The sequence below is a fragment of the Pseudomonas sp. UBA5568 genome, from assembly GCF_002425525.1.
In the GTDB taxonomy this organism is placed as follows: Bacteria; Pseudomonadota; Gammaproteobacteria; order Pseudomonadales; family Pseudomonadaceae; genus Aquipseudomonas; species Aquipseudomonas fulva.
On the sequence record NZ_DIMK01000040.1, the window covers coordinates 1 to 53,932 of the forward strand.

Annotated in this window: 46 protein-coding genes and 2 pseudogenes; 19 read left to right on the forward strand and 29 right to left on the reverse strand. The window is 62.1% G+C overall.

Annotation, left to right across the window (positions count from 1 at the left end; translation table 11 throughout):
- Positions 1-265: 265 nt before the first annotated feature.
- A complete protein-coding gene (locus tag B2S33_RS12450; RefSeq protein WP_288650383.1) occupies positions 266-3,193 on the reverse strand; it encodes an aminotransferase in 2,928 nt (975 codons plus the stop codon).
- A gap of 411 nt (positions 3,194-3,604) precedes the next feature.
- Between B2S33_RS12450 and B2S33_RS21595 the strand changes: the two are divergent.
- Together B2S33_RS21595 and B2S33_RS21600 are read left to right on the forward strand one after the other, a co-directional pair.
- Positions 3,605-4,180: pseudogene (locus B2S33_RS21595) on the forward strand (PAS domain S-box protein); the annotation flags it as partial.
- 105 nt (positions 4,181-4,285) lie between these two features.
- Positions 4,286-4,717: pseudogene (locus B2S33_RS21600) on the forward strand (methyl-accepting chemotaxis protein); the annotation flags it as partial.
- Here the strand turns inward: B2S33_RS21600 and B2S33_RS12460 are convergent.
- Positions 4,698-5,078 (reverse strand): MerR family DNA-binding protein, encoded by a 381-nt coding sequence (locus tag B2S33_RS12460; RefSeq protein WP_027916267.1) that lies wholly within the window; start codon positions 5,076-5,078, stop codon positions 4,698-4,700. The pseudogene B2S33_RS21600 and the gene B2S33_RS12460 overlap by 20 nt on opposite strands.
- Positions 5,079-5,165: 87 nt before the next feature.
- On the opposite strand from B2S33_RS12460, the gene B2S33_RS12465 reads away from it, so the two are divergent.
- Positions 5,166-5,597 carry a hypothetical protein gene (locus B2S33_RS12465; protein WP_288650385.1) on the forward strand — a complete coding sequence of 144 codons (432 nt, stop codon included), beginning with the start codon at positions 5,166-5,168 and terminating at the stop codon, positions 5,595-5,597.
- Between the two features lie 70 nt (positions 5,598-5,667).
- Here the strand turns inward: B2S33_RS12465 and B2S33_RS12470 are convergent, their stop codons facing one another.
- The 7 genes from B2S33_RS12470 to gloB all read right to left on the reverse strand — a co-directional run bounded on the left by B2S33_RS12470 (position 5,668) and on the right by gloB (position 15,474).
- Complete coding sequence (locus tag B2S33_RS12470) at positions 5,668-7,275, reverse strand: ABC transporter ATP-binding protein (protein WP_288650386.1); 1,608 nt, start codon at positions 7,273-7,275, stop codon at positions 5,668-5,670.
- A 1-nt stretch (position 7,276) separates the two neighbouring features.
- Positions 7,277-8,296, reverse strand: a complete 1,020-nt coding sequence (locus tag B2S33_RS12475; protein ID WP_023534824.1) for an ABC transporter permease — start codon at positions 8,294-8,296, stop codon at positions 7,277-7,279.
- A 1-nt stretch (position 8,297) separates the two neighbouring features.
- Positions 8,298-9,371 carry a microcin C ABC transporter permease YejB gene (locus B2S33_RS12480; protein ID WP_288650387.1) on the reverse strand — a complete coding sequence of 358 codons (1,074 nt, stop codon included), beginning with the start codon at positions 9,369-9,371 and terminating at the stop codon, positions 8,298-8,300.
- A gap of 1 nt (position 9,372) precedes the next feature.
- Positions 9,373-11,208 (reverse strand): extracellular solute-binding protein, encoded by a 1,836-nt coding sequence (locus tag B2S33_RS12485; protein ID WP_028686578.1) that lies wholly within the window; start codon positions 11,206-11,208, stop codon positions 9,373-9,375.
- Positions 11,205-13,034: an extracellular solute-binding protein gene (locus tag B2S33_RS12490; RefSeq protein ID WP_081783924.1), complete on the reverse strand. Its 1,830-nt coding sequence runs from the start codon at positions 13,032-13,034 to the stop codon at positions 11,205-11,207. The genes B2S33_RS12485 and B2S33_RS12490 overlap by 4 nt, the downstream gene beginning before the upstream one ends.
- Positions 13,035-13,163: 129 nt before the next feature.
- A complete protein-coding gene (locus B2S33_RS12495) occupies positions 13,164-14,594 on the reverse strand; it encodes a lytic transglycosylase domain-containing protein (protein ID WP_027916261.1) in 1,431 nt (476 codons plus the stop codon).
- Positions 14,595-14,694: 100 nt separating this feature from the next.
- The gene (gene gloB, locus B2S33_RS12500) at positions 14,695-15,474 is read right to left on the reverse strand and encodes a hydroxyacylglutathione hydrolase (RefSeq protein ID WP_288650389.1); all 780 of its coding nucleotides are present in this window, start codon (positions 15,472-15,474) and stop codon (positions 14,695-14,697) included.
- An 86-nt stretch (positions 15,475-15,560) separates the two neighbouring features.
- On the opposite strand from gloB, the gene B2S33_RS12505 reads away from it, so the two are divergent.
- The 3 genes from B2S33_RS12505 (at position 15,561) to dnaQ (ending at position 17,649) form a co-directional block, all read left to right on the forward strand.
- Positions 15,561-16,334: a class I SAM-dependent methyltransferase gene (locus B2S33_RS12505; RefSeq protein ID WP_027916259.1), complete on the forward strand. Its 774-nt coding sequence runs from the start codon at positions 15,561-15,563 to the stop codon at positions 16,332-16,334.
- A gap of 13 nt (positions 16,335-16,347) precedes the next feature.
- Positions 16,348-16,794, forward strand: a complete 447-nt coding sequence (gene rnhA / locus B2S33_RS12510) for a ribonuclease HI (protein WP_023534768.1) — start codon at positions 16,348-16,350, stop codon at positions 16,792-16,794.
- Between the two features lie 150 nt (positions 16,795-16,944).
- Positions 16,945-17,649 (forward strand): DNA polymerase III subunit epsilon, encoded by a 705-nt coding sequence (gene dnaQ / locus B2S33_RS12515; RefSeq protein ID WP_371259685.1) that lies wholly within the window; start codon positions 16,945-16,947, stop codon positions 17,647-17,649.
- 84 nt (positions 17,650-17,733) lie between these two features.
- On the opposite strand, the gene B2S33_RS12520 is transcribed toward dnaQ, so the two are convergent.
- Entirely contained in the window at positions 17,734-17,952 is a 219-nt protein-coding gene (locus B2S33_RS12520; RefSeq protein ID WP_027916257.1) for a hypothetical protein, read from the reverse strand.
- A 155-nt stretch (positions 17,953-18,107) separates the two neighbouring features.
- Between B2S33_RS12520 and B2S33_RS12525 the strand changes: the two genes are divergently transcribed.
- Positions 18,108-18,668 carry an NADPH-dependent FMN reductase gene (locus B2S33_RS12525; protein WP_049695689.1) on the forward strand — a complete coding sequence of 187 codons (561 nt, stop codon included), beginning with the start codon at positions 18,108-18,110 and terminating at the stop codon, positions 18,666-18,668.
- An 82-nt stretch (positions 18,669-18,750) separates the two neighbouring features.
- Here the strand turns inward: B2S33_RS12525 and B2S33_RS12530 are convergent, their stop codons facing one another.
- From B2S33_RS12530 to B2S33_RS12595, 14 genes are all read right to left on the reverse strand, one after another.
- Positions 18,751-20,823, reverse strand: coding sequence for a TonB-dependent receptor family protein (locus tag B2S33_RS12530; protein ID WP_104926364.1), 2,073 nt, complete (start codon positions 20,821-20,823; stop codon positions 18,751-18,753).
- Positions 20,824-21,040: 217 nt separating this feature from the next.
- The gene (gene nuoN / locus B2S33_RS12535; protein ID WP_023534778.1) at positions 21,041-22,510 is read right to left on the reverse strand and encodes an NADH-quinone oxidoreductase subunit NuoN; all 1,470 of its coding nucleotides are present in this window, start codon (positions 22,508-22,510) and stop codon (positions 21,041-21,043) included.
- Between the two features lie 7 nt (positions 22,511-22,517).
- Positions 22,518-24,050, reverse strand: a complete 1,533-nt coding sequence (gene nuoM, locus B2S33_RS12540; protein WP_023534786.1) for an NADH-quinone oxidoreductase subunit M — start codon at positions 24,048-24,050, stop codon at positions 22,518-22,520.
- A gap of 49 nt (positions 24,051-24,099) precedes the next feature.
- Positions 24,100-25,953 carry an NADH-quinone oxidoreductase subunit L gene (gene nuoL, locus B2S33_RS12545; protein WP_027916255.1) on the reverse strand — a complete coding sequence of 618 codons (1,854 nt, stop codon included), beginning with the start codon at positions 25,951-25,953 and terminating at the stop codon, positions 24,100-24,102.
- A complete protein-coding gene (gene nuoK, locus B2S33_RS12550) occupies positions 25,950-26,258 on the reverse strand; it encodes an NADH-quinone oxidoreductase subunit NuoK (RefSeq protein WP_003251446.1) in 309 nt (102 codons plus the stop codon). The genes nuoL and nuoK overlap by 4 nt, the downstream gene beginning before the upstream one ends.
- Positions 26,259-26,261: 3 nt before the next feature.
- Positions 26,262-26,762 (reverse strand): NADH-quinone oxidoreductase subunit J, encoded by a 501-nt coding sequence (gene nuoJ, locus B2S33_RS12555; protein WP_023534783.1) that lies wholly within the window; start codon positions 26,760-26,762, stop codon positions 26,262-26,264.
- A gap of 10 nt (positions 26,763-26,772) precedes the next feature.
- A complete protein-coding gene (gene nuoI / locus B2S33_RS12560; RefSeq protein WP_023534793.1) occupies positions 26,773-27,321 on the reverse strand; it encodes an NADH-quinone oxidoreductase subunit NuoI in 549 nt (182 codons plus the stop codon).
- Positions 27,322-27,332: 11 nt separating this feature from the next.
- Complete coding sequence (nuoH, locus tag B2S33_RS12565; RefSeq protein ID WP_027916254.1) at positions 27,333-28,340, reverse strand: NADH-quinone oxidoreductase subunit NuoH; 1,008 nt, start codon at positions 28,338-28,340, stop codon at positions 27,333-27,335.
- Positions 28,337-31,051: an NADH-quinone oxidoreductase subunit NuoG gene (gene nuoG, locus B2S33_RS12570; RefSeq protein ID WP_288650390.1), complete on the reverse strand. Its 2,715-nt coding sequence runs from the start codon at positions 31,049-31,051 to the stop codon at positions 28,337-28,339. Before nuoG ends, nuoH begins: the two co-directional genes overlap by 4 nt.
- A 133-nt stretch (positions 31,052-31,184) precedes the next feature.
- Positions 31,185-32,564 (reverse strand): NADH-quinone oxidoreductase subunit NuoF, encoded by a 1,380-nt coding sequence (gene nuoF, locus B2S33_RS12575; protein WP_023534745.1) that lies wholly within the window; start codon positions 32,562-32,564, stop codon positions 31,185-31,187.
- Positions 32,561-33,058, reverse strand: coding sequence for an NADH-quinone oxidoreductase subunit NuoE (nuoE, locus tag B2S33_RS12580; RefSeq protein WP_197873672.1), 498 nt, complete (start codon positions 33,056-33,058; stop codon positions 32,561-32,563). The genes nuoF and nuoE overlap by 4 nt, the downstream gene beginning before the upstream one ends.
- Before the next feature lie 2 nt (positions 33,059-33,060).
- On the reverse strand, positions 33,061-34,842 hold the full coding sequence (gene nuoC / locus B2S33_RS12585) for an NADH-quinone oxidoreductase subunit C/D (protein ID WP_023534867.1): 1,782 nt from the start codon (positions 34,840-34,842) through the stop codon (positions 33,061-33,063).
- 79 nt (positions 34,843-34,921) lie between these two features.
- A complete protein-coding gene (locus B2S33_RS12590; RefSeq protein ID WP_023534774.1) occupies positions 34,922-35,599 on the reverse strand; it encodes a NuoB/complex I 20 kDa subunit family protein in 678 nt (225 codons plus the stop codon).
- A 9-nt stretch (positions 35,600-35,608) separates the two neighbouring features.
- Positions 35,609-36,022: an NADH-quinone oxidoreductase subunit A gene (locus tag B2S33_RS12595; protein WP_008096178.1), complete on the reverse strand. Its 414-nt coding sequence runs from the start codon at positions 36,020-36,022 to the stop codon at positions 35,609-35,611.
- A 908-nt stretch (positions 36,023-36,930) separates the two neighbouring features.
- On the opposite strand from B2S33_RS12595, the gene B2S33_RS12600 reads away from it, so the two are divergent.
- Complete coding sequence (locus B2S33_RS12600; RefSeq protein ID WP_049695694.1) at positions 36,931-37,173, forward strand: hypothetical protein; 243 nt, start codon at positions 36,931-36,933, stop codon at positions 37,171-37,173.
- A gap of 153 nt (positions 37,174-37,326) precedes the next feature.
- A complete protein-coding gene (locus B2S33_RS12605; RefSeq protein WP_288650391.1) occupies positions 37,327-37,590 on the forward strand; it encodes a DUF3077 domain-containing protein in 264 nt (87 codons plus the stop codon).
- A gap of 176 nt (positions 37,591-37,766) precedes the next feature.
- Here the strand turns inward: B2S33_RS12605 and B2S33_RS12610 are convergent, their stop codons facing one another.
- From B2S33_RS12610 to B2S33_RS12620, 3 genes are all read right to left on the reverse strand, one after another.
- Positions 37,767-38,411 (reverse strand): hypothetical protein, encoded by a 645-nt coding sequence (locus B2S33_RS12610; RefSeq protein ID WP_288650392.1) that lies wholly within the window; start codon positions 38,409-38,411, stop codon positions 37,767-37,769.
- A gap of 865 nt (positions 38,412-39,276) precedes the next feature.
- On the reverse strand, positions 39,277-40,602 hold the full coding sequence (gene aceA, locus B2S33_RS12615; RefSeq protein WP_023534769.1) for an isocitrate lyase: 1,326 nt from the start codon (positions 40,600-40,602) through the stop codon (positions 39,277-39,279).
- A gap of 484 nt (positions 40,603-41,086) precedes the next feature.
- Positions 41,087-41,821, reverse strand: coding sequence for a secretin N-terminal domain-containing protein (locus B2S33_RS12620; protein WP_028686571.1), 735 nt, complete (start codon positions 41,819-41,821; stop codon positions 41,087-41,089).
- Between the two features lie 208 nt (positions 41,822-42,029).
- Here B2S33_RS12620 and B2S33_RS12625 point away from each other — a divergent pair, with 208 nt between their 5' ends.
- A complete protein-coding gene (locus B2S33_RS12625) occupies positions 42,030-43,736 on the forward strand; it encodes a S8/S53 family peptidase (RefSeq protein ID WP_288650393.1) in 1,707 nt (568 codons plus the stop codon).
- An 85-nt stretch (positions 43,737-43,821) separates the two neighbouring features.
- Positions 43,822-45,264 (forward strand): SulP family inorganic anion transporter, encoded by a 1,443-nt coding sequence (locus B2S33_RS12630; RefSeq protein WP_288650395.1) that lies wholly within the window; start codon positions 43,822-43,824, stop codon positions 45,262-45,264.
- 36 nt (positions 45,265-45,300) lie between these two features.
- On the opposite strand, the gene B2S33_RS12635 is transcribed toward B2S33_RS12630, so the two are convergent.
- Entirely contained in the window at positions 45,301-45,726 is a 426-nt protein-coding gene (locus tag B2S33_RS12635) for a hypothetical protein (RefSeq protein WP_028686568.1), read from the reverse strand.
- Positions 45,727-45,903: 177 nt separating this feature from the next.
- On the opposite strand from B2S33_RS12635, the gene B2S33_RS12640 reads away from it, so the two are divergent.
- Entirely contained in the window at positions 45,904-46,206 is a 303-nt protein-coding gene (locus tag B2S33_RS12640; RefSeq protein WP_027916244.1) for a hypothetical protein, read from the forward strand.
- A 13-nt stretch (positions 46,207-46,219) separates the two neighbouring features.
- Here B2S33_RS12640 and B2S33_RS12645 read toward each other — a convergent pair whose 3' ends face one another.
- Entirely contained in the window at positions 46,220-47,467 is a 1,248-nt protein-coding gene (locus B2S33_RS12645) for a 2-aminoadipate transaminase (RefSeq protein ID WP_288650397.1), read from the reverse strand.
- 333 nt (positions 47,468-47,800) lie between these two features.
- On the opposite strand from B2S33_RS12645, the gene B2S33_RS12650 reads away from it, so the two are divergent.
- The 7 genes from B2S33_RS12650 (at position 47,801) to pgsA (ending at position 53,843) form a co-directional block, all read left to right on the forward strand.
- Positions 47,801-49,183, forward strand: coding sequence for an amino acid permease (locus tag B2S33_RS12650; protein WP_288650399.1), 1,383 nt, complete (start codon positions 47,801-47,803; stop codon positions 49,181-49,183).
- Positions 49,184-49,240: 57 nt separating this feature from the next.
- Positions 49,241-49,738: a PaaI family thioesterase gene (locus B2S33_RS12655; protein ID WP_027916241.1), complete on the forward strand. Its 498-nt coding sequence runs from the start codon at positions 49,241-49,243 to the stop codon at positions 49,736-49,738.
- Between the two features lie 37 nt (positions 49,739-49,775).
- Positions 49,776-50,219, forward strand: coding sequence for a GNAT family N-acetyltransferase (locus B2S33_RS12660; protein ID WP_027916240.1), 444 nt, complete (start codon positions 49,776-49,778; stop codon positions 50,217-50,219).
- Positions 50,220-50,328: 109 nt separating this feature from the next.
- Positions 50,329-50,718: a helix-turn-helix domain-containing protein gene (locus tag B2S33_RS12665; RefSeq protein ID WP_110606571.1), complete on the forward strand. Its 390-nt coding sequence runs from the start codon at positions 50,329-50,331 to the stop codon at positions 50,716-50,718.
- A 63-nt stretch (positions 50,719-50,781) separates the two neighbouring features.
- A complete protein-coding gene (gene gacA, locus B2S33_RS12670) occupies positions 50,782-51,420 on the forward strand; it encodes a response regulator transcription factor GacA (protein WP_027916239.1) in 639 nt (212 codons plus the stop codon).
- Between the two features lie 5 nt (positions 51,421-51,425).
- Positions 51,426-53,249: an excinuclease ABC subunit UvrC gene (gene uvrC, locus B2S33_RS12675; RefSeq protein WP_027916238.1), complete on the forward strand. Its 1,824-nt coding sequence runs from the start codon at positions 51,426-51,428 to the stop codon at positions 53,247-53,249.
- 33 nt (positions 53,250-53,282) lie between these two features.
- On the forward strand, positions 53,283-53,843 hold the full coding sequence (gene pgsA / locus B2S33_RS12680) for a CDP-diacylglycerol--glycerol-3-phosphate 3-phosphatidyltransferase (RefSeq protein ID WP_023534788.1): 561 nt from the start codon (positions 53,283-53,285) through the stop codon (positions 53,841-53,843).
- The last annotated feature ends 89 nt before the right edge of the window (positions 53,844-53,932 follow it).

Sequence of the window (53,932 nt, forward strand, 5' to 3'; positions counted from 1 at the left end):
AACAGCAACAGCAACAGCAGTATGGCAGTTTGGCAGTTTGGCTGATGGATGAATCTCAGTGCTGTTGGTTGCTATTATTTGATTTTAAGTATTTGCGTCTGCTATGACTGGTTTTGTTACCAGAGCCTAAGAACTTCCCGTCGTGCATTGCTCTCGCCCCTATATACAGCCCGTGTGGGAGCGGCCTCGCCGGGGCGTCGGACCGGCCGCGATGGGTCGCGTAGCGACCCCAGTCGTCTCATGAGATTGCTCAAACACCGAAACTTCACACCCCCTGCGAAAGCACCCGATCAATGCAGTCGACAAAATAATCCACACTCGCCCGCGTGGTGCACATCGGCGGTTTGATCTTCAGGATGTTCAGGTAATCGCCCGTCGGCTGCATGAAAATCCCCAGCTCGCGCAGGCGATCACACAGCACCCGGGTTTCCTCGGTCGCAGGTTCCAGCGTATCCCGGTCGCGCACCAGTTCCAGCCCCAGATAAAAGCCCGAACCATGCGCCGCGCCTGCCAATGGGTGCTTGTCGACCAGCGCTTGAAGCTGGGCCTTGAAATAGCGCCCGGTTTCGCGGGCATTGTCCCACAGGCCCTCCTGCTGCAACACATCCAGCACCGCCATGCCAATGCGGCAACTGACCGGGCTACCGCCGGCAGAGGAGAAGAAGTACCCCTCAGCCTCCAGCGCCTCGGCGATGTCGCGACGAGTGATCACTACCCCCAGCGGCTGGCCATTGCCCATACCCTTGGCCATGGTGATGATATCCGGCACCACGCCTTGCTCTTCGAAACCCCAGAAATGCTCTCCTAGACGGCCATAGCCCACCTGCACTTCGTCGGCGATGCACACCCCGCCGCGTGCACGCACCTTGGCATAGGCCGCTTGCAGGTAGCCCGGCGGTAAAGCGATGCCGCCGGCATTGCCATACACAGGCTCGCAGATGATCCCGGCCAGCTGGCGCCCGTTCGTATCGAGTTCGGCCAGGCGAGCATCGACGTCGCGCAGGTAGTCAGCGGCGCTGTCCGCGCCTCGGAAACGGCCGCGGAACGTGTTGGGGGCTTCTACCGGGTGCACCCAGGCGGGGCGAGTTTCCAGGGCCTGCGGGTTGTCGGCGATGGACGTGGAGATTGCATCCGTCGCCACCGACCAGCCATGGTAGGCCTCCAGCACGCTGAGCATGTCGCGGCCACCGCTGTAGGCCCATGCCAGGCGGATAGCCAGGTCATTGGCTTCGGTACCGCTGTTGACCATGAACACGCGGTCGAAACCGTCGGGCGCCAGGGCCAGCAGGCGTTCGGAAAATTCGGTGACGGCGGCGTAGTGAAAACGCGAATTGGTGTTGAGCAGCGACCACTGCCGCGCCGACTCGGCCGCCATGCGCGGATGACCGTGCCCCAGGACGGCCACGTTGTTGAGCATGTCCAGGTACGAGCGACCGTGCAGATCGATCAGGTAGTTGCGCCAGCCACGCTCGATCTGTGGTGGGTCGGCGTAATAGTGCTTTTGCGACCGGGCAAAACTGGCCTCGCGCCGAGCCAGCAACGCGTGGGGATCTGGCAGGGCGTCGGCGTTGCAGTCCACACCCAGTAAGCCCGCAGGGGAAGGACACAGGGCCAGCCATGCTGGCGCCTGGGAGGGCACCGCGAAGAATGGCGGTTCCAGGCTGCTGTCCAGGCACAGCTGAACGCTGAGCCTCTCGCCGCTTTTGCCCAATGCATCACCTTTTTGCAACCGTTGGCCGTCGACGGGGGCGTGGGCCAAGCCATCGATCCACAGGTTCCATGAGGGGGTGCGCAGATATCCGCTCTGTTCACCCACCGACCGCCATGTGCCGTCCTGCGGCGCCTGCACGACCGTGCCCGGTTCCAGTTTCAGCTCCACGCCCAACGCACAGGTTGCCGGTTCTTCGCTGCGATCGATGTGCGTTTGAGACAGGCGATACTGCTCATGCAACGTGCATGCTGGCGCTGACTGGGCTGCCAGCAGACGCTGGTCGAACCCTGGCACTTCCCAGTTGCCGGCGTCGCAGTGCACGCTCAGTACACCCAAGTCCAGGCGGGCGACAGGGCGGCCAGCCACGGTAGGGAGCAGCGGTGCGCAATCATCGAAGCTGGGTACACAAGACGCCAAGCCAGCTGCCTGTAAAATGGCGACTTCCATCAGTGCCAGCGGTGTCGCCTGCGCAGTCTCGAAAATCTGCCATTCGTGGGCGGCGTTATCGCGGATGTACTGGTTACCAGGGTCGATGGCCTGCTGTTGAGCACTACTGAGCACCAGCACAATTGCACGGTTGAGCACCAAGGGCCACAACGCGCGTAGTTCTGCCTCGGTCAGCGGATTGACCGCCTGATAGGCACTGACTGCGGCGAGCACCCTGAAGGGGTCCCCTTCGGCATGATGCAGCAGGGCTGCGCAGGTCACCGACAGGTCGGCAACGCGCCAGGTGCGAACCAAGTCGCCGAAATCGATGAGCCCCTGCAGTTGCCACTCGCGCTGCGCATCGCGAGCCCAGACGGTATTGTCATCGGTGATGTCCAGGTGCACGGCCTGGATGGGCAATTGCTCCATCAAGGGGGACAGGCGCAAGGCCGCGGCGCGTGCTGCCTCGCTCAGCCGTTCGCGTTGCCTGGGGTCGTCTACCTGTGACAGCAGGCGGTCAATCAATGCCGGGGCATGCCTGGGGTCCCACTGCAGCGTTCGCTCTAGACCCTCGTGGTCGAAATCGGCCAGGGCCCTGTCGACCTGCGCGCAGAGCGTGCCCATCGCCCTCATCACGGGGGCGGGAAGCCATCCGCATCGGGTCAGGGGTTGTCCTTGCAAGTACTCCAAAACCCGGACCCTCAGCACCTGCCCATCGATAGGCAGTGTCAGCAGGGTATCGCCATCCTTTGCGGCAAGCACCGAAGGCACCGGCAAGCCCCGGTCCCGCAGCACGCCCAGCGCAGCATGCTGGGCATGCAACTCGGGCTCGGCATAGCTGGCGTGACACGCCTTGAGCACGAACTGGGCCTGGCCAGTATCCATGAGCACATTCAGATCCTGCTGACTGCCAAGCGGCTGTATGTCACCCCGCAGGCCGTAATGCTCCCAAAGCATTGCAAGCGCCTGGGAGGGTGCCAGACAGGGCGCAGGCAGGCTCACACGTTCTGCGATGTGGCGAAGGGCGGTGGCAGCATCATGAAGGTGTGCAGGCATGGGGTCGTACCGGGTCATGAAGGGGACTGACGCCATTAATGCCCGTTCTGAGCGATGAGGAAAGACGATTGTCTTCAGTTTTTCTGATAATCCCATAAGCAGTGCGTCTACGGCGTGGAGCGAAGGCCTGCGTATCGATCATGTACACCGATTATTTCCTGTACAAGAAATACGATGCCTTAATGATGGCATCCCAGACTGACTACTGGCTTCGGCCAATCACACTTATTAAGCCCTTCTATAGGAACGACCACCGTATCTTCTAGTCGAAACGGCATCAGGGACGTAACGATCAGACTCCAGGCACTCCATTGGACCGTGTCGTGGGGCTGTACAAGTAATGACTGATCTGTCACACGTAAGCGGTGACAAGACGCTGGTGCTGACGCACCCCACCCTCAGGTGACCCCTATGTTCAATCGGCAACTCAAAGCTACCTTGGCCGCCCGCGAAACCGAACTGGCCGCGCTTCGCCAGCGCCTCGACGTCTTGGAAAGCGGCGCATTCCTGCGCCTTGATGCACAACGTCGCGCCCTCGAATGCAGTTCGGCGTTCGCCACTGCCTTGGGCGTTTCGCCCGAAGAGGTGGTAGGGCAGCCACTCGGAAACTGGCTGGCCGCTCCGGCGCAGGAAAGCCAGGCGCTGCTGGAGGCCCTGTTGCGCTCCAGCGCCATCATCCAGTTCGACCTTGAGGGCAAGGTGGTGTCCGCCAACTCCAATTTCCTGACGGCGTTGGGTTACCGCCTGGACGAAGTGGTGGGACACCATCACCGCATGTTCTGCAGCCCTGATGAGGTCAAAGGCGAGGCCTATAGCAATTTTTGGCGCACGCTCAACGCAGGTCGCTACGTGACCGGGCGTTTCAAGCGCCTGGACCGCCACGGGCATGAGGTCTGGCTCGAGGCCAGCTATAACCCGGTCAGCGATGCCAGCGGCAAGCTGGTGAGGGTGGTCAAGTTCGCTTCCTTGGTGACCGACCAGGTGCAGCGTGAAGAGGCAGTCAAGCAAGCAGCGCAGGTGGCGCTTGAAGTGTCGCTGCAAACCGATGGCAGCGCCAGTGAAGGGGTCGTGGTCATGCAGGAAGTGGGGCAGTCCATGCAGGGGGTCGCGCGTCAACTGCAGTCGGCTGGCGATACCATCAGCGCGCTCGGCCAGCAATCGACGGTGATCAGCGCCATCGTCCAGACCATTGGCGCCATTGCATCGCAAACCAATCTGCTGGCGCTCAATGCGGCCATCGAGGCGGCGCGAGCAGGTGATCAGGGGCGTGGCTTTGCTGTGGTCGCTGACGAAGTACGCAAACTGGCCGGTCGCACCAGCGCAGCCACGGCGGAAATCGACGCGGTGGTGGCACGAAATCAGGCGTTGGTGACCCAGGCCGTGGGCGAAGTGCAAAGCAGCCGTGCCGAGGCAGCCAACGGCCTGCAACTCGCTGACCATGCGGGGCATGTGATCAGCAGTATCCAGGAAGGTGCCAAGCGCGTGGTCGGCGCTGTCGAGCGGGTCAGCAAGGACCTGCGTTAGCATCCTGTAGGTTCGGGCGCAGGGGGCAGGCCAGGTCCAGGCGGTGCAGCAAGGATGCACGCAGTGCCTGCAGGTCGGCCATGCGCTGCTCGATAAGCGCCAGTTTATCGCGCAACAGTGCTTCAACGGCTTGTGCCGGTTCGGTTGCGCTCCACAACTGCTGCACGTTGCTGCCAATTTCGCTGAGGCTGAACCCAAGGTGCTGCGCCGTACGGATGAAGGCGACCAACTGCACGGTGTCATCGGCATAGTCCCGATAACCGTTGGCCGAGCGCTGGGCCTTGATCAAACCCTTGGCCTCATAGAACCGCAGGGTATCGCGGCTGACCTCGCAGCAGGCGGCAAGTCGACCAATTCGCACGGTAATTTCCTTCTAAGGGTGCTTGACCCTGGAGCATACTCCAGGCTCTAGCCTGGGGCCTTCTTTACTTGAGGAAGGTGTAAGACGATGTGGAGCAAGCCCCACTACCGCAAGCTGGTGCGTATCACTGGTTATTACGATTTGCTGATGACCATCGGTTTTGCGACCCCATGGACATTTGTCTGGTTGCACGGCTGGCTGGGTAATATGCACGCCTCCCTGGGGCTTCACGGTGAACTGCCGGTGTTCGAGCCGATGCACATGTTGATGGCCAACCTCATGGGCTCGATCGTCTGCGTGTGGGCGTGGCTGCGCATACGTCATCCTCATGTGCGGTTCGGTCGTTATGATGCGGCCGGTCGCGTGCTGTTCAGTAGCTGGCAGCTGTATGCGCTGATGCACGGCGGCTCGGCGCTGATCTGGGGCATCTTGGTGATGGAGGTAGTGTGGGCGATCCTGCAACTGATGCCCGTCACCGGGCGCCGCCAGACGCTGTGTAGAACGCCCGCCGCCGCCTGACAGCGTGCCAACCCGACGCGCCCTGTGGATGAGCGCGTCGGACCGGGACATGACTAACGCGCCGTGGGTGTCAGCGGCCCTCAGGCTGCAAGAACGCCGCCTCCAGCAGTTGCTGGGTGTAGGGGTGCTGCGGGTCCTGAAAGATGGCCTGAGCATCCCCTTGCTCGACCACATGACCTTGCTTGATCACCATCAGCTGATGGCTCAGGGCCTTGACCACCGCCAGGTCGTGACTGATGAACAAGTAGGTGAGGTTGTATTTTTGCTGCAGGTTGCGCAGCAGCTCAACCACCTGGCGCTGCACCGTCCGGTCCAGCGCGGAGGTGGGTTCGTCCAGCAGGATCAGCGCCGGCTTGAGCACCAGGGCCCTGGCGATCGCGATGCGCTGGCGCTGCCCGCCTGAGAACTCATGGGGGTAGCGATGGCGCGTCTGTGGGTCCAGCCCGACCTCCTGCAGTGCTGCGATGATGGCTGCTTCCTGTTCCTGGGCAGTCCCGATACGGTGGATGCGCAGGCCTTCGCCCACGATCTCGGCCACGCTCATGCGGGGGCTGAGGCTGCCGAACGGGTCCTGGAATACCACCTGCATTTCCCGGCGCAGCGGACGCACGGCTTGCTGGTTCAGCCCTTGCAGGTCCTTGCCGTGGAAGCGGATGCCGCCTTGGCTGCCGATCAAGCGCAGGATCGCCAGGCCCAGGGTCGACTTGCCTGAGCCCGACTCGCCCACAATGCCCAAGGTCTGCCCCTGGGGCAGGCTGAAATTGATACCGTCCACGGCTTTCACGTGGTCAACGGTGCGGCGCAGCAAGCCTTTCTTGATCGGGAACCACACTTTCAGGTCGTCCACCGCCAGCAGTGGCGAGCCGGGTGTGTTGTGAGCCGGCAAACCGCTGGGCTCGGCGTTGATCAGCATCTGCGTATACGGGTGCTGTGGGGCATCGAACAGCGTGGCGCAGTCGGCTTGTTCGACGATCTGCCCCTGCTGCATCACGCACACCCGGTGCGCGATTCGCCGTACCAAATTCAGGTCGTGGCTGATCAACAACAGGGCCATGCCCAGGCGCGCCTGCAGCGCCTTGAGCAGGTCGAGCACCTTGAGCTGTACGGTCACGTCCAGCGCGGTGGTCGGTTCATCTGCAATCAGCAGTTCTGGCTCGTTGGCCAACGCCATGGCGATCATCACACGTTGGCGTTGGCCGCCCGAGAGCTCGTGGGGTAGCGCCTTGAGGCGCTTGCGCGGCTCTGGGATACCCACCATCTCCAGCAACTCAAGGGTGCGAGCGGTGGCCTGCTTGCCGGTCAGCCCCTTGTGGATGAGCAGGATCTCGTTGATCTGCTTTTCGATGCAGTGCAGCGGATTGAGCGAGGTCATCGGCTCCTGGAAAATCATCGCGATGCGGTCGCCGCGAATGCGCTGCATGCTCTTTTCGTTCTGCTGCAGCAAGTCCTTGCCTTGGTAGCGGATGGTGCCACTGGGATGACGCGCCAGGGGATAGGGCAGCAAGCGCAGGATCGAGTGGGCAGTCACCGACTTGCCCGAACCGCTTTCTCCGACGATCGCCAGCGTTTCACCCTTGCGGATGTCGAAGCTGATGCCGTCGACCACCCGGTTGGTGTGCTCGCCACTCACGAACTCGACGGCCAGGTCGCGCACTTCGATCAGGTTTTCTTCGCTCATGTCACTTCCTCGGGTCGAAGGCGTCGCGGGCGGACTCGCCGATGAATACCAGCAGGCTCAGCATCACGGCCAGCACGGCGAACGCGCTGATGCCAAGCCACGGCGCCTGCAGGTTGGATTTGCCCTGCGCAACCAACTCACCGAGCGACGGGGCCCCCGGAGGCAGGCCGAAGCCGAGGAAGTCCAACGCGGTCAGCGTGCCGATCGCGCCGGTGAGAATGAACGGCATGAACGTCATGGTCGAGATCATGGCATTGGGCAGGATATGCCGGTACATGATCGCGCCGTTGCGCATGCCCAGAGCGCGCGCGGCGCGCACGTACTCAAGGTTGCGTCCGCGCAGGAATTCGGCGCGGACCACGTCCACCAGGCTCATCCAGGAAAACAACAGCATGATGCCCAGCAACCACCAGAAATTGGGCTGCACGAAGCTGGCCAGGATGATCAGCAGGTAAAGCACCGGCAGGCCGGACCAGATTTCCAGGAAGCGTTGCCCGGCCAGGTCTACCCAGCCACCATAGAAACCCTGCAAGGCACCGGCGATCACGCCGATGATCGAGCTGAGCACGGTCAGGGTCAGGGCGAACAGTACCGAAATGCGAAACCCGTAGATTACCCGTGCCAGCACGTCGCGCCCTTGATCATCGGTGCCCAGCCAGTTGTCGGATGAGGGCGGGGCGGGGGCGGGTACGCGCAGGTCGTAGTTGATGCTCTGGTAGCTGAAGGGTATGGGCGCCCACAGCACGAAGCTGTCTTTCTTGGCCAGCAGGTCACGCACGTAGGGGCTTTTGTAGTTGGCTTCCAGCGGGAACTCACCGCCAAAGGTGGTTTCCGGGTAGCGCTTGAAGGCAGGGAAGTACCACTGGCCGTCGTAATGCACGGCAATGGGCTTGTCATTGGCGATGAGCTCGGCGCCCAGGCTCAACCCGAACAGGATCAGGAACAGCCACAGCGACCACCAGCCACGGCGGTTGGCCTTGAAACGCTCGAAGCGACGACGGTTCAGGGGGGACAAGGCCATGTCAGTGCTCCCGGCTGGCAAAGTCGATACGTGGATCGACCAGGGTGTAGGTCAGGTCGCCGATCAGTTTCACCACCAGCCCCAGGAGGGTGAAGATGAACAGGGTGCCGAAGACCACCGGGTAATCGCGGTTGATGGCCGCTTCGAAACTCATCAGGCCCAGCCCGTCGAGGCTGAAGATCACCTCGATCAGCAGCGAGCCTGTGAAGAAGATGCCGATGAAGGCCGAAGGAAAGCCGGCGATCACCAGCAGCATGGCATTACGGAACACGTGGCCATACAGCACCCGCGACCGGCTCAGGCCCTTGGCCTTGGCGGTGACCACATACTGCTTGTTGATCTCGTCGAGAAAGCTGTTCTTGGTCAGCAGCGTCATGGTGGCGAAGTTGCCGATCACCAAGGCCGTGATCGGCAACACCAGGTGCCAGAAATAATCGAGGACCTTGCCTGTGGTGCTCAGCTCATCGAAGTCGTTGGAGGTCAGGCCGCGCAGTGGGAACCAGTCGAAGTAGCTGCCGCCGGCGAACAGGACGATCAGCAAGATGGCGAACAGGAACGCCGGGATGGCATAGCCCACGATGATCGCCGAGCTGGTCCACACATCGAAGTGACTGCCGTGGCGAACCGCCTTGGCGATCCCCAGGGGGATCGAGATCAGGTACATGATCAGCGTGCTCCACAGCCCCAGTGAGATCGATACGGGCATCTTCTCCAGAATCAGGTCGATGACCTTGGCGTCACGGAAGAAACTGTCGCCAAAATCCAGCTGGGCGTAGTTCTTGATCATGATCCACAGGCGTTCGGGCGGCGATTTGTCGAAGCCGTACATGCGCTCGATCTCCGCCACCAGCGCAGGGTCCAGGCCCTGTGCACCCCGGTAGTTGGAGCCGGCCACCGACACCTCGGCACCGCCACCTGCGATCCGGCTGGTGGCGCCTTCGAAGCCTTCGAGCTTGGCGATCATCTGTTCCACCGGCCCGCCAGGTGCGGCCTGGACGATGATGAAGTTGATGATCAGGATGCCGAACAGTGTAGGGATGATCAGCAGCAGTCGCCGCAGGATATAGGCCAGCATGTCAGTTGGCCTCGCCAGCAGTGGCCTGGGTTGCCTTGGGCGTTGAGCCGGGCTTGATCCACCAGGTGTCGATGCCGATGTCGTACTTGGGCGAAACCTTGGGGTGACCGATGTGGTTCCAATAGGCCACGCGCCAGGTCTTGATGTGCCAGTTCGGGATCACGTAGTAGCCCCACAGCAATACCCGGTCCAGGGCACGGCAGTGGTCGATCAGGCTCTGACGCGACTCGGCGTTGATCAGGCCATCGACCAGTTGGTCGATGGCGGGGTCACGCAGGCCGATGAAATTGCGGCTCCCGGGGTTGTCGGCGGCCGCGCTGGACCAGAATTCCCTCTGTTCGTTGCCAGGAGAGTTGGACTGGGGGTAGCCGCCCACGATCATGTCGTAATCGCGCGAGCGCAGGCGGGTGATGTACTGGGACACATCGACCCGGCGGATGTTGAGTTCGATACCCAGGTCCGCGAGGTTGCGCTTGAACGGCAGCAAAATGCGTTCGAACTCGGTCTGGGCGAGCAGGAACTCGATGCTGACCGGCTGGCCGTTGGTGTCGACCATCTTGTCGTCGACGATTTTCCAGCCCGCCTCCTGCAGCAACTTGTAGGCTTGGCGCTGCTGCTCCCGGATCATGCCGCTGCCGTCGCTGACCGGGTTATGGAAGGCCTGGGTGAAGACCTGTTCTGGCACCTGGCTGCGCACCGGTTCGAGGATTTGAAGTTCGCCAGGGCCGGGTAGGCCGCGGGCCGCCATCTCGGAGTTCTCGAAGTAACTGCCGGTGCGTGTGTAGGCGCCGTTGAACAGCTGCTTGTTGGTCCATTCATAGTCCAGCAGCAGGCTCAGCGCCTTGCGCACGCGGATATCCTGGAATACCGGCCGGCGAATGTTGAAGATGAAGCCCTGCATGCCTGTGGGGTTGCCATTGGGCAGCTCCTCCTTGATCAGGCGGCCGTCGCGCACAGCAGGCACGTTGTAAGCCGTGGCCCAGTTCTTGGCGCTGACTTCCAGCGCATAATCGAAGGCGCCCGCCTTCAGTGCCTCCAACGCGACCGTGGTGTCGCGGTAGGCGTCGAAGGTCATGGCGTCGAAATTGTAGAAGCCACGGTTGATGGGCAAGTCCTTGGCCCAGTAGTCCTTGACCCGCTCATAACGGACCGAACGCCCGGCCTTGACCTCGGCCACCTTGTACGGGCCGCTGCCCAGTGGGATTTCCAGATTGCCGCGGTTGAAGTCGCGCTGGGCGTACCAGTGCTTGGGCAGCACGGGCAACTGGCCGAGGATCAGCGGCAGTTCACGGTTGCCCTTGTGCTTGAACTTGAACACGACCTTGAGCGGGTCTTCGGCGACCACCTCGGCCACGTCCGCATAGTATTGGCGGTACAGGGGAGCACCGTCCTTCATCAGCGCATTGAAGGTGAACACCACGTCTTCGGCACGCATGGGATGGCCATCGTGGAACCGCGCCTCGGGGCGCAGGTAGAAGCGCACCCAGCTGTTGTCAGGCGCCTTCTCGATCTGTCGAGCGACCAGGCCGTACTCGGTGAAAGGCTCGTCCAGGCTCTGGCGCATCAAGGTGTCGTAGATGATGCTGATGTTTTCGGCAGATACCCCTTTGTTGATGAAGGGGTTGAGGCTGTCGAACCCGCCAAAGCTGGACTGGCGGAAGGTGCCGCCCTTGGGGGCGTCCGGGTTCACGTAGTCGAAGTGCTTGAAATCCGCCGGGTACTTGGGCGGCTCGTCGTACAGCGTGAGTGCGTGCTGCGGCGCTGCCAGCGAGGGAAGGCTCAGGCAGGCCAGCAACAGGCTGCCAGCCAGCCGGCGCAAGGAATGCGTGGGCGTCATTGGGCTTTCTCCGAAGTCTTGATCCACCAGCTGTTCAGCCCGAGGGTATAGGGCGGCGTGGTGACGAAGCCGAACCGATTGCGGTAGGCCAGGCGGTGATTGTCGAGGTACCAGTTGGGAATCATGTAGTGCTGCCATGAGAGCACGCGGTCCAGCGCTCGCGCCGCTGCGACCTGATCATCGCGAGTGCGCGCCGCCAGCAAGGTGTCTAGCAGGTGATCGACCACGGGGTCGTCGACCCCGGCGTAGTTCTTGCTGCCCTTGATGGCCGCCTGGCTTGAATGGAAGTACAGCCATTGCTCGAGGCCCGGGCTCAGGGTCTGGTTCAGGGTCATCAGAATCATGTCGAAGTCAAACTGGTCCAGTCGCTGTTTGTACTGAGCGCGGTCCACGGTTCGCAAGCGCGCGTCTACACCGATGCTGGAGAGGTTTTCGACATACGGCTGCAGGATGCGTTCCAGGTTGGGGTTTACCAGTAGCACTTCCATGCGCAGCGGTTGGCCCTTGCTGTCGACCAGACGCTGGCCCTTGAGTGTCCACCCGGCCTCAGCCAGCAAAGCCAGGGCCTTGCGCAACGTCTGCCGGTCAATCCCGCGCCCGTCCGTACGGCTGACCTGGTAGGGTTCAGTGAACAGCTTGGCCGCGAGCTGGTCGCGAAACGGGGCCAGCAACAACCATTCCTTGCCTTGGGGCAGGCCAGCGGCCGCGAACTCGCTATTGGGGTAATAACTGGTCGAGCGCCGGTAGGCGCTGCTGAACAGGGCACGGTTGGTCCACTCGAAATCGAACATCAAGCCCAGTGCCTGGCGCACCCGTGGATCGCTGAAGGTGGCGCGACGGCTGTTCATGAACAGGCCCTGGGTCTGGGTAGGGATGCGGTGGGGGATCTGCGCCTTGATCACCTCGCCGCGTCGCACGGCGGGGAACGTGTAGCCGTTGGCCCAGTTCTTGGCCTGATGCTCGATGTAGATGTCGAACTCACCTGCCTTGAAGGCTTCGAAGGCAACGGTGGAGTCGCGGTAGAACTCGTACTCGACACGGTCGAAGTTGTACTTGCCTCGATTCACCGCCAGGTCTTTGCCCCAGTAGTTTTTGACGCGCTCGAACACCAGGCGCCGGCCTGGCTGTACCTGGGTCACCCGGTAAGGCCCACTGCCCAGCGGGGGTTCGAAGGTAGTGGCCTTGAAGTCGCGCGTACGCCAGTAATGCTGGGGCAGGACGGGCATTTCCCCAAGGCGCAGGATCAATAACGGGTTGCCGGCTCGCTTGAACACGAAGCGAATACGCAGCGGCCCGAGAATGTCCACCCGCTGCACTTCCTGCAGGTTGGTCCGGTAAAGCGGATGACCTTCCTTGAGCAGTGTGCGGAAGGAGAAGGCCACGTCTGCCGACGTGATGGGCTTGCCATCGTGCCAGCGGGCTTGCGGGCGCAGGTTGAACACTACCCAGCTGCGGTCCTGGCTGTATTCGACCGAGCGGGCAATCAACCCGTAACTGGAGGTCGGCTCATCGCCCGAGGGGTCGTACTGGCCGGTACCCACCATGAGGGTCTCGTTGAGTTCATTGACCCCATACTGTTGAAAGTTGGGCGTGCTCACCGGGCTCGTACCCTTGAAGGTATAGGGGTTGAGCGTGTCGAACGTACCGAAGGCCATCGCCCGCAACGTGCCACCTTTGGGGGCTTGCGGGTTGACCCAGTCGAAATGGGTGAACGAGGCCGGGTACTTGAGCGTGCCGAACTGCGCGTAACCGTGGCTTTCGCTCACGGTTGCGACTGCGGGAAAGCTCAAGGCCAGGCTGAGTGTAAGAAGGAGGGGACGTATCAAGTCGGCATCCGATCCAAAGGCATTGGGCTTTGATCGGGCTACAGTAACAGTTTGCACTGGCGCAGCAAGCGCCAAACGGCAAGAAAACACAGGTACGCGCACGCACAGGTGTCCGCTTGCCGCCTGGGGTCAGTGGCCGACGTAGACGGTCAGGGTCTGGCCGGGTTTGAGCGCATGGCCACTGCGCGGATTCCAGCGCTTGAGGTGGGTCATCTCGACATTGAAGCGTTTGGCCACCAGATACAGCGAATCGCCCTTGCGCACCTTGTATTGGGTTGTGCGTTTTGCCGAGCTGGCGACCCGGTTAGCGGCGCCACTGGAGGCTTTGCCGCCGCGCAAGGCTAGCACCTGGCCGGCGCGCAGGCTGCTGCCCGACAGGCGGTTCCAGCGCTTGATGTCCGCAATGGATACACGGTTGGCCTTGGCGATGGTCCCCAGGTTGTCACCACGCCTGACCTTGTAGCTGCGCGCGGCCACAGGCGCCTGGGCTTCGGCCACGGCGCGAGCGAAAGCGGCCTTGGGTGGCTGCAGGGTGACCAACTGCTCGGGGTTGAGGTTGGAGAGGCTGGCAGAGAGCAACTGCGCCTTGGCCGTGGGCACCAGCAACTGCTTCGGGCCATCGACCGTCATGCGCTTCTTGAAGGCTGGGTTCAGCTGGATGAGTTCGTCTTCGTCGATGTCGGCGAAAGCGGCCACCCGCGTCAGGTCGAGCCGGTCGTTGATCGCGACGGCCTCGAAGTAGGGCTCATTGGCGATCGGCGTCAGGTTCACGCCGTAGGCTTCAGGTGTGGAGACCACCTGTGACAAGGCCAGCAGCTTGGGCACGTAGTCGCGGGTTTCCTGAGGCAGTGGCAGGTTCCAGTAGTCGGTGGGCAAGCCCAGCTTCTCGTTGCGCTCCATCGCGCGGCTGACCGTGCCTTCGCCAGCATTGTAGGCCGCCAGTGCCAGCAGCCAGTCGCCGTTGAACATGTCGTGCAGGCGGGTCAGGTAGTCGAGCGCGGCGTTGGTCGAGGCGGTGACATCCCGACGGCCGTCATAGAAGTTGGTCTGGCGCAGGTTGAAGTGTCGACCGGTGGCTGGCATGAACTGCCACATGCCGGCTGCACTGGCGCGGGAGTACGCCATGGGGTTGTAGGCGCTCTCGATCGCCGGCAGCAGGGCCAGCTCCAGCGGCATGCCGCGCTCCTCGAGGCGTTCGACGATGTAGTGCAGGTAGAGACTGCCGCGCTCCCCGGCGCTTTCGATGAACGTGGGGTTGCTGGCAAACCACAGGCGCTGTTGATCGATGCGCGGGTTGACGTCGCGGTACTCCTGGAGCACGAAGCCCTGGCGCATGCGTTCCCAGACATCCCGAGGCGCTTGCTCGACCGGCTTGACCAGCAATGGCGCCGGCCTTGGTTTGATTCGCGCTTGCTGGCTGTGCGCACGGACGCTATCGGCTTCGTCGAGCTGATGGGTGCTCTGGCAACCCACCAAGGTGGCGGCCAGAGCGAGCGCACTGACCTGGGCCAGGCGCGTCAGCGCGACGGAATGAGAGGTTCTGCGGCTTCGGGAAGACATCGGCGGGCACAGGTATCCGGGCAAAAAATTTCGGCGATTCTAGGAACCGCTCCGGACCGGGTCAACCTTTGACCGCCACTTGCGATATATCTTGGGGTTATCAGAAGCTGTCTTTCCAAGACCTCAAGGCAGCAAAAACAGCGACATGCGAGGTGTTGGAATGTCCCTTCCATTCGTCTGCTTTTTGTTTAACAGATGTTTCAGCGGTGCGCAGGAAGGGGTTTGTCAGCCGTTCCAGACCAATGGTGGAGGGCAGTGTGATGCAGTCTTGCGCACGCAGCCGGGAGACCGTTTCGAAGCGCTTCACTACATCTTCATTGTCAGGTTCCACGGCCTTGGCAAAACGCAAATTGCTCAAGGTGTATTCATGTGCGCAGTAGACCTGGGTCTCGGCTGGCAGGGCTGCCAGGCGTGCCAGGGCCGGTTGCATCTGCTCGGCAGTGCCCTCGAACATGCGTCCGCATCCGGCTGCGAACAGGGTATCGCCACTGAGCAGTACAGGCGTGGCCGCGCCAGCGTTGAAGAACGCGATGTGCCCCAGTGTATGGCCCGGCACGGCAAGCACCTCATAGACCTCACCCAGCACTGTGACCTGGTCGCCATCGTCCAGTGCCACATCCCTGCAAGGGATATCCTCGTTGGCTGGGCCGTGCACTTGCGCGCCCGTCAACGCCTTGAGCCGCGCCACACCGCCTACATGGTCGTTGTGATGGTGAGTGATGAGCATGTCGGTAAGCTGCCAACCAGGATGCGCGGCAAGCCACCGTTCCACCGGGCCGGCATCGCCAGGGTCGACCACCGCGCAGCGGCGTTTGGCAGTATCCTGTAACAACCAGATGTAATTGTCCGAGAAAGCGGGCAACGCTTCGATCTGTATCATGGTGGGAATCCGATTCGCCTTGCTTGGCACATGAAGGCATCTTAGCCGCGATGGCGCGGTGGGAGAACCTTTCGAGGAATTGCACAATGACCGACCAAGCCTTTGCCCAGGCCGACCCGGACTGGATCAAGCTGATCAGCCTGGCCCGTGAGTGGTTTCAGGGCCCGCTCGGCCAATTGATGCTGCAAGAAGAACAGAAGCTGCTGGAGGAAGAGCTGGGTCGCTTCTTCGGTGGCTACCTGGTGCACTATGGCCCCTGCGCCGACGCCCCACCCAGTGCGCCGAAGGTCCAGCGCAACGTGCGCCTCGGCGCGCCGCTGCCGGGGGTGGAGATCGTCTGCGAGGAACAGGCCTGGCCGTTGAGCGAGCACGCGGCCGATGTGGTGGTGTTGCAACATGGGCTGGATTTCAGCCTGTCGCCCCACGGGCTGCTGCGTGAGGCCGCCAGCGCCGTGCGCCCAGGCGGTCATCTGCTGATCGTCGGAATCAATCCGTGGAGCAGTTGGGGGGTGCGTCACCTGTTTAGCCGTGGCGCTTTGCGCAAGGCCCGCTGCATCTCGCCTTCGCGACTGGGTGACTGGCTCAACCTGCTGGGCTTTGCCTTGGAGAAACGCCGCTTCGGGTGCTATCGTCCGCCGCTTGCTTCGCCTGCCTGGCAGCAGCGCCTGGAAGGGTGGGAGCGCATGGCGGGCGGGTGGCAAAGCGCTGGCGGCGGTGTCTATGTGCTGGTGGCGCGCAAGATGGTCGTGGGCCTGCGGCCGCTGCGGCCCCAGCGTCGCGAGCCGATGGGCAAGTTGCTGCCGTTGCCATTGGCCAAGGTCAACCGCACCTCGGCGACCCCCGATCCCGATAAGCAGTGAATACGAGTGGTACATGAGCGATAGCGTCGAAATGTTTACCGATGGTGCCTGCAAGGGCAATCCTGGCCCCGGCGGCTGGGGTGTGCTGATGATTTTCAAAGGCGTTGAAAAAGAGTTGTGGGGGGGCGAGCGCGAGACCACCAACAACCGCATGGAGTTAATGGCCGCCATCCAGGGGCTGATGGCGCTCAAGCGTGAATGCGAGGTCGTGCTGACGACTGACTCGCAGTACGTGATGAAAGGCATCAACGAATGGATGGTCAACTGGAAAAAGCGTGGCTGGAAAACCGCGGCCAAGGAACCTGTGAAGAATGCCGACCTGTGGCAGTTGCTCGACGAACAGGTCAACCGCCACAAGGTGACCTGGAAATGGGTCCGCGGCCACATTGGCCACCCCGGCAACGAGCGTGCGGACCAGCTGGCCAACCGTGGCGTGGACGAAGTGCGCGCCCGGGCGTGACGCGCTGAACCCGATGCCAGGGGCGAAGGGGGCTCAGCGCTCGCCCTGCTGTTATACTGCGCACCTTTGTAAACGATGCAAGTTGGAGTCCCCCAAGTGGAGCAACAGCAAGACAAGCGGTTCGTTATCCTCGATACCGAAACCACGGGTATGCCGGTCAGCGAGGGGCACCGCATCATCGAGATTGGCTGCGTCGAGGTGGTCGGCAGGCGCCTGACAGGCAGGCATTTCCACGTCTACTTGCAGCCTGACCGCGAAAGTGACGAGGGCGCGATCAACGTCCACGGCATCACTGACGCCTTCCTGATTGGCAAGCCGCGCTTCGGCGACGTCGCCGAGGAGTTCTTCGCGTTCATCCAGGGCGCTACGCTGGTCATCCACAACGCGGCATTCGACGTCGGGTTCATCAACAACGAGTTCGCGCTGCTGGGCCAGCAGGACCGTGCTGACCTGTCCCAGCACTGCACCATTCTCGACACCTTGTTGCTGGCGCGGGCGCGTCATCCGGGGCAACGCAACAGCCTGGATGCCTTGTGCAAACGCTACGATATCGACAACTCGGGGCGCGAACTGCACGGCGCGTTGCTCGACGCCGAGCTGCTGGCGGATGTCTACCTGGCAATGACCGGGGGGCAGACCAGCCTCTCGTTGGCAGGGCATGGCAGCGATTCGGACGAAAACGGGCAGGGTAGCGGAGGAGCTGACATTCGTCGCATCAGCGGTCGCGCGCCCGGCCGGGTCATTCTGGCCGCACCGGATGAGCTCGAAGCTCATGCCGAACGCCTTGCAGCGATTGCCAAGTCCGCTGGCGGCCCATCGCTCTGGCAGGCACTGGCTGAGCGGTCAGCGGACTAAAAAAGCGACGGCCTGCTGCTGGTCAATCAAGACCGCAAGCGGTCTCACCCTCATCGAGCAGTAACAGGCCAGTGCCTCTTCGTGTCATGGGATACGGATGATTTCGACACCGGTGCGGGCAAGCTCGAATCGATTTTCACCCAGGTAGTTGACGCGATCGCCGATGGCAAGGCGGTAGGTGGTGATAGGTGCGCCGGTCGTGCTGCCGTCGTGTTGCAGGGTAGATTCCTGAAACTCGTGCACGGGATAGATACGGCCTTCGGCGTCGCGGGCATGGAATTGGCCGACCATTACTGCTGCCATTTGGGTGGAACCCTCTGAATTGCGTAGGAAATGTCTGTAGCAGTAGACCTTCCAAGGGCAGGGGAAGTTTTCGCGGCCGGGAAAAAAAACCAAAGCAACGCAAAACGGTCATCTATAACTACATCGTCCCTGAAAACATGAAGTTGGAGATTGCCATGACCCAGGTCTATTCGGTTGCCGTCGTCGTCGGTAGCCTGCGCAAGGATTCCTATAACCGCAAGGTGGCCCGCGCGCTGTCTGAGCTGGCCCCGTCGAGCCTGGCACTGAAGATCGTCGAGATCGGCGACTTACCCCTGTACAACGAAGACCTGGAAACCGATGCCCCGCCAGCTGCCTGGACACGCTTTCGGAACGACATCAAGGGCAGCGATGCGGTGCTCTTCGTCACGCCGGAGTACAACCGGACCATGCCAGGCTGCCTGAAGAATGCCATCGATGTGGGTTCAAGGCCTTACGGGCAAAGCGCGTGGGGCGGCAAGCCGGCAGCCGTGGCGAGTGTGTCGCCAGGTGCGATCGGCGGCTTCGGTGCCAACCATTCAGTGCGCCAGTCCCTGGTGTTCCTGGACATGCCATGCATGCAGATGCCGGAGGCCTACATTGGCGGCGCTGCCAGCCTGTTCGACGAGGCAGGCAAACTCAACGACAAGACCCGGCCGTTTTTGCAAGGCTTCATCGACAAGTTCGCGTCTTGGGTGAAGCTGAATCGCTCTGTATGACCGTGGCCTGAGCGGCGCCACATTGTGCGGGCCAGTCGGCCCGCGCAATGTTTGTCAGCCAAGGGCTGCCCGATCGTGGCAGTCAGCGGAATGTGTAGGACACTCCCGCATAGACCGCAGCGCCTTCGCCCGGAGTGGAGCGGGCAATGTCCCGCCCTGCGTCATTGAAGCCTGGGGTTACGGTCGCTGCGTAGCGCTTGTTGGTCAGGTTGCGTAGATCCAGCCAGGTCTGCCAGTCACGCTGCGGCGAGTCCCAACCGAGACGGGCGCCGAGGGTGGCGTAATCGTCGGCATGGTAGCTGTTGGCATAGTCCACTTGCACCTTGGACGCCATCTGCGTGTTGATCCCGGCGTAGAAGCCGCTGGGCCAGTCGAAGCGCAACTCGGCCTGATAGTAGTGCATGGGGATGCCCGGCAGGCGGTTGTCGCCGAACCTTTCGTCGTCGCGGTAATGGAAGTCACTGAAGGTGTAGGCCTGACGCAGGCTCAGGCGACCCAGGCCTGACTGCTCCCAGAGCGTGCTGTCCAGCCCGGCCTCCACGCCCTGGTGCACCGTGGCGCTGGCATTGAATTCCGAGGTGAAGTTCGGCACCACCTCGACCGCGAGCAGTTCGTGGCGTACTTGGGCGTAGTACCAGGCAAGGTCCCACCGCCCGAATGCCGACTCGCCGCGCGCACCTACTTCCAGCGTGGTGGCTGTCTGGTTCTGCATTTCGATCGGTTGAATCTGCTTGCCGCCCACGCTTGGCGAGCTCCAGATCAGCGACCATGGGTGGGGCGGTTCCACCGAGCGGCTGAGGTTGCCGTACACCTGCAGGTCCGGGCGTGCGTCGTAGCGCAGTCCGATGCGCGGCGCATAATCCCAATCATGCATCGACACCTTGCCGCCTTCGGCGGGGTAGGTCACGTCGCTCTCGCGTCGCGTATAGATAGCGGCCAGCCCGGTTGTCAGCCACAGGTTCGGTATGAGCTCCAGGTCATTACCTAGATGCAACACGGTATCGGAGCCTTGATAGGTGAAGTCACGTGTCCGAGTGCCGATCACCTGGCCGTTGCGCGCAAATTGTGAGGCGCCGCTGTTGGGCAGGTGCTTGGTGGTGCGCCAGCCCACGGTCGTCTTGCTCTCACGGCCAAACACCGTGTCGCGCCGCTGATAGTTCAGCGTGCCACTGACGTCGGTGTAAGCCACCTTCAGGCGCATCGGGCCCTCGCGCAGGTCCATGGGGTAATCGTGGTAGACCAGGCCGGCTTCGACGCGGGCATCATCGTCGAGGTAGAACGTGGTCTTGCTGCCAACCCAGGTACTGCCCGGCTGCGGACGGCTGTCATCACGTGCCAGGTAGGCAGGGTTCGCCGAGGTAGGGTGATGCTTGATCTGGTCTTTGGTCAAACGTCCGGCCAGGTCGTTCTCCGTTTCCCGGTAGCGCAGGTACAGCCGTGTTTCAAGGTTGGGGTTGAAGCGATAGCCGACGTTGGCCGCGATGCCCTTGGCGCTGCCGCTGCTGTGCTGCTGGTAGCCGTCGTAGTGCGCATCGGTCAGCGCAACGTAGTAGTCAAGGTTACCGAGTACCTGGCCGGAGCTGATGTGGCGGCGCTGATAGCCACGGCTGCCGACTTCATAGCGCACGTGCAGGGGCGCTGCATCGTAGCCGGTGTGGGTGACGTAATTGATGGCACCGCCCAACGCCAGCGATCCCTGATCAAACCCGTTGGCACCGCGCAGCACTTCGGCGCGGTTGAGCCACAACGGCTCGAACAGCTCGTAGGGCGTGCCCCCGGGGCCGGTCAGCGGCAGGCCGTCGAACTGCGTGTAGACCCCTGAGCCGTGCGCGCCTGGGGCCCGGTTGAGGCCGGAGCCGCGAATCGACAACTTGATGCCGTCGTTGCCCGCCGACTGGGCGAACACCCCCGGCTGGTAGGCAAGGACATCCTGGTTGCTGGCCACACGGCCTTGACCCACCTTTTGCATGTCCACCAGGTTGGTGCCACCTGGGGCACTGCGCAGGCGCTGCGCTGCGGCCTCCAGGTCCCCTTGCGCCTGGTCGGTGATCAGCACCTGGCCAAGTTCGATCGGGCTTGCTGACCAGGCAGGCGGGCTCGCAATGATGGCGCCAAGCAGGCCAAGGCGGGGGGACAGCAACAAAACGCGACGCATCGTAGGGCTCCAGACGACCAGCAGTGAGGCAACAGCGGTATGACGTACGAACCCGCGCCCAGATCACCCACAGCAGGGTAAAAATGCTGACACTGCCCCAACGCTTTCACCCACACGCCAGATCGGGCGACCGATAGGCCTGAGGGCGAGTCCAGCATTCGCCAGGCACAAACAAAAACACCCCGCGTAAGCGGGGTGTCTGGGATTGCCAGGCGGGTTAGCCGATCAGGTACAAACCTGCATGCTGCACCAGGTCCAGCAGCGGCTGCGGGTACACACCCAGTACGAAGACGAGCAGGGCGACAGCCAGCAGCATGACGCCACCGGTGCGCTGTTCCCACTTCAACGGTGCGTCGTGACGGCGCAGGTTAGGCTCGACCAGGTACAGGGTGACCATCACACGCAGGTAGTAGTACACACCGATGGCACTACCGATGACCAGCGCGCCCACCAACCACCACAGCTGCGACTCGACACCGGTGGCAATGATGTAGAACTTGCCGATGAAACCAGCGGTGAGCGGGATACCGGCCAGCGACAGCATCATCACGGTCAGCACGGCGGTCAGGTAGGGGCGACGCCAGAACAGACCGCGGTACTCGTACAGCGCGTCAGCATCGCGGCCACCGTAGGGCGAGGACATCAAGGTGATGACACCGAATGCCCCAAGGCTTGTGAGCACGTAGGTGACCAGGTAGACGCCCATGGCCTCCAGCGCCAGGCCCTTACTGGCCACCAGCGCGATCAGCAGGTAGCCGAAGTGGGCGATGGACGAGTAACCCAGCAGGCGCTTGAGGTTGCTCTGGGTCAGCGCCAGCAGGTTACCGACCAGGATCGACGCCACGGCGATGATGGCAAGCACCGTGCTCAGCACACCGCTGCTGGCGGCAGGGGAGAGCATGAACAGGCGGATGACCACCGCGAACACCGCAACCTTGCTGGCCGTGGCGAGGAACGCGGCGACCGGGGCCGGAGCACCTTCGTACACATCGGGCGTCCACAGGTGGAACGGTACCAGCGACAGTTTGAACGCCAGGCCGACCAACATCATGCCCAGACCCAGTTGAGCCAGCAGGCTCGGCATGCTGGTGGCAGCCAATGCCTTGCCCAACTGGTCGAAGGTCAAGCTGCCGGCGTCGGCGTACAGCAGCGCCATGCCGAACAGCAGGAAGGCAGAACCTGCTGCCGACAGCACCATGTACTTGATGCCGGCTTCAAGCGAGCGCTTGTTGAAGAACGCATACGCCACCAGGCCGTAGACCGGTACCGACAGCAACTCCAGGCCAATGAACAGGCCCGCCAGGTGGTTGGCGCTGACCAGCACCAGCCCGCCCAGTGCCGACATCAGCAGCAGCAGGTACAGCTCTTCGCGGTTGCCCGGGAAACCCTTGGCGCCTTCGCCCAGGTAGGCATGGGCGAGCGTTACGCATGCCAGGGTCGCGACCAACATGATTGCCATGTACAGGCAGGCGAACTTGTCGATGGTGATCAGCGACGTGACCGCCAGTGGCGCGACCTTCAATGCTGGCAGGATCGAAAGCAGGGCCAGGTTCAGCCCCACGGTGGACAGCAGGAACGTCTGCGAGTGATTGCGCTTCCAGGCGATCGCCAGCATCACCACCACAGTGGTGATGGTGGTGATCAGCATCGGCGCCAATGCGATGAAGTGTTGAGTGGTGAATTCCATAGCGCTCTTACCGGGCCGAAGCGAGTTGAGTGAAAGCGGAACCGAGCCACTGCTGCACACCACTCATGGTGGCGGCAGAGGTGTCGAGGAACGGCTGTGGATACACGCCCAGCAGCACCAGCAGTACCGCCAGGCCCAGCACCATGACCAGCTCGCGGGTGTCCATGCCGGCCAGTACGGTGTCCGATTTGCTCGGGCCGAAGTAGGCGCGGTGAATCATGATCAGCGAGTAGACCGAGCCGAATACCAGGCCGGTAGTGGCGATGACGGTGATCCAAGGCACGTGCACGAAGCTGCCGATCAGGATCAGGAACTCACCCACGAAGTTGCCGGTGCCTGGCAGCCCCAGGGAGGCGGCAGCGAAGAACAGGCTGATGGCAGGCAGGTAGGCGATGCGGTGCCACAGCCCGCCCATCTGGCGCATGTCGCGGGTGTGCAGGCGCTCGTACAACTGACCGGACAGGATGAACAGCGCGGCAGCCGACAGACCGTGAGCCAGCATCTGGATGACCGCACCTTGCAGTGCTTGCTGGCTACCGGAATAGATGCCGATCAGCACGAAGCCCATGTGAGAGACGCTGGAGAAGGCGATCAGGCGCTTGATGTCGGTCTGGGCGAAGGCCAGGAAGGCCCCGTAGAAGATGCCGATCAGGCCCAGGGTCATGGCGATGGGCGCGAACTCTGCCGATGCATTGGGGAACAGCGGCAGGGCGAAGCGCAGCAGGCCATAAGCAGCGGTCTTGAGCAGGATACCCGCCAGGTCCACGGAACCTGCGGTCGGCGCCTGGGCGTGGGCGTCGGGCAACCAGGAGTGGAACGGCACCACCGGCAGCTTCACGGCAAAGGCAATGAAGAAGCCCAGCATCAGCAGGTATTCGGTACCGGCCGGCAGGTCGGCCTTGAGCAGGTCGCTGTAGTTGAACGTGATCACACCGGTGTTGGTGTAGTTGACCAGTACCAGGCCCAGGATCGCCACCAGCATGATCAGGCCGCTGGCCTGGGTGAAGATGAAGAACTTGGTCGCCGCGTAGATGCGCGTCTTCTTGCCGTCCGCCGAGCTATGACCCCAGAGCGCGATGAGGAAGTACATCGGCACCAGCATCATTTCCCAGAAGAAGAAGAACAGGAACAGGTCCAGCGCCAGGAACACACCGACCACACCGCCCAGGATCCACATCAGGTTCAGGTGGAAGAAGCCGACGTGGCGCTGGATCTCTTTCCAGGAGCACAGCACCGACAGCACGCCCAGCAGGCCTGTGAGCAGGATCATCAGCAGCGACAGGCCGTCGAGGGCCAGGTGGATGCTGATGCCGAAGCGCTGGATCCACTGGACTTTGTATTCCAGGGCCCATGCAGGCTCGGCGCCCGGAGCCGGGGCAAGGGTGTAGTCGCCGTTAGCCCACAGCCACAGGCCGATGCCGAGCAACAGGGACATGGTCAGCAGCGCGATCCAGCGCGGCAGGGTAGCGCCGAAGCGCTCGCCCAGCCAGCACAGGAAGCCGCCGATGAAGGGGATCAGGATCAGCCAAGGCAAAATCATGACGGGTTGGTTTCCTTTTGCAGGGTCGCAAGGTTCGCAAGGTTCATGGTCATACCGCGGCCACTACCACAGCGCCGAGTACCAGCACTGCGCCAATGGCGATGGAGGCGGTATACCAGCGCAGCTGGCCCGTCTCGGTCTTGGTCATGGCCACGTGGCCACCGCGAGCCAGACGAGGGATCAGGCCGATACCGCGGTCAACCGGGTCTTTGCGCAGCAGGTGGCTGATCAGCAGGTAGGGCTTGACGAACAGCTTGTCGTAGATCCAGTCGAAGCCCCAGGCCGCGAACCACCAGGCCGACAGCACGCGGCCGATGCCACTGTTGGCCACCGCGCTGACGAAGCTGCGCTTGCCCAGGAACAGCAAGGCGGCGAGCAGGATACCCGCAATGGCGATGGCGCCCGAGGTGATTTCCAGAGCATGCTTGGCCTCACCGCCGGCATGGCCTGCGCTTTGAGGCAGCACGTCAGCCAGCGGCGGTGTGATCCATGCGCCGACGAAGGTCGACAGCACGATCAGCACGCCCAGTGGCAGCCAATGGCTGATGCCGTGGCCGGCGTGGGCTTCGGTCTTCGCTTCGCCGTGGAAGGCGATGAAGATCAGGCGGAAGGTGTACAGCGAGGTCATGAAGGCGCCGAGCAGGCCGGCGTACAGCAGGCCGGAGTTGCCGCTGGCAAAGGCTTCCCACAGGATCTCGTCCTTGGAGTAGAAGCCTACGGTCACGATCGGCAAGGCCGCCAGGGCAGCGCCACCGACCACGAAGCTGGCGTAGGCCAGCGGCAGTTTCTTCCACAGCCCGCCCATCTTGAAGATGTTCTGCTCGTGGTGGCAGGCCACGATGACGGCGCCCGAAGCCAGGAACAGCAGCGCCTTGAAGAAGGCGTGGGTCATCAAGTGGAAGATCGCCGCATCCCAGGCGCCGACGCCCAGTGCCAGGAACATATAGCCGATCTGGCTCATGGTCGAGTAGGCCAGGATACGCTTGATGTCGGTTTGCACCAGTGCAGCGAAGCCTGCCAGCACCAGGGTAACGCCACCCACCACGCCCACCAGGTGCAGGATGTCCGGCGCCAGCAGGAACAGGCCATTGGTACGGGCAATCAGGTAGACACCGGCCGTTACCATCGTCGCCGCGTGGATCAGCGCCGACACCGGGGTCGGGCCGGCCATGGCGTCCGCCAACCAGGTCTGCAGCGGTAGCTGCGCGGATTTGCCCACTGCGCCGCCGAGCAGCATCAGCGTTGCCAACACCATCCAGGTATCGCCGGCCTGGAATTTCTGCGGTGCCAGCACCAGCAGTTCCTGGACGTTCAGCGTGCCCAGCTGGGCGAACAGGATGAACAGGCCGATGGCCATGAACACGTCGCCGATACGGGTGACGATGAAGGCCTTGAGCGCTGCGTTACCATTGTTGCGGTTGCTGTAGTAGAAACCGATCAACAGGTAGGAACACAGGCCTACGCCTTCCCAGCCGAAGTAGATGAACAGCAGGTTGTCGCCCAGGATCAGGAACAGCATGCTGGCGATGAACAGGTTGGTGTACGAGAAGAACCGTGAATAGCCGGTCTCGCCACGCATGTACCAGGACGCGAACAAGTGGATCAGGAAACCCACACCTGTCACTACGCCCAGCATGGTGACCGACAGGCCATCGAGGTACAGGGTGAAGTTCGGCGCAAAACCATCCACCGACATCCACTGCCACAGCAGCTGGCTGTACGCACCGCCTTCAGGCGGGGCGACGTTGAATTGCCAGATCACGTAGGCGGCCGTGGCCGCCGACAGGCCAACCGAACCGACGCCGATCAAGGCGGACAGGTTCTCCGAGAACCTCCCGCGCGAGAACGACAGCAGCACAAAGCCCACAAGGGGAAAGACGAAAGTCAGGAAGAGAAGGTTCATCCGCGCATCTCACTGGCAGCATCGATGTCGAGAGTGTGGAAGCGGCGATACAGCTGCAGCAGGATGGCCAGGCCAATGCTGGCCTCGGCTGCTGCCAGGCTGATCACCAGAATGAACATCACCTGGCCATCGGGTTGGACCCAACGGGCACCGGCGACGACGAACGCCAGGGCAGAGGCGTTCATCATGACTTCCAGGCTCATGAGCACGAAGAGGATGTTGCGGCGGACCATCAGGCCAACCAGACCTAAGCAGAACAGGATGCCGGCGACGGCCAGGCCATGTTCGAGAGGGATAGCACCCATGATTTACTCCTTCGCCTCATTGCGGCCCAGGTGGAAGGCGGTGACCGCTGCCGCGAGCAGCAGCATCGACGCCAGTTCGACCACCAGCAGGTAGGGGCCGAACAGGCTCACACCCACTGCTTTCGGGCCCACGGTGGTACCGCTGATGGCAGCGCCGCTGGGTGCGACGAACAGCACGTACAGCAGCTCCACCAGCAACAGGGCGCCAAGGATCACCGGCCCTGCCCAGATGCCGGGCTTGAGCCAGCCGCGCTCCTGGGCGACCGAAGCCGGCCCCAGGTTGAGCATCATCACCACGAAGACGAACAGCACCATGATGGCGCCGGCATAGGCGATCACTTCCAGGGCGCCCGCGAACGGCGCACCCAGGGAGAAGAAGATCATCGCCACGGAAATCAGTGAGATGATCAGGTAGAGCAGGGCGTGCACGGGGTTTGTGCCGGTCACCACCCGAAGGGTGGACACCACGGCGATCCCGGATGCGAAGTAGAAAGCGAATTCCATCTTTCTGTCCTTATGGGAGCAAGCTCTTCACGTTGATCGGCTCGGCTTCGTTCTGCGCAGCGCCTTTCGGCTTGCCAGCGATCGCCATGCCCGCAACACGGTAGAAGTTGTAGTCAGGGTTCTTGCCGGGGCCGGAGATCAGCAGATCTTCTTTCTCGTACACCAGGTCCTGACGCTTGAACTCGGCCATTTCGAAATCCGGAGTCAGCTGGATTGCGGTGGTCGGGCATGCTTCTTCGCACAGGCCACAGAAGATGCAGCGCGAGAAGTTGATGCGGAAGAACTCCGGGTACCAACGGCCGTCGTCGGTTTCTGCCTTCTGCAGCGAGATGCAGCCCACCGGGCAGGCCACCGCGCACAGGTTGCAGGCCACGCAGCGCTCTTCGCCGTCAGGGTCGCGCGTCAGGACGATGCGGCCACGGTAGCGCGGCGGCAGGTACACGGGTTCTTCGGGGTACTGCAGGGTGTCGCGCTTGCGAAACCCGTGGGAGAACACCATGGCCAGGCTGCGCAGCTGGGTGCCGGTGCCCTTAACGATGTCGCCGATATACTTGAACATGGGTCAAATCCTCACTGGGCCGCGACGGCTGGCGTGTTGTAAAGCACGATCGCAGCGGTCACCAGCAAATTGATCAGGGTCAGCGGCAGGCAGAACTTCCAGCTGAAGTCCATCACCTGGTCATAGCGTGGGCGCGGAATGGAGGCGCGCAGCAGGATGAACAGCATGATGAAGAACGCGGTCTTCAGGGCGAACCACAGGAACGACAGTTGCGGCAGGATGCCGAACGGGCCGTGCCATCCGCCGAAGAACAGGGTGACCAGCAGCGCCGAGATGAGGATGATGCCGATGTACTCACCGACGAAGAACATGCCCCATTTCATGCCGGCATACTCGATGTGGTAGCCGTCGGCCAGTTCCTGTTCCGCCTCCGGCTGGTCGAAGGGGTGACGGTGAGTCACGGCCACGCCAGCGATGAAGAAGGTGCAGAAGCCGAAGAACTGCGGAATGATGAACCACAGGTTCTGCGCCTGGTACTCGACGATGTCGCGCATGTTGAACGAACCGACCTGTACCACCACGCCCATCAGCGCCAGGCCCAGGAACACTTCGTACGACACGGTCTGGGCCGAGGCCCGCAAGCTGCCCAGCAAGGCGTACTTGTTGTTCGAGGACCAGCCGGCGAACAGGACGGCATAGACCGACAGACCTGCCATGGCGAAGAAGAACAGCAGGCCGATGTTCAGGTCGGCCACGCCCCAGGTCGGGGTGATCGGAATGACCACGAAGGCAATCAGCAGGGCGCTCATGGCCACGACGGGTGCCAGGGTAAAGATCACGCGGTCGACGAAGGGCGGGTTCCAGTCTTCCTTGAAGAACATCTTCAACATGTCGGCAGCGATCTGGAACATGCCGAACGGGCCAACGCGGTTCGGACCGTAACGGTCCTGCCACCAGCCCAGCAGGCGCCGCTCGATGAAGCTGAGCAGCGCGCCGCAGACCACCACCGCCAGCAGGACCACGATGGCCCTTAGCACGGTGAGGATCACGTCGATCACTTCGGGGGTGAACCAGCTCATTGTGCTGCCTCCTGCAGGCCTTCGACGGATGCCCCGAACACGGCAGGCGGGATGCCGGCCAAGCCCTTGGGCAGCGCGACCAGGCCAACGCCCAGCGCTTCATTGATACGCAGCGGCAGGCGCAGCGCCACACCCGCGACGTTCAGGTCCAGCAGGGCACCTTCGTTGACGCCCAGGCGATCGGCTTCGGACTTGGCCAGGGCCACGTAGGCAGCCGGGATGCGCGTTTGCACCGGCGCGGCACGCGAGGAGCTTTCTTCGCTGCCGAACAGGTGGAAGAACGGTACCGCTGTCCAGGTGCCGCGGGCCGGGTTGAAGGCGCCAGGTACCGTGGTGAACCAGGCCAGGCCATCACCTTTGGATTCGATCAGCCGCACGCCTGGGTCGCCGGCACGCAAGTGACCACCCACCTCGTCCTGAAACTTGTTCCAGGCCTGGGGCGAGTTCCAACCTGGCGACCAGGCGAACGGGACCTGCTGGCGTGGCTCGGCCGAGCCCGAATACCCTTCCATGGAGAAGGCGAACGCGGTATCGCGATCTTGCGGGGTACGCGGCTCGTGCACGCTGATGTTGGCGCGCATGGCGGTGCGCCCGGAGTAGCGCAGCGGCTCACGGGCAAGCTTCAGGCCCTTGATGCGGAAGGCGGCGCTTGGCGCGGCATCGACGATGCCAGCCAGTTGCGGGGCCGCCTGGGCGCAGGCGTGGGTAACGTGGTCCAGTTGGGTCCAGTCCACGGGCTTGGCCAGCAGGGTGGCACGCAGGGCGTGCATCCAGCGCCAGCCTTCGTGGACCTGGATGCTGCTGTCCAGGTACTGCGGGTCGAACACCTGGAAGAAGCGCTGGGCACGGCCTTCCTGGCTGACCAGGGTGCCGTCGCCTTCGGCGAAGGAGGCGGCCGGCAGTACCAGGTGAGCGCGCTCGACCGTCGGGGTTCTGGAGTGGTCGGCAACGATGACCACCTTGGCCGCTGCCAGTGCAGCATCCACCTTGGCTGCAGGGACGCGGGCGTAGAGGTCGTTTTCCAGCACCACGATGGCGTCGGCCTTGCCGTCGATGACCGCATCCAGTGCCGCGTCGACCGACTCGCCACCCAGCATGGCCAGGCCAAGGCTGTTGGCTTCAGGCACCACCAGGCTCAAGGAGCCTTGTTTGTCGCGCAGCTTCAGGGCCTTGGCGATGTTGGCGGCTGCTTCGATCAGCGAAGCATCGGCCAGCGAGGTGCCGGCAATGACCAGCGGGCGCTTGGCCGCGATCAGGGCATCGGCGATGCGCTGGGCCAGCGCCTTGGCCTCGTCGTCCAGGCCGGCGACGGCTGGCGCACTTGGGTCGATGGCATGGGCCACGGCAAAACCGAGACGGGCCAGGTCCGCCGGGGCTGCATGCACGCATTCTTCGGCCACGTCGTCGAGCTTGGTCTCGGCCAGGCTGGCGATGAACAGGGGGTACAGCGCATGCTGACCGATGTTCTTGACGGCAGCGTCGAGCCACGGCTGAACCTTCATCGCCTCGGCCATGGCCTCGGCCTTGCCCTTGGTGGCCTGGCGCACGGCCAGGGCGACGCGGGCAGCGGTCTGGGTCAGGTCTTCACCGAGCACGAATACCGCATCATGGTCTTCGATGTCGCGCAGGGTCGGAACGGGCAGGGGGCTGTTGTTCAGCACCTCTAGCGCCAGACGCACGCGCGTCAGCTCACCGGCTTCCATCCCGCAGTGGAAATACTCGGCACCGACTAGTTCGCGCAGGCCATAGTTGCTTTCGAGGCTGGCGCGTGGCGAACCGATACCGACGATGGTACGGCCGCGCAGCAGGTCGGCGGCTTTGTCCAGGGCCGCGTCCAGGCCCAACTTGGTGCCGTCGGCCAGTTGCGCCTGGCGTGGACGATCCGTGCGGTTGACGTAGCCATAGCCGAAGCGGCCTCGGTCGCACAGGAAGTACTGGTTCACCGAGCCGTTGAAACGGTTCTCGATGCGGCGCAGTTCACCGTAACGCTCGCCTGGGCTGATGTTGCAGCCACTGGAGCAACCGTGGCAGATGCTCGGGGCAAACTGCATGTCCCACTTGCGGTTGTAGCGCTCGGAGTGGGTTTTGTCGGTGAACACGCCGGTTGGGCAGACTTCGGTCAGGTTGCCCGAGAACTCGCTTTCCAGCACACCGTCTTCGACGCGCCCAAAATACACGTTGTCATGGGCGCCATAGACACCCAGGTCGGTGCCACCGGCGTAGTCCTTGTAGTAACGCACGCAGCGGTAGCAGGCGATGCAGCGGTTCATCTCATGGGCGATGAACGGGCCGAGGTCCTGGTTCTGGTGGGTGCGCTTGGTGAAGCGATAGCGGCGCTCGTTGTGGCCGGTCATCACTGTCATGTCTTGCAGGTGGCAGTGCCCGCCTTCCTCGCACACCGGGCAGTCGTGCGGGTGGTTGGTCATCAGCCATTCGACGACGCTGGCGCGAAACGCCTTGGACTCGTCATCGTCGATGGAGATCCAGGTACCGTCGGATGCAGGCGTCATGCAGGACATGACGATACGCCCGCGCGTGTCGTTCTCGTCGGTGTACTGCTTGACCGCACATTGGCGACAGGCACCGACGCTGCCAAGCGCCGGGTGCCAGCAGAAATAAGGGATGTCGAGGCCAAGTGACAGACAGGCCTGTAACAGGTTGTCTGCACCGTTGACTTCGAGCGCTTTGCCGTCTACGTGGATAGTGGCCATTGTTCAAAGTTCTTCGTTGGCCCGCGTGAGCAGGCGTGGCTAATGGAAATCGGTAAGCCTGCGACACGCCGCGATCGGGTCGGGCCTGTCGGCAAGCTGGCGAGTGGCACGGACCACCCGCAGGAACATCGTGTTATGCGCCGACTACGGTCGGCCCGGCCTGAAGCGGTCTTGCCAGGTCAGGGCGCAACGCCTCGCCAGCGACAACCGGTGCGACACCGGCCTCGAACTCCGAGCGGAAGTACTTGATGGCACTGCCAAGCGGCTCCACCGCACCGGGTGCGTGGGCGCAGAAGGTACGGCCTGGGCCGAGGAAGTTGACCAGCCCCAGCAGGGTCTCGATGTCTTCGGCGCGGCCCTGGCGGTTCTCCAGGGCGCGCAGCATCTTCACGCTCCAGGGCAGGCCGTCACGGCACGGTGTGCACCAGCCGCACGACTCACGGGCGAAGAACTCCTCCATGTTGCGCAGCAGCGAGACCATGCTGACACTGTCGTCCACCGCCATGGCAAGGCCGGTCCCCATGCGGGTGCCGACTTTGGCGATACCGCCCGCGTACATTTGCGCGTCCAGGTGCTCGGGCAGCAGGAAACCGGTGCCGGCCCCGCCTGGCTGCCAGCACTTGAGCCGGAAGCCGTCGCGCATGCCGCCCGCGTAGTCCTCGAACAGTTCGCGTGCGGTGACGCCAAACGGCAGCTCCCACAGGCCTGGGTTCTTGACCTTGCCGGAGAAGCCCATCAGCTTGGTGCCATGGTCTTCGCTGCCTTCGCGGGCCAGCGACTTGTACCAGTCGTTGCCATTGGCGACGATGGCCGGCACGTTGCACAGGGTCTCGACGTTGTTCACGCAGGTCGGCTTGCCCCACACGCCCACGGCGGCAGGGAAGGGCGGCTTGGAGCGTGGGTTGGCGCGGCGACCTTCGAGCGAGTTGATCAGCGCGGTTTCTTCACCGCAGATATAGCGGCCTGCACCGGTGTGCACGAACAGCTCGAAATCGAAGCCGCTGCCCAGGACGTTCTTGCCCAGCAGGCCAGCGGCCTTGGCTTCATCGATGGCACGGTTGAGGTTTTTTGCCGCCGTGGTGTATTCGCCGCGCAAGAAGATGTAGCCGCGGTAGGCCTTCAGCGCGCGGGCGCTGATCAGCATGCCTTCGATCAGCAGATGGGGCTGTTGCTCCATCAGCATGCGGTCCTTCCAGGTGTTGGGCTCCATTTCATCGGCGTTACACAGCAGGTAACGGATGTTCATGGACTCATCCTTGGGCATCAGGCCCCACTTCACCCCGGTGGGGAAGCCCGCGCCACCACGGCCCTTGAGGCCGGAGTCCTTGACGCTTTGCACGATCTCGTCAGCCGACATCTGCGCCAGCGCCTTGCGGGCAGCGGCGTAGCCGTTCTTCGATTCGTACTCGGCCAGCCAGACCGGCTCGCCGTCTTCACGCAGGCGCCAGGTCAGCGGATGGGTTTCAGCCGAGCGCGCGATGCGGTTGGCCGGGCCGAAGGAAGTGATGGTCATGCGTAACCCTCCAGCAGTTTGGAGACGCCAGCAGGCTGCACGTCGCCAAAGGTGTCGTCGTCGATCATCAGCGCCGGGGCCTTGTCGCAGTTGCCAAGGCAGCAGACCGGCAGCAGGGTGAAGCGGCCATCGGCAGTCGTTTGACCCAGGCCGATGCCCAGCTCGCTCTGGATCTGGCTGACCACCGACTCGTGGCCGCCGATGTAGCACACCATGCTGTCGCACACGCGGATAATGTGGCGGCCCACCGGCTGGCGGAAGATCTGGCTGTAGAAGGTGGCGACGCCTTCGACGTCGCTGGCCGGGATGCCCAGCACCTCGCCGATGGCGTGGATGGCGCCGTCCGGCACCCAGCCACGGGCTTTCTGCACGATCTTCAGGGCTTCGATGGACGCCGCACGCGGGTCCTCGTAGTGGTGCATTTCATGCTCGATGGCCGAGCGTTCGGTTTCGCTCAGGGCGAAACGGTCTGTCTGGATAAGCGTGTTGTTCATGCTTAGCGGTCCACGTCAGCCATAACGAAGTCGATACTGCCCAGGTACGCAATGAGGTCGGCGACCATGCTGCCTTTGATCACCGAGGGGATCTGCTGCAGGTGCGGGTAGCTCGGGGTGCGGATCCGGGTGCGGTAGCTCATGGTGCCGCCGTCGCTCGTCAGGTAGTAACTGTTGATGCCCTTGGTCGCCTCGATCATCTGGAACGACTCGTTGGCCGGCATGACCGGGCCCCACGACACTTGCAGGAAGTGGGTGATCAGGGTCTCGATGTGCTGCAGGGTGCGCTCTTTGGGTGGCGGCGTGGTCAGCGGATGGTCCGCCTTGTACGGGCCTTCGGGCATGTTGCGCAGGCACTGGTCGATGATGCGGATACTCTGGCGCATCTCCTCGACGCGGACCATGCAGCGATCGTAGGCATCGCCGTTGTGGGCCAGTGGTACTTCGAATTCGAAGTTCTCGTAGCCGGAGTAGGGGCGGGCCTTGCGCAGGTCGAAGTCGCAACCGGTGGAGCGCAGGCCGGCACCGGTGGTTCCCCAGGCCAGTGCCTCTTGCGTGTTGTAGGCGGCCACGCCAATGGTACGGCCCTTGAGGATGCTGTTCTGCAGCGCGGCCTTGGTGTATTCGTCCAAGCGCTTGGGCAGCCACTCGACGAAATCCTTGACCAGTTTGTCCCAGCCACGCGGCAGGTCGTGGGCGACGCCACCGATACGGTACCAGGCCGGGTGCAGACGGAAACCGGTGATCGCCTCGATCACCGTGTACGCGCGCTGGCGGTCGGTGAAGGTGAAGAACACCGGGGTCATGGCGCCCACGTCCTGGATGTAGGTGCCCAGGAACAGCAAGTGGCTGGTGATACGGAAGAATTCGGCGAGCATGATGCGAATCACGTCGACCTTTTGCGGCACCTGGATGCCGGCCAGCTTTTCCACCGCCAGAACGTACGGCAGGTTGTTCATCACACCGCCGAGGTAGTCGATACGGTCGGTGTAAGGAATGAAGCTGTGCCAGGACTGACGTTCGGCCATTTTCTCGGCACCACGGTGGTGGTAGCCGATGTCCGGTACGCAGTCGACGATTTCTTCACCGTCGAGTTGCAGGACGATACGGAAGGCACCGTGGGCAGACGGGTGGTTGGGGCCAAGGTTGAGGAACATGTAGTCCTCGTTGGCGCCCTGGCGCTTCATGCCCCAGGCTTCGGGGTTGAAGCGCGCCGACTCTTCCTCAAGCTGCTGCTTGGCCAGGGTCAGGCTGTAGGGATCGAACTCGGTGGCGCGGGCCGGATAGTCCTTGCGCAGCGGGTGACCTTCCCAGGTCGGCGGCATCATGATGCGGCTCAGGTGCGGGTGGCCAGCGAAATCGATGCCGAACATGTCCCACACTTCACGCTCGTACCAGTTGGCGTTGGGCCAGATGCTGGTCACCGACGGTAGGTTCAGGTCGCCTTCGCTGAGCGAGACCTTGATCATCACATCGCTGTTACGCTCGATCGACAGCAGGTGGTAGAACACGCTGAAGTCGGCGGCAGGCAGGCCGCGGCGCTGGGTGCGCAGGCGCTCGTCGACGCCGTGCAGGTCGTACAGCATGCTGTAGGGCTTGGCCACACCGCGCAGGAAGCTCAGCACTTCCTTGAGCTGGGCGCGCTTGACCCACAGCACGGGCATGCCGGTGCGGGTTTCCTGGGCGACGAATGCTTCGGCGCCAAAACGGTTGTGCAATTCGACGACCACATCTTGGTCGTTTGCCTTGTAGGGCGGAATGTAAATAGCGTTGTCCGCTGTCATGGTCTCGGTCGCTTTGGGTCAACGTTAAGAATGAAGCCAGGCCGCCGGCACCCTCGGGCGCCGGCGGCAGGTCGCTGGATCAGACTTCGTCGGGGCTGCGCAGGTTGGTGACGGCAATGCGCTGTTCACGACGCAGCTCCTTCTGGGCGGGCATCTCGGCACGGTAAATGCCTTGATCGCCCACGACCCAGGAAAGCGGACGTCGCTCTTGGCCGATCGACTCCTGCAGCAGCATCAAGCCTTGCAGGAAAGCCTCAGGGCGTGGCGGACAGCCGGGCACGTAGACGTCCACGGGGAGGAACTTGTCGACCCCCTGAACGACCGAGTAGATGTCGTACATGCCGCCGGAGTTGGCGCACGAACCCATGGAAATGACCCATTTGGGCTCGAGCATCTGCTCGTAGAGACGCTGGATGATCGGCGCCATCTTGATGAAGCAGGTACCGGCAATGACCATGAAGTCGGCCTGGCGCGGCGAGGCCCGGATGACTTCGGCGCCGAAGCGGGCGATGTCGTGGGGTGCCGTGAAGGCCGTGGTCATTTCCACGTAGCAGCAGGACAGGCCGAAGTTGTACGGCCACAGGGAGTTCTTGCGGCCCCAGTTGACGGCGCCACGCAACACATCTTCGAGCTTGCCCATGAAGATGTTCTTGTGGACCTGGTCTTCGAGCAGTTGATCGGTGACGGTTTCCCGTTCACCGACCGGGTATTGCTCGTTGGGTGCGTCCGGATCGATTCTGGTGAGATTGTATTGCATGCCAAAGCCTCATTGTTTCAGCTTCGCTTGCCGCTTGCGGCGACCTTCGGGAGCCCAGTCAAGGGCCCCGACGCGCCATAGGTAGACAAGACCTGCCAACAGAATTGCTATGAAAACGAGTGCTTCGACGAACCCGGTCCAGCCGCTTTCGCGGACGGACACAGACCATGCAAAGAGAAAGAGGGCTTCGATATCGAAGATCACGAAGAGCATCGCGACCAGATAGAATTTTGCCGACAGGCGCAGGCGAGCGCTGCCGGTGGGCAGCATGCCGGATTCGAAGGGTTCGTTCTTGGCGCGACCCCAAGCCTTGCTGCCGAGCAGGCTGGACAGGCCGAGCATGAAGGCACACAGGCCGACGACACCCAGAAGGAAAATGGCAAAGCCCCAGTTGTGGGCGATGAGTCCTGCCGAATCGGACATGCTTCAAATCCTTATACAGAGACCCAGCTCTGCAGTCTGAAATAAGTGTAGAGCGGCGACGTGGTGTCGCACTTGCAGTGACCAAATGTCGCAGCTGAATCAATCCTGCTGATTTTATGGGTAAACCCGGTGCAAGTAAAATTTCCGTAGCAAATTTATTCGCAGGGTCAACAACACATTCGGCTTGTAACTGGCTGAAAGCCTTGAGATTCGGGCATTGCGCGCGCTTTTGTTAATTATGTTTCTTGCGAGTGGTAACGAATTACGAATTGAGTAATGATAATTAATACCATTTAGCGCTGCGCTTCTTAGTTGGTCCGTTCTGCGCCGTGTAAAGTTCATCTGCAGATTTCCTGTGCTTGCAAATGCGAAAAGCTCGTGTTCTAGCAGTTTTCGACACGCTGGGTACCGCTCTGGATCAATACTAAAGCGTGAGCGCGGTGGTTGGATCATGTGCCGCTGTGGTCTGTAGCATAGACCAGGGTGCCCTGATTGCCCTGACCTTGGGACAGGCGCTAGGTGGGCGGCGCTCGCTTTCTGCGACACCGTCTACGCAAAAGAGGTGGCTGAGCGCCAGGTGCAGTTGGGCGCAAGGGCACTGGAATGTCGGATTTAACCCCTTCCCTGTAGGGCATTTCCCAAACATACTCTTGCCGCCTGTTTTCCGTTGCGGCTGCCCGGGCGGCGCTCTAGTCTCGGCCTGTCGTTGCTCATCAACGACACGGCTTTGACAGGCCGGAATTGAAAGAAGGTGCACTCGCTTGCCTCTATGGCGGCTGTGCGTGTGGGCACGCTTGCGTGCGCCGGTCTTTCTTTCTTTCCACCGGTCTGTCAACCCGCGCATAGCTGCCACCTAACCGTTTGACAGCGCATGGCTGGCAGTCCTACAGGAAAGAAAGGAGCAAGTCATGCTGAAAGTCGTCCCCGATCCACCCCGCAACTCCCATTCCCTCGAAGACACCCTGACCCAGGCCACCGACCACGCACTCTGCGCAGCTACCGTGGTGCATCAGGTCTTGCTCCTACAGCCCAGGTCCCCGGCATCGATCCTGATGATGACCACGATGCATGAACTCGAAGCGCTTCGAGCTTTGCTTGAGTCGGCCTTGATCCAGGTGCAGATCCCGGCGAGTGCCAAGCCTTTGCATTGAAGCTGATCGATGTGCAGCTACAGCCGGCCTTTGGCGGGTACGCCCACGCCTTCCCGATCACCGCAGCTCGCAAGGTTCCACATCCACGGCGGGAGCGGATCTGGCTGCGTCAGGGGCCGGCCATGCAGTAGGAAATTTCCAGGGGATTCGAAAATGACCATAGAAGACACCCAATTCACCATCGGTCAAACCACCTTTTGCCAAGGCGAAAACGGCACCCACGCGTTGTTTCGCATCGAGCCCGGCATACCGTGTCGGGATGCTCGCGAGCAGTCGTCGGAGTTGATGGGTTACGTTCGCGGATTGACCATCATCGGCCTGACGGAAGAGAGGCCGATGATGATCTGGGCGGCCCACTACCTCAGCGCCATGGCCAAAGCGTTGATGGACGACGCCGAGCTGGGCATGGCGCAGTGATTTTCGGCCAGATGGCCTAGCCTAGCGACTTGCGTGGTCTGGCGCCGCGCAAGGCCGCTGCTACAGGGCAGGCGTACCAGTGGTAGGTCAGTGCACTCAGGTGAAGGCCCACAAGCCATGAAGCGTTGGCCCCGTCCTTGACTGCTACATCCTTATCACCGATGGCTTTCGACCGGCTACCGCGTCAGGCGTACCAGATAGATGCCGGTACGAGGATCTGTTGCAAGCTTCAGGTTACAGGCGACAAGCGGCTGGCCATTGCTTTGACAGCTGACCTCCAGGGCCGTCCCGCTCTCCCCGACAAATGCCCAGCCAGCAGTACCGAAATCATCGTCCAAGGTGCCATCACCGTTGAAGCGCAACAGGGCAAATGGGTCGCGTGCTGCTTCGTCTTCATACAGCACGCTCAGGTAAATTTTTTCGTGATCGCCTGGTTGCCCATCGAAGGCCAGGTCCAGCGCGGAAGCCATGACCAATGGGTTCTTTTGAATAATGACAGGTTGCCCTGCATTGAAATGGGTGTTGGGCGTACCGTCGCATTCGAAAGACATGAGCGCGGAACCTTCATCATAGGTATTGATGTCGGTCCGGCACGCCAGCACGAAGTCAGTGTTGGAGATGGACTGTTCAAGACGCGCTGCAAGCAGCGTGTGCCCGGGCGTGCTCAACTGCAAATGGCCGCGCGCGGCAAACGTCTCGTCAACGTTGGCTCGGTTATCAAGGCGGGTCACGATGACGTGGCTGTGGTAATCCTCGGTAGGCATAGGCGCGTGCGCGGCATAAATACCTTGTTCATTTACCGCTATCGTGCCCAGTAGCACGGGCTGCCCCTGGTGTCAGCGCGCCAGAAGCCGGTGCCATTGAACTCGGTAGCCAAATCCCCGTTCAGCGAAATGGCAACAATATGATCGCGCGAATGAAAGTAGAGGACGCCGTCCCGAATACTGCCGCTGGCGCTTTGCTGGACATTGGAACTGCGGTGCTTGGAGGCGGGGGTTGACTTGATTGGCCGGTCCTGGCGCATGGAGCTGATCGACCAATAACACGGTAGGCCTGTCCATTTTCGCCAAATTGCGTGTCGGGCTTACCATCTGGGAGCACGTGAAAGACGACGGGACAAAACGAATTCGGGGCATCGTTGTAGTCACCTACCACATAGATTCCCTCGGTTTCGTCCGCAACGATCGTGGACAGATAGACCCGTAAGGCACCGGTGTATTCAACGGTGGCGACCCCGTCGGTTCCGAACTCTCGGTCAGGCGCTCCGCCAGCTCCTAGCCGTAGCAGTTTGATGTATTGCTCAGCCCTGTGAGCCGAGGACAGGAGGATGTGTCCGGTTGATTCGAGCAAGGCCATTGGGCCAGCGTGGTTGTAGTGGTTGTGCCAAAAGCGGCCTCTTGAAGCAAACGTAGGGTCCAGCTCACCGGCTTTGGAAATCGTTGGCATGATGCGACTCCTGATTGGGCCAGTCGCAAGGTTTACAGAAGAGGCTGCTGCAAAAAACTGGTAATACTGCTAGGCGTCGATTGCAGAAAAACTCATCGCGCTTTGCGAAGCCCCTTGTTCTTTGCCAAGAAACTCCGGACCGCGTGCAGGTTTGGTGTAGCTTGATCTGGCCAACTTCAGCAAAACGAAGGCCCGGTGCCTTCACAAGCTCCGGGCCTTCGTTCAACCGCAACCCACTGGTTAGTGGAACTGCTCTTCCTCAGTCGAACCGGTCAGTGCGGTCACCGACGAAGCCCCACCCTGAATCACAGTGGTCATGTCATCGAAGTAGCCCGTACCCACTTCCTGCTGATGCGCCACGAAGGTGTAGCCCTTGCTGGCGTCGGCGAACTCCTGCTCTTGCAGCTTGACGTAGGCGGTCATGTCGTTGCGGGCGTAGTCGTGCGCCAGGTTGAACATGCCATGCCACATGTTGTGGATGCCGGCCAGGGTGATGAACTGGTGCTTGTAGCCCATGGCCGACAGCTCGCGCTGGAATTTGGCGATGGTGGCATCGTCCAGGTTCTTCTTCCAGTTGAAGGAAGGCGAGCAGTTGTACGAGAGGATCTGGTCCGGGTACTCCTTCTTGATCGCTTCGGCGAAGCGGCGGGCTTCGTCCAGGTCCGGCTTGGCGGTTTCGCACCAGATCAGGTCGGCGTAGGGGGCGTAAGCCAGGCCGCGGGCGATGGCCTGGTCGAGGCCGGCGCGTACTTTGTAGAAGCCTTCACGGGTGCGCTCGCCGATCACGAACGGCTGATCGTATGGGTCGCAGTCACTGGTCAGCAGGTCGGCGGCGTTGGCGTCGGTACGGGCCAGAATGATGGTCGGCACGCCCGAAACATCGGCTGCCAGGCGCGCGGCGACCAGCTTTTGCACGGCTTCCTGGGTAGGTACCAAAACTTTGCCGCCCATGTGGCCGCACTTTTTCACCGAGGCCAGCTGGTCTTCGAAGTGCACGCCAGCCGCGCCCGCTTCGATCATGTTCTTCATCAGCTCGTAGGCATTGAGCACGCCGCCAAAGCCTGCTTCTGCGTCAGCCACGATAGGCGCGAAGTAGTCGATGTAGCCCTCATCACCAGGGTTCTTGCCTGCCTTCCACTGGATCTGGTCGGCACGGCGGAAGGAGTTGTTGATGCGCTTGACCACCGTCGGCACCGAGTCGACAGGGTACAGCGACTGGTCGGGGTACATGGACTCGGCAGAGTTGTTGTCGGCAGCTACCTGCCAGCCCGACAGGTAGATGGCCTGGATGCCTGCCTTGACCTGTTGCACGGCCTGGCCACCGGTGAGGGCGCCCATGCAATTGACGAAGTCTTTTTCCGGGCGGAACGATGGATGTGCACCTTGAGTGACCAGTTTCCACAGCTTTTCAGCACCCAGGCGGGCCAGGGTATGCTCCGGCTGCAGGGAGCCACGCAGGCGAACGACATCGGCGGCGGTGTAGGTACGGGTCACGCCTTTCCAGCGCGGGTTTTCGGCCCAGTCTTTCTCAAGGGCTGCAATTTGCTGTTCGCGTGTCAGTGCCATGGAAGTAAACCTCGTCGCATCGATCTTGGATTAGTTGTGCGGATGCTCGGGGCAGATCAGGGCGCTGGCGGCAGTCCTGTTCAAGCGGGTACGGCGGCAGCGGGCAAGGATGGGGTGCAAGGCGGGCAGTCATGTGCATCAGTGCCCCTGCAGGTCGGCTCGTGGATGCCTCGCTGCGGTGCTACACGAATGCTGTGACGGCGGTGACGCACTTGAGTCCCTCGAAACCACTTGCTCGGTGCAGTCGCAACCTCGTCGAACGGCCTTATGGGCTGTACGGACACGGGGCGCCTCCACGGTGACGGAGGGCGCCCCAAGGCCCTTGCCAGGGCCCCTGATTAGCGGGAGCGAGGCCATCATGCCCTCGCTAAAAAGTGTCTGTCAAACGTTTTGTAGTGCTTTTTTGGGTCTACTACATCTTTGGTCTAATACGACTCATCAGTCAGTTCAGAGGCCTTTGGTCGAGGCCGCAGACTGTCTCGGATCAGTCCAAAACATCGACTTTTACCCGCACTGTCATGTTTTTTCCCCGTTCAGTGCTGTAGGTATGGCTTCCGGTACTAAAGCCGGCCTGGCTCTGCTGGTTATACCCGGCCATATCGATCCACTCACCCACCTTGCCGGTGAGAGTTGTGTCGGTGCTTTGAACATCCACTACATCTGCACGTTCGCGGCTGATGCGATCATTATTAGTGCTGATCTGCAGGCGAACGGTGTCTCCAGTTAGGGTCGGTGTTACGTAAAAACCCTGGGTTACATTGCGGTATTGGGTATCGCTCTGCACACGCCCATATCCATCGGTACTGGAGCTGGTTACGGGGATGCTCTGGCCGACCTGAACCAGCGCTGGCTGACCTTCGCTGGCCTGGATCTGCTGCACGCCGCCGTCGCGGTTGGAGGTGCCGCGGCGGATGATCTTCGCGTTGCCGCGCGTATCCTGAAATTGGCTGTCGCTGGTGTCGACGCTGATCAGCAAGCGTTTGGCGGCGGTGTCCAGTTGCTTGAGTAGCTCACGCAGTTCGCCAATGCGTTGCGGGCTGGCATTGACGATGAGTTTGTTCTCGAAGGCGCTGACAGTACCGTCCTGGCCGATGAAGGCTTGCGCGGGCGGCAGCAACTCGGCGCTGCTGCGGTGCTGCAGTGGCACGACCTCAGTTTGGGCTTGTGCGGTCAGGCTGACCAGCAGTGCCAGCGAGATGAAAAGCGGGCGTGTGGACATGGGCAGGGTCTCCGTAAAAGGTGAGTGTAATCGCTGCATCGGCAGCACCCGAACTTCCTGAGCCATTTCGCAGCAATTGATGCCTGGGCCCTCAGTAGTGCCCACCTGTGGCTCGGCCTCCACAAGGAGGGTCTTGAAGGGCAGGGTAACGGCTGAACCTTGGCAGGGGCCGTGGGTCGCAATCACAGGTTATCCGAGGACGACTGTCATGAAACGCTGGTTCATCGTATGGGCGTGCTTGTGGAGCGCCGGTCTGCAGGCGGCGCCTGATACGCTGCGCATCCAGCAACTGCAACGCTGCGGTGATCGACTGAGTGCCGAGCGCCAGCAGTGGTGCCTGCGCGTGACCGGCCTAGGTGAACAGGCGCCAACGCTCAAGGTTGGGGGTGTGGCGGTACCTGCTGGAGCGTTGGAGCGCCAGGGGGACACGCTCACGCTGACCCTTGAACACCCGTCTGGGCCAAGTGCGCCGTTGTGGCTGGAGGTCGACGGGCAGGCCAGCAACCCTGTGTGGTTGACCCGTCAGCGCAGCCATGTGGTCGCCGCAGGCCCCGATGAAGTGGCCAAGAACATGGACGGCCTGACCACCTACCTGAATCTGGTCAGTGTGCTGATAGAGGAAAGATACGACGGTCTGCAGGAGGCGCGGCGCATTGCCGACAAGTACGGGGCGCAGGTGGTGGGTGCCATAGCGCCACTGAACGTCTACCAATTGCGCTTGCCGGTGCACGACCTGGTGCAACGGGACGCCATGATCCTACGCATGGGCACGGAGGTCAGTGTCGATGCGGTGATCGTTGAAGAGTCGGCTCCCGAGCGGGGCGCGGAGGGGGACGGGCGCGCCGAACCGGCCATCACCCAGGCGGACGAATGGGCCGCCAACCGCTTCATGGACGCCCTGTACTACTATCAGCGCCGCATCCCTGCATCCAGAATTCCCGTCCAGCCTGTGCGGGTGGGGGTGATCGAAAGGGGTGTGGACTTCGATGCGCCTGGCTTCAAGGGTTATCGCGGCGCCTGCCAGCACGGGCAGACATGCGTGTATGCCAGGGACGTCAGCGAGCCTGCTAGCCATGGCACCCACGTGGCGGGCATTTATGCCGCCCAGGACGAGGGGTTTCTCGCTGGCCTGGGCAAGGCCAGCCCGGGGTTCGATGTGATCGTCGACCGTAATTCCGATGCCGGTATCACGGCCAATATCGCTGCATCGGTCAACCTGGTGCAGGACGGTGTGCGGGTGCTGAATTGGAGTTGGGGCATCCACCGAGTAGGTGCGCGTAACATCAAAGGGGATGAGGTCGATTCGCTGGTCCGTTCCGGGCTGGCCATGAGCGGTTACGAGGAGCTGCTCGAGGAGTTCTTCCTGTGGCTGCGGGCCAAGCATCCGGATGTCATCGTGGTGAATTCGGCGGGTAATGGGGCTTCGTGGTCGGGCACGGACGAATATCGGCTACCGTCGTCATTCGTCACCGAACAGTTGCTCGTGGTGGGCGGCCATCAGCGCAGTGAACACGCTGTCCCGGTCAATGACCCGCGCCATGTGCGCAAGCGCCACAGCTCCAACATCGACAGCCGCGTGGATGTCAGTGCCGCTGCATGCCTGCGGCCCTCCGGCGCAAAGCCCCATTGCGGCACGTCCTATGCCACGCCTTTAGTGGCGGCCACCGTGGCCGCGATGCTGGCGATCAATCCGGCGCTGACCCCAGCGCAGGTGCGCATGTTGCTACGGCGTAGTGCGCTGACCCTTGGCGAGCAGCAGGATTTCGAGGCGATGGATGCCGAGGACCTGACTGCCCCCATCTTGCCGTCGGAGCGAGGCGGGCGCCTGGATGATCCGGACCTTGGGCGGTCTGCACGGCTGGACATGCAGCGTGCCCTGGATTTGGCGGTGCAGAGTCGCGATCGGGTGCGCTGATCGGTGGCTCCTGCCTGACAAATTCCGTAACATCGCGCCTTTACTTTCGCGCTCCGTCCGTTCTGGACCGTCACTCAGGAAACCCATGAAACCCGCTCGCCTACGCGCCGACCTGCTGGCCGGCTTGACCACCTCGTTTGCTCTTGTGCCCGAATGCATTGCCTTCGCCCTGGTGGCACACCTCAATCCATTGATGGGCCTTTATGGCGCATTCGTCATTTGCACGCTGACCGCGCTGTTTGGCGGTCGACCTGGGATGATTTCCGGTGCCGCGGGCTCGATGGCCGTCGTGATCGTCGCGCTGGTGGTGCAGCACGGCGCGCAATACCTGCTGGCCACGGTGTTGCTCGGGGGCGTGGTGATGATCCTGTTCGGCGTGCTGCGCCTGGGCAAGCTGGTCAGGCTGGTGCCGTACCCGGTAATGCTCGGCTTCGTCAACGGCCTGGCGATCGTCATTGCCATGGCCCAGCTGGAGCATTTCAAGCAAGGCGAGCGCTGGCTCGACGGCGCGCCCTTGTACTTGATGGTCGGCCTGGTGGGGTTGACGATGGCGGTGGTCTACATCCTGCCCAGGCTCACCCGCGCTGTGCCACCGGCGCTGGTTGCGATCCTAGGCGTAGGTCTGTTGGTGTACCTGTTCGACCTGCCGACGCGCACCCTGGGTGACATGGCCCACATTGCCGGTGGCCTTCCGCAGCTGGCTTGGCCGGCGGTGCCCTGGACCCTTGAAACGCTGCAGATCATCGCCCCTTACGCCGTGTTGATGGCCATGGTGGGCCTGCTCGAAACCCTGCTCACCCTCAACCTGACGGACGAGATCACTGAAAGCCGCGGCTTTCCGGACCGCGAGTGCGTCGCGCTCGGGGCGGCCAACATGGTGTCGGGATTGTGTGGCGGCATGGGCGGATGCGCCATGATCGGGCAGACGGTGATCAACCTCAGTTCCGGCGGGCGAGGGCGACTGTCCGGGATGATGGCCGGGGTGATGATCCTGTTGTTCGTGCTGTTCCTTTCGCCATTGATCGAGCGCATCCCCTTGGCGGCCCTGGTAGGCGTGATGTTCGTGGTAGCGCAACAGACGTTCGCCTGGACGTCGCTGCGGGTGCTGCACAAGGTGCCGGTGAACGACATGCTGGCGATCATCGCCGTCACCGTGGTGACGGTCTTCACCGACTTGGCCATGGCCGTGCTGTTCGGCATCGTGATCGCGGCGGTGAACTTTGCCTGGCAACATGCGCGCGAACTGTACGCCGACAGTCATGAAGACGAGCACGGGCACAAGCGTTATCAGGTGCACGGCACGTTGTTCTTTGCCTCGACCGCGCCGTTCCTGAACCAGTTCGACCCGGCCAATGATCCGGCCGAGGTGACCTTGGACTGCCAGCACTTGAGCTTTGTGGACTATTCGGCCATTGCCGCGTTGAAAACTTTGCGCGAGCGCTATGCCAAAGCCGGCAAGCACCTGCGGGTGGTGCATTTGTCCGAGCGTTGCAAGAAGCTGCTCAAGCGGGCCGGCGAACAGCACTGAAGCGCCGGCCCGCCGAGGGTACCGCAGGCCAGGGTCTCAGTCGGTCGGGGCCTGCAGGTGCCACTGTCCGTCGGCTTCACGGGCCAGCCCGCTGGCGGGCAGCAGGGCGAGCAGGCGCGGGTGCAGCGCTGCATCGGTAAAGGTCTGTACGGTGCTCAGGTCGAGCATGCCGGACAGCGTCAGATCAGCCTTGGTGTAGGACAGCCAAGCCTTTTTCAGAACTTGGGCCATGTCGCTGGCGGCGGTACTGGCGAAGCGGCGATGCCATTGCCGGCCGTCGAACGAAAACGTGTGCGCCAGGGCGTAGGCCGTCTGGTCGGCGCCTTCAAGGCAACGGTGGCAGCGGCAGGGTCCCTCGCCAAACGCATTGCGCAGGTAGCTGTTGAAATCCACGACCGGCTTGAGGGACAGGCGTTTGTCGACGTCGAACAGGTCGGCGATCAGGGGTTCTTCGGCGCTCACTCGGGATCCTCGTATGCTAGGGCGTGTATCGGCCGGCACCCTAACAGATCATGGCGAGCAGATCACCTGTGTTGGCCTGTCCCGTGCGGGCTCAGCAGGCGAACGCTAGAGACAAGGCGTGACGGCTGCCGTACTCTACGCGCCCCTATGCCCACCCACGTTTCGAGGTAGACCCGCTTGAGCAACCAGTACCCGTACATCGCCACCATCACCATCAGCGCCGAAGACCGAGGCGGCGACATCGAAGCCTCGGAAAACGCCAGCATGCGCGTGGGCCTGGAGGCGGTGACCGAGACCCTCAAGAAGGTGCATTTCGTCGGTACGCTGGCCGCGCCGGAAAAGAACGCCACGCACATCTGCGTGACCCTGGAAAACGGCCTGACCTACTATGGCCCGATCGTCAACGGCCACGCCGAGCTCGAAGGCGGCTGGATTGCCTTCGAGTCCGACATGCTTACCCCGCAAGAGCTGGGTCTTTAAGACCCGTTTCTTCTCAGTCGAGCTCTGCCAGGCACTGCTCGAGCACATCCAGGCCTTCCTCGAGCACGTGGGCCTCGATGGTCAGCGGTGCCAACAGGCGGATGATGTGCCGCGCCTTGCCGCTGGGCATCAGCAGCAGCCCCCTGGCGCGTGCCGCTTCAATCACCTTTTCCAGCTGCGCCGGTGCCGGGCTGCCGTCGGCATTGACGAACTCGATCCCGCGCATGGCACCGACGCCGGTCAGGCGGCCGAGGAACGGCAGGCCCATCGCCTGCCAGTGTGCGAAGCGGCGCACGATTGCCTGCTCCTGACGTTCGCCCCAGGTAGCGATGTTCTCGTCGGTCATCTGCGCCAGGCTGGCCAGGGCCGCTGCGCAGGCGATTGGGTTGCCTGAATAGGTGCCACCCAGGCCGCCCTTGGGCAGCGCTGCCATCAGTTCCTTGCGCCCGACCACCGCACCCAGCGGCATGCCGCCGGCAATGCTTTTGGCCAACAGCAGCAGGTCGGGCTCAAGCCCCAAGCGCGGGAAGGCGAAGCGCTGGCCGGTGCGGCCGAATCCGGACTGGATCTCGTCGATGATGATCAGGATGCCATGGTCGTCACAGAAGCGGCGCAGGGCCTGGGCAAAGCTTGGGTCAAGGGCGAGGAATCCGCCTTCGCCTTGCACCGGCTCGAAGATGAACGCCGCCACGTCCTCCACTGCCAGTTCGACGCTGAACAGGCGGCCCATCGCCTTGAGGGCCTGTTCGCAGGTAACCCCGTTGTCGGCGCTGGGGTAGGGCATGTGGTACACCGGCCCCGGCAGTTCGCCGACCCGCTGCTTGTAAGGGGCCACCTTGCCGTTGAGGTTCAGGGTGGCCAGTGTACGCCCGTGGAAGCCGCCGTCGAAGGCGATGATGGCGCGCTTGCCGGTCGCCGCGCGGGCGACTTTCAGGGCGTTTTCCGCTGCCTCCGCGCCGCTGTTGGTCAGCATGCCGGCCAGCGCGTAATCGACCGGGATGAATTGGCTCAGTTGCGCCATCAGCTCAAGGTAAGGGGCATGCGGCGCTGCATTGAAGGCGTAGTGAGTCAGGCGGCTGGCCTGAGCCTGTATGGCCTGAACGACCGCGGGATTGCAATGGCCCAGGTTCAGCACGCCGATGCCGCCTACGAAATCGATGTAGCGTTTACCTTGCTCGTCCCACACCTCGGCGTTGCGGCCATGTGAAAGGGTGATGGGATGAACGATGGCGATGGATTGGCTGATGCAGTCGTGGTTCATGGGGCAGGGACCTATGGGCGATGTACTGCCAATCCAAGCGCGTGTCATCAGGGGGTGCAAACGAATTATTGGATTGCTTTCATTCCTTTGATTCTTGATGTATTCGAGTCAGTCATTAACGCTCTGCGAGCGATGAACTCGGAGCCTTATGAACTGACCTTCACGACATAGGCCTGCAGGCCAGTTTAGAGAACGTGTTCCTATGTGTAAGAGCACGTGATCATTCCTTGAGGGAATCACGTAGTGATAAAACGTCGTTTGTGACGCCCCGGCCAAGCCCCAATACTGACTCGGATCAAAAAATGACCGTGCGATCCAGTCAGAGGGTTCAACATGGCTTCCACGAACAACAAGAAACAGCGTTCCTTGCAACATGGCCTGACTTCGCGCCAGGTATCGATGATTTCCATTGCCGGCATCATAGGCGCCGGGCTGTTCATTGGCTCCTCCAACGCCATCGCCACGGCAGGCCCGGCCATTCTCATGTCCTATGCCATGACCGGGCTGCTGGTGTTGCTGGTGATGCGCATGCTGGGTGAGATGGCCATTGCCAACCCTAACAGCGGCTCGTTCTCCACGTACGCCTCGCAAGCCATCGGCCCGTGGGCAGGCTTCACCATCGGCTGGCTGTACTGGTGGTTCTGGGTATTGATCATTCCAGTCGAGGCCATCGCCGGCGCTGATATTCTGCATGCCTACTTTCCCGGGGTGCCTTCCTGGCTGTTCGCCTTCCTGATCATGCTCGTGCTATCGGGCACCAACCTGATCAGTGTCAATAACTTCGGCGCGTTCGAATACTGGTTCGCGTTGATCAAGGTCGTGGCCATCGTTGCCTTCATCGTCGTGTGTACCTTGGCGGTGAGTGGGTTCTGGCCCTTGGCCGAGGTGTCCGGGGTCAGCCGACTCTGGGATGCTGGGGGCTTCATGCCCAATGGCTTTGGCACCGTACTGGGCGGCGTGCTGATCACCATTTTTTCGTTCTTTGGCGCGGAGATCGTCACCATCGCTGCCGACGAGACGGCCAACCCCAAGGACAAGATCCGGCGTGCCACCAACCTGGTGGTGTATCGCATCGCGATCTTCTACCTGGCTTCGATCTTTCTGGTGGTTTCGCTGGTGGCCTGGAATGATCCAGGGCTCAAGGCAGTCGGCTCGTTCCAACGCGTACTTGAAGTGCTGAACGTGCCTGGTGCCAAGCTGCTGGTGGACTTGGTGGTGTTGGTAGCCGTGACCAGTTGCATGAACTCGGGGCTGTATACCGCCTCGCGCATGCTGTATTCGCTGGGTGCTCGCGGGCAGGCCCTGCCCATGACCCGGCGTATCTCAGGCTCCGGCGTGCCCACGGTCGCGGTGATCCTCTCGACGTTGGCAGGGTTTGCCGGGTGTCTGGTCAACTACGTGTTCCCAGGCAAGGTGTTCGGCTTTCTGCTGTCCACCACCGGTGCCATTGCGCTGCTGGTGTATCTGGTCATCGCCGTGTCGCAATTGCGCATGCGCGCCCGCGCAGAGCGGGAAGGGCGCCCGCTGGAGCTCAAGATGTGGTTGTTCCCATGGCTGACCTGGCTGGTGATCGCCACCATCGTCCTGGTGCTGGGATACATGTTGGTCAGCGATGCCTACCGATACGAAACATTGATGACAGCCGGGGTCACGACGTTCATCCTTGTAGTAGCGCTGGCCAGGCGCCCCGGCAAGGCGAGCCTGCAAACCGCGTGACCTCTCTGCTTTAATGAGGGCGTAGCGCGCCCTCATTACAACAAGCACAGGAAGCGTATGAACGATCAAGCCTTGAGCCTGCAGGCAGTGGCTGCCCCGGATGGCATTTGCTATGGCTGTGGCAGCGCCCATCCGGGCGGGCTGCATGTACAAAGCCATTGGGCCGAAGACGGCATTCATCTGATCTGCCGGCACACCCCCGACGCTACCTTTACCGGCTGGCCGGGGCTGGTCTACGGCGGATTGCTCGCGATGCTGGTGGACTGCCACTCCAATTGGACGGCCATGGCCTACCACTATCGAAACGAAGGCCGGGCGCCTGGCAGCTTACCGCGTATCGACTGCGTCACTGGCCGCCTGGGGCTTGAGTACCTCAAACCAACCCCTATGGGGGTTGAGCTGCTGCTCAAGGCTCGGGTTGAGGGGGAAGTAGCACGCAAAAGCCGGGTGATCTGCGAGGTGTGGGCCGATGGGGTGCTCACTGTCAGGGCCGATTCGGTGTTCGTCCGTGTCGATACCGATAAGTTGCAGCGCCAGGCCCATGCAAGGGCGTGAGTTCCTTACGGCCAAGCCTGCCTGAGCGGGAGAACGCGTGATGCTGCAACTGACCCCTGCCACTGACAGTGACCTTGCGTTCGCCCGCGACCTGACGCGCCGTCTCATGCTGCCGTATTACCACCGCTACGACCTGCTCTGGGTGGAGCAGGCGTTCGATCAGGCCTGGCAATGGCGCGAGCAGTGGCTGGTGACCGATACCGACGCCGTGTTGGGTTTCTGCAGCCTCAGCCAGGATAGCCAGGCGCTGTTCATCCGGGAGTTGCATTTGCTTCCCGCCCACCAAGGGCAGGGCGTTGGTAGCTGGGTGCTCGAAACGCTTGCGCATTGGGCAGCCCAACGGCGCCTGGCGTTGCTCAGGCTGATGGTGTTTCGCACCAATCCGGCGCGCAGGCTTTACCAGCGACGAGGCTTCGTCGAAATGGGTGAGGATGACTGTTTTGTGCGCATGCAGCGCACGATCGATTGCTCAGGACAATGATGCCTTGTCCCAACCGGCTGGCAGCGGCATAGTGCCCTGTGTGAGCGACGCGGAGGTAAGTGCGGACGTGGCGCTGCTCGGAGATACCCAGGGACAAGGAGACGCCCGGATGAATGGAATCGGCCCCCGGCTGCGGGAAGAACGTGAACGGCTGGGCATGACCCAGCGTGTATTCGGCGATATCGGCGGGGTGGAACCCAACGCGCAGGGCAAGTACGAGAGTGGGGAGCGCACGCCACGTGTCGATTACCTGGCCGCCGTAGCGGCCAGGGGGGTTGATGCGCTGTATGTGCTTAACGGGGTGCGTACCCCTGTACCCTTGCACGGGCTTAGTGCGCAGGAGTCGGACGTGCTCAACGCGCTTCGGCGCGTCGCTGAAGCCGACAGGGCGGCGATTTATCACCTGTTGAAACGTCTGTCCGACGACAGGCATGAGCATCCGGGGCGTATAAGTTCGGACGCCGGTCGTCAGCCGTTTCTGACGAAAGCAATGCGCTAGGCCGGTTGTGAAAAATTTTGTTAAGGTGGCGGCATCCAATCGCCCTGCTGAAGAGGTGTGTGCTTGATTAGGGTCCTAGTGGTCGACGACCACGATCTGGTACGAACCGGTATTACGCGCATGCTGGCCGACATCGACGGCTTGCAGGTGGTAGGTGAAGGGGACTCTGGCGAATCGGCGCTCAAGCTTGCGCGCGAGCTCAAGCCAGACGTTGTACTGATGGACGTCAAGATGCCTGGCATCGGCGGCCTTGAGGCCACACGCAAGTTGCTGCGCAGTCACCCTGACATAAAGGTGGTGGCAGTGACCGTGTGTGAAGAAGACCCGTTCCCCACGCGCCTGCTACAAGCAGGCGCGGCCGGCTACCTGACCAAGGGGGCAGGGCTCGATGAGATGGTTCAGGCCATTCGCCTGGCATTCGCCGGCCAACGTTACATTAGCCCGCAGATCGCCCAGCAGTTGGCGCTCAAATCGTTCCAGCCACAGGGCTCGCCGTTCGATGCGTTGTCCGAGCGTGAAATCCAGATTGCCCTGATGATCGTCGGCTGCCAGAAAGTGCAGATCATTTCCGACAAGTTGTGCCTCTCACCCAAGACCGTCAATACCTACCGGTACCGGATCTTTGAAAAACTCTCGGTCACCAGTGACGTCGAACTGACATTGCTGGCCGTTCGCCACGGTATGGTTGACGCAAGCCTGTAAACCTCATGTCTGAAGTCTTTGATGCCAGCGCATTCCTGGCGACCTGCAGTGGTCGCCCGGGTGTGTACCGAATGTTCGATGCCGATGCGCGGCTGCTCTACGTGGGCAAGGCCAAGAACCTCAAGAAGCGCCTTGCCAGCTATTTTCGCAAGTCCGGGCTGGCGCCCAAGACCGCTGCGCTGGTCAGCCGCATCGCTCAGGTGGAAACCACCATCACCGCCAACGAAACCGAGGCGCTGTTGCTGGAGCAGAACCTGATCAAGGAGTGGCGCCCGCCGTACAACATCCTGCTGCGTGACGACAAGTCCTACCCTTATGTATTCCTCTCCGACGGTCAGTTTCCACGGCTTGGCATTCATCGGGGCGCGAAGAAAGCCAAGGGGCGCTACTTCGGCCCTTACCCAAGTGCCGGGGCCATCCGCGAGAGCCTGAGCGTGCTGCAGAAGACCTTTCTGGTACGGCAATGTGAGGACAGCTACTACGCCAACCGCACCCGCCCGTGCCTGCAATACCAGATCAAGCGCTGCAAGGGGCCCTGTACCGGCCTGGTCAGCGCCGAGGAATATGCCGAAGACGTGCGCCACTCGGTGATGTTCCTGGAAGGGCGCAGCCAGCAGTTGGGCAACGAGCTCAATGCCGAGATGGAAAAGGCCGCCATGGACCTCAATTTCGAAAAGGCGGCCGAACTGCGCGACCAGATTGGCCTGCTGCGCCGGGTACAGGACCAGCAATACATCGAAGGGGGCAGCGGCGAGGTCGACGTCATCGCCGCGTTCGTCAACCCTGGTGGCGCTTGCGTCCACATGATCAGCGTCCGTGGTGGGCGTGTGCTGGGGAGCAAGAACTTCTTCCCGCAGGTCGGTATCGAGGAAGACGTCTCCGAGGTGATGGCGGCTTTCGTTTCGCAGTACTACGTCGGCAACCCGGAGCGTGAGTTGCCGGGGGAGCTGATCGTCAACGTGGTGCACGAGGACTTCGAGGCCATCACCGAAGCCCTCAACGCCCTGCGCGGCCGCGAGCTGACCATCAGTCACCGAGTGCGTGGCACCCGCGCGCGCTGGCAGCAGTTGGCAGTGACCAATGCCGAGCAGGCGCTCAACGCGCGCCTGGCCAACCGCCAACACATGGCCGCACGCTTCGACGCACTGGCTCAAGTGCTGGACCTGGACGAAGTGCCGCAGCGCTTGGAGTGCTACGACATAAGCCATTCCAGTGGCGAGGCCACGGTCGCCAGCTGCGTGGTGTTCGGGCCGGAGGGGCCGATCAAGTCGGACTACCGGCGCTTCAATATCGAAGGCGTGACTGCCGGCGACGACTACGCCGCCATGCACCAGGCCCTGACCCGTCGTTACGGGCGCATCCGTGATGGCGAAGGCAAGCTGCCGGACGTACTGCTGGTGGACGGGGGCAAGGGCCAGTTGAACATGGCGCGCGATGTGATGCAGGAGCTGGGTTTCAGTGAGCTGACCCTGCTTGGCGTGGCCAAAGGCGTTACGCGCAAGGCCGGCTTCGAAACCCTTTACCTGAACGATGTGCACAACGAATTCACCCTCAAGGGCGATTCGCCGGCGCTGCACCTGATCCAACAGATCCGCGACGAGGCTCACCGCTTCGCGATCACCGGTCACCGTGCTCGTCGCGGCAAGGCCCGGCGAGTGTCGAGCCTGGAGGATGTGGCAGGCGTCGGGCCCAAGCGCCGGCGCGACTTGCTGAAACATTTCGGCGGCCTGCAAGAGCTCAACCGCGCCAGTGTCGACGAGATTGCCAAGGCACCGGGCATCAGTAAAAAGCTTGCCGAGTCGATTTATGCCAGCCTGCATAGCGAGTAGAATGCCGGGTTCAACCCGCAGCCAGTCGTACCGATGAATATTCCAAACCTGCTCACCGTTCTACGCGTTCTGCTCATCCCGATTTTCATCCTGCTGTTCTACATGCCGTTCCACTGGAGCTACATGGCCGCCAGCAGCGTATTCGCCGTCGCCGCCGCCACCGACTGGCTGGATGGTTACCTGGCGCGTCGGTTGCAGCAGAGCACCCCGTTCGGTGCGTTCCTGGACCCGGTGGCCGACAAGCTGATGGTCGCCGTTGCGCTGGTACTGCTGGTGCAAACCCACGCCAACTTCTGGCTCACATTGCCCGCTGCAGTCATCATCGGTCGCGAGATCGTGGTGTCGGCGCTGCGCGAGTGGATGGCCGAGCTGGGCGCGCGGGCCCATGTGGCCGTGTCCAACCTGGGCAAGTGGAAGACGGCTGCACAGATGCTGGCGTTGGTGATCCTGCTGGGCAATCCGCCAGCGGTGACTTTCTGGGTCATTCTGGGTTACGGGTTATTGTTAGTGGCAGCGGGTTTGACCCTCTGGTCGATGGTGCACTACTTGGTGGCCGCCTGGCCGCACCTGCGCGAAGGCTCGGAGCAGAAATAAAAGTTTTTTTGAATCAAGGGGTTGACGCGGTTTTGGATATCGCTAAAATGGCACCCATCACGACGCGGGAATAGCTCAGTTGGTAGAGC

Bases quoted from the DNA above. Each gene is read 5' to 3' on its own strand.
- B2S33_RS12450 (WP_288650383.1), bottom strand. From the start codon at position 3,193: ATGCCTGCACACCTTCATGATGCTGCCACCGCCCTTCGCCACATCGCA.
- B2S33_RS12465 (WP_288650385.1), top strand. From the start codon at position 5,166: ATGTGGAGCAAGCCCCACTACCGCAAGCTGGTGCGTATCACTGGTTAT.
- B2S33_RS12470 (WP_288650386.1), bottom strand. From the start codon at position 7,275: ATGAGCGAAGAAAACCTGATCGAAGTGCGCGACCTGGCCGTCGAGTTC.
- B2S33_RS12475 (WP_023534824.1), bottom strand. From the start codon at position 8,296: ATGGCCTTGTCCCCCCTGAACCGTCGTCGCTTCGAGCGTTTCAAGGCC.
- B2S33_RS12480 (WP_288650387.1), bottom strand. From the start codon at position 9,371: ATGCTGGCCTATATCCTGCGGCGACTGCTGCTGATCATCCCTACACTG.
- B2S33_RS12485 (WP_028686578.1), bottom strand. From the start codon at position 11,208: ATGACGCCCACGCATTCCTTGCGCCGGCTGGCTGGCAGCCTGTTGCTG.
- B2S33_RS12495 (WP_027916261.1), bottom strand. From the start codon at position 14,594: ATGTCTTCCCGAAGCCGCAGAACCTCTCATTCCGTCGCGCTGACGCGC.
- gloB (WP_288650389.1), bottom strand. From the start codon at position 15,474: ATGATACAGATCGAAGCGTTGCCCGCTTTCTCGGACAATTACATCTGG.
- B2S33_RS12505 (WP_027916259.1), top strand. From the start codon at position 15,561: ATGACCGACCAAGCCTTTGCCCAGGCCGACCCGGACTGGATCAAGCTG.
- rnhA (WP_023534768.1), top strand. From the start codon at position 16,348: ATGAGCGATAGCGTCGAAATGTTTACCGATGGTGCCTGCAAGGGCAAT.
- dnaQ (WP_371259685.1), top strand. From the start codon at position 16,945: ATGCCGGTCAGCGAGGGGCACCGCATCATCGAGATTGGCTGCGTCGAG.
- B2S33_RS12520 (WP_027916257.1), bottom strand. From the start codon at position 17,952: ATGGCAGCAGTAATGGTCGGCCAATTCCATGCCCGCGACGCCGAAGGC.
- B2S33_RS12525 (WP_049695689.1), top strand. From the start codon at position 18,108: ATGACCCAGGTCTATTCGGTTGCCGTCGTCGTCGGTAGCCTGCGCAAG.
- B2S33_RS12530 (WP_104926364.1), bottom strand. From the start codon at position 20,823: ATGCGTCGCGTTTTGTTGCTGTCCCCCCGCCTTGGCCTGCTTGGCGCC.
- nuoN (WP_023534778.1), bottom strand. From the start codon at position 22,510: ATGGAATTCACCACTCAACACTTCATCGCATTGGCGCCGATGCTGATC.
- nuoM (WP_023534786.1), bottom strand. From the start codon at position 24,050: ATGATTTTGCCTTGGCTGATCCTGATCCCCTTCATCGGCGGCTTCCTG.
- nuoL (WP_027916255.1), bottom strand. From the start codon at position 25,953: ATGAACCTTCTCTTCCTGACTTTCGTCTTTCCCCTTGTGGGCTTTGTG.
- nuoK (WP_003251446.1), bottom strand. From the start codon at position 26,258: ATGGGTGCTATCCCTCTCGAACATGGCCTGGCCGTCGCCGGCATCCTG.
- nuoJ (WP_023534783.1), bottom strand. From the start codon at position 26,762: ATGGAATTCGCTTTCTACTTCGCATCCGGGATCGCCGTGGTGTCCACC.
- nuoI (WP_023534793.1), bottom strand. From the start codon at position 27,321: ATGTTCAAGTATATCGGCGACATCGTTAAGGGCACCGGCACCCAGCTG.
- nuoH (WP_027916254.1), bottom strand. From the start codon at position 28,340: ATGAGCTGGTTCACCCCCGAAGTGATCGACGTGATCCTCACCGTGCTA.
- nuoG (WP_288650390.1), bottom strand. From the start codon at position 31,051: ATGGCCACTATCCACGTAGACGGCAAAGCGCTCGAAGTCAACGGTGCA.
- nuoF (WP_023534745.1), bottom strand. From the start codon at position 32,564: ATGACCATCACTTCCTTCGGCCCGGCCAACCGCATCGCGCGCTCGGCT.
- nuoE (WP_197873672.1), bottom strand. From the start codon at position 33,058: ATGAACAACACGCTTATCCAGACAGACCGTTTCGCCCTGAGCGAAACC.
- nuoC (WP_023534867.1), bottom strand. From the start codon at position 34,842: ATGACAGCGGACAACGCTATTTACATTCCGCCCTACAAGGCAAACGAC.
- B2S33_RS12590 (WP_023534774.1), bottom strand. From the start codon at position 35,599: ATGCAATACAATCTCACCAGAATCGATCCGGACGCACCCAACGAGCAA.
- B2S33_RS12595 (WP_008096178.1), bottom strand. From the start codon at position 36,022: ATGTCCGATTCGGCAGGACTCATCGCCCACAACTGGGGCTTTGCCATT.
- B2S33_RS12600 (WP_049695694.1), top strand. From the start codon at position 36,931: ATGCTGAAAGTCGTCCCCGATCCACCCCGCAACTCCCATTCCCTCGAA.
- B2S33_RS12605 (WP_288650391.1), top strand. From the start codon at position 37,327: ATGACCATAGAAGACACCCAATTCACCATCGGTCAAACCACCTTTTGC.
- aceA (WP_023534769.1), bottom strand. From the start codon at position 40,602: ATGGCACTGACACGCGAACAGCAAATTGCAGCCCTTGAGAAAGACTGG.
- B2S33_RS12620 (WP_028686571.1), bottom strand. From the start codon at position 41,821: ATGTCCACACGCCCGCTTTTCATCTCGCTGGCACTGCTGGTCAGCCTG.
- B2S33_RS12625 (WP_288650393.1), top strand. From the start codon at position 42,030: ATGAAACGCTGGTTCATCGTATGGGCGTGCTTGTGGAGCGCCGGTCTG.
- B2S33_RS12630 (WP_288650395.1), top strand. From the start codon at position 43,822: ATGAAACCCGCTCGCCTACGCGCCGACCTGCTGGCCGGCTTGACCACC.
- B2S33_RS12645 (WP_288650397.1), bottom strand. From the start codon at position 47,467: ATGAACCACGACTGCATCAGCCAATCCATCGCCATCGTTCATCCCATC.
- B2S33_RS12650 (WP_288650399.1), top strand. From the start codon at position 47,801: ATGGCTTCCACGAACAACAAGAAACAGCGTTCCTTGCAACATGGCCTG.
- B2S33_RS12655 (WP_027916241.1), top strand. From the start codon at position 49,241: ATGAACGATCAAGCCTTGAGCCTGCAGGCAGTGGCTGCCCCGGATGGC.
- B2S33_RS12665 (WP_110606571.1), top strand. From the start codon at position 50,329: ATGAATGGAATCGGCCCCCGGCTGCGGGAAGAACGTGAACGGCTGGGC.
- uvrC (WP_027916238.1), top strand. From the start codon at position 51,426: ATGTCTGAAGTCTTTGATGCCAGCGCATTCCTGGCGACCTGCAGTGGT.
- pgsA (WP_023534788.1), top strand. From the start codon at position 53,283: ATGAATATTCCAAACCTGCTCACCGTTCTACGCGTTCTGCTCATCCCG.